This window comes from Mycobacterium aquaticum, from assembly GCF_002086485.1.
Taxonomy (GTDB): Bacteria; Actinomycetota; Actinomycetes; order Mycobacteriales; family Mycobacteriaceae; genus Mycobacterium; species Mycobacterium aquaticum.
Window position 1 is genome coordinate 1 of the sequence record NZ_MVHF01000046.1, and the last position, 55228, is coordinate 55228.

Below are 55228 nucleotides of genomic sequence, written 5' to 3' on the forward strand. Positions count from 1 at the left end.
GGGGGGGGGGGGGGGGGTGCGCGGGCCGGCGCGGGGGTTTCCCCCACCGGGGCGGGCGGGGGGGGGGGGGGGGGGGGGGCGGGGGGGGGGGGGGGGGGGGGGGGGGGGGGCGGCGTGACTTTGCTGTGCGCATCAGACGGTCGAGCGCTGATCAGAAAGTTTGCGATTCACCTCGCCGACCGCAGGCGATGCTCCTATTCTGCAATGGCCCTACCTTAGAACCATGCGGTGCAGAATGGAGTGACCAGTGGCATTACCAGGCAACCAGAGCCCGGGCGAAGCCGGCAGCCAGCTCAAGACGGGGGCGATGGGCGTCCGCTCGATCGTCTTCATGGTGGTCGCGACAGCGGCACCGCTGACGGCCATGGCCAGCGCGTTCCCCCTCGCCGTCGCCCTGGGCAACGGCGTCGGCGCACCCGGAACCTACGTCGTCGTGGCCTTGATCCTGGCCCTGTTTGCCGTCGGGTACGCGGCGATGAGCCGGCACGTGACCAACGCCGGGGCCTTTTTCGCCTACGTCACGGTGGGACTGGGACGCCGGCTCGGCATGGCCGCCGGGTTCGTCGCCGTCCTGGCCTACAACCTGCTCGTGCTCTATGTCGTCGGGCTGGTCGGCTACTTCGCCGACAACATCTTTGCGACGGAACTCGGGATTCACGTTCCGTGGCAGGTGTTTTCCTTCGGACTGCTTGCGGTGGCCCTGGTGGTCGGAATCCGCGGGGTCGAGGTGAACGCCCGCGTGCTGGGGGTACTGCTGATTCTCGAGACCGGGCTGCTGTTGCTCGTCGATATCGCGACGCTGGTCGTGAAAGGCCCGGGTGCCTATCCCATCAGCTCACTGAGCCCCACCGAGATCTTCAGCGGAGCAGTCGGAATCGGATTCATGTTCGTGTTCATCTCGTTCATCGGCTTCGAGGCGACCGCGATTTTCGGTGAAGAAGCGCGCGACCCTCGCCGCACAGTGCCGCGTGCGACCAAGCTCGCGATCGCCTTCATCGGCATCGTGTACCTGCTGTCGTCGTGGTCTCTGATCGCGGCGTCCGGCGGTACCCAAGCGCCTGCGGCGGCCGCAGCCGATCCCGGCAACTTCGTGTTCAACGCCGCCCACAATGTCTTGGGTGGCTGGGCCACACACGTCATGAGCTGGCTGCTGCTGACCAGCCTGATCGCCGTGCTGTTCGCCTTACACGGCATGGCCACGCGGTATCTGATGGCATTCGGCCGCGAAGGCGTGCTGCCGCGGCCGCTGGGCCGCACCCATTCGCGGTATCGCACACCGCATGTCGCCGCGTGTACCCAGGCAGTGATCGTCGCGCTCGCGGTCGTCGGCTACTCACTGGCCGGGGCCGATCCGTATCTCGACCTCGGAAATCAAACCGCCGGACTCGGCGCGCTTGGCGTGATCGCCTTGATGGGGACCACCTCGATTGCCGTGATCGGCTTCTTCCTGCGGCGCCCCGATCGGCACTGGTGGACCCATCTGGTCGCGCCGGCACTGGCAGCCGGAGGCCTGTTCTGCGGTTGCTACCTGATCATCGACAACTACCCACTGCTGACCGGCAGCGATTCGGCGATCGTCAACGCGATGCCGTGGCTGCTGGTGGCCGTCGCGGTCATCGGCTACATCGTCGGCGCGGTGCGGCCGCTGCGCACCAACCTCGACGTCTTCGGCACCGGCACGATCGCCGAAGCGCCGCAGGAGAACCCGGAGCGTGTCTCGCCATCGCTGGGCGAGCTCTAATCGGCGCTGCGCAGTGGATGCTGCCCCACCGCATCCACTGCGTCCTTGCCGAAGATCAGTTGCTCCAGCTCCTGGCGCGTCTGCTCGAGGTGGTCCTCCATGGCACGGCGAGCCCGTTCGGCATCGCCGTCGCGAACCGCCTCGTAGACCGCCAGATGCCCGGCCCGGCTCGATTCGACGACCTCGGTGTAGACCAGCGCATCCAGTGGCGCGAACATCTCCCCGCGAGCGCCTGCGATGGCCGACTCCAGCCGCGGATTGCGAGCGGCCTGGGCCAATGCCGCGTGGAAACGGGCATCGCTGTTGCGGAACGACACTCGCGAATCCGATGTCGACATCTCGTCGATCGCCGCTGCCATGGCCTCGAGTTCCGCGTCGGTGCGACGGGTGGCCGCGAGCTTGGCCGCCTGGCCTTCCAGACCGATCCGCAGCTCCAGGATGTCCGTGACATCACCCACCCCGCTGCGGATCTCGCTGAGCCAGTTTCGGTACGGCAGATCGAGCTGCGTCACGAAGGTGCCGCCGGTGGCACCCCGCCGCACCTCGACATAGCCCCCCGCCTGCAGCAGGCGAAGGGCTTCCCGAACGCTCACGCGCCCCACGCCCATCTGCTTGGCGAGATCGCGCTCAGCAGGCAACCGGTCGCCCGGGCTGAGTTCACCCGCGCGGATGCGTGCGCGCAGTCGCCGAGCGATGTCGGCGGTCACGGTCGGCGCTCCGAGGTCAAGGTCCATAGGTATCAAGTTAGAACGTTAGGCGATGGCATTGACGAAACTCCTCAATGGTTCTAACCTCAGTCCAATGACCCAACGAGATGTGGATCACGACACACATCGTCCGGTGATCGGCATAACCGGACGCAGACAGCCCGCGGGCCCGCTTGCCGTGCCGGTGGTTCGGGACGCGTTGGTCGAGACGTTCTTCGTCGATTATTCGGCCGCCGTGGCCGCCGCCGGAGGTCTTCCGGTGCTGCTCACCATGGAATGTGACCCGGTCGAGGTGACCGCCCGGATCGACGGCTTGGTGCTGTCCGGCGGAGCCGATGTCGATCCGCGGCGCTACGGCGCCACCCCCGGCCCGCACGCCACGCCGGCAGAGCCGCTGCGCGACGAGTTCGAACACGCCGTTCTCGACGCCGCATGGCTGCGCGGCATCCCGGTTCTCGGCATCTGCCGCGGCAACCAGGTGATCAACATCCACCGCGGCGGCACTCTCGTCGCGCATCTGCCCGCGGATTCCGGTGAGTCCCACAGTTTCTTGGGCTACCCGCGCAACCACCGCTCGCACCCCGTGGAATTCGTCGACGGCTCGGTACCGCACGCGCTCTATGGCAGGCGACTGCGCGTGAACAGCCTGCACCACCAGGCAGTGGATGAGGTGGGCACCGGGCTGGCGGTCACCGGGCGCGCCCCCGACGGTGTCGTCGAATCGATCGAAGCTCTCGACGCACCCGTCGTCGGGGTGCAGTGGCATCCCGAAATGCTCGACGGGACAGACCCGTTGTTCGGCTGGTTGGTCGACAGCGCCAGGCAGCACAGCACCACCAACAGAAAGCAGGAGGAAGATGTCGTCATCGCATGAGAACCGCGTCGCGCTGGTGACCGGTGCCGGGTCAGGTATCGGTCGGGCCATCGCCGAGCGACTCGCAGGCCAGGGCGCAAGGGTTGCGTGTGTGGACGTCGACCACGTCCGGGCCAAGGAAACCGCCGACAGCATCGCTGAATCCGGCGGCCAATCGCTGGCTCTGGCCGCTGACGTGCGCGACCGCGAGGCGGTCGCGGCCGCGCTCGAAGCCACCGCCACCGAATGGCAACGCTTCGACTACCTCGTCAACAACGCCGGGCTGATCACGATGTCATCGCTGGAAGACCTGACAGACGACGAGTGGGATCTGGTGCTCGACGTCAACCTCAAGGGCGTCTACATCACCACGCAGCTGGCAGTGCCGTACTTCCGCAAGGCCAATCGCGGTGCCGTGGTGAATCTTTCGACAGTCGAGGCCGACGTGGTGGTGTCGTCACAGGGGTTCGCCCAGGTGCATTACAACGCCTCCAAAGGCGGCGTGAAGATGCTGACCAAGGCCCTGGCGGTGGAGCTGTCGCGCTACAACGTCCGGGTCAACGCCATCGCCCCGGGCCCGGTCCCCACGAATTTCCTGCCCGGCGTGGATTTGAACAGCCCTGAGGTGTTGGCCGTGATGGACTCCCGGCTGCTGGTCAAGCGCCTCGGCAGGCCCGACGACATGGCTGCGGCGGTGTCCTTCCTGCTCTCCGATGACGCGTCCTACATCAGCGGCGTGCAGCTTCCCGTCGACGGCGGGTGGCTGACCCGATGACCGGGCTGCTCGACATCACGGACCTGCGCGGCCAGGGCATCGACACCGTGATCGTCGCGGGCGTCGACATGTACGGGCGGCTGTTCGGGAAACGCATGCCGGTGCGGTCTTTTCAGCGCGTGCTCGGCGAGGGCCTGCATGTCTGCACGTGCGTGTACGCCTGGGACGTCAACCAGGACATGGACACCCTGAAGGTGGAATTCGCCGGTGCGCACACCGGGTGGCACGACTTCCGGCTGCTACCGGACCTGACCACACTGCGCCGGGCGGCCTGGCTGGAGAGCACCGCGATCTGCCTGGCCGATTCCGTCGACGAGGAATCCGGCAACCCACTGCCGGTGGCACCGCGAGCCATCCTGCGGCGCCAGGTACAGGGCCTTGCCGACCAGCAGCTCACCGCGCACACCGCAACCGAACTCGAGTTCCACCTGTACCGCGGGACACCAGACGAGCTGCGGCGCAACGGATACCGTGACCTCGACCCCACCACGCTGGCCCGATCGGACTACGCGATCGGTGCGGGCAACGCCATGGAGCCGTTCTTCCGCCAGGTCCGTAACGCCCTGGAGGACAGCGGCATACCGGTCGAGGTGGCCCAGGCCGAATACGGCCTGGGCCAGTGGGAGATCAACCTCGAGTACGCCGAGGCGATCGAGACCGCGGACCGCCATGTGTTGTTCAAGAGCGCGATCGCCGATCTGGCCCGGGCACACGGGATGACCGCCACCTTCATGCCGCGGCCGCTGACCGACGGCATGGGATCGTCCTGCCACATCCATGCCTCGGTACGCGGATCGGACGGCAGCAGGCCGTTCTACGATGCCCAGGCCGACCGCACCGCAAGCGCGCCGCTTCGCCACGCGGTCGCCGGGGTGCTCGACCGCGCCTGCGACCTCATGCTGTTCTATGCGCCGACGGTCAACTCGATGCGCCGCATCATCAGCCATGACTTCGCCGGCAACGGGTTGACGTGGGGATTCGACAACCGCACCACCACATGCCGGTTGATCACCGGCGGGCCGGACGCCAACCGGCTGGAGTTGCGGTTGCCGGGCGCCGACGTCAACCCGTATCTGGCAACCGCGGCGATACTCGGGAGCATGCGCGACGGCATGGCCCGCCAGATCGATCCCGGGCCTCCGTGCACGGGTGACGGATACGCCGAAGCGCACGGTGAGCTGCCCCTCACGCTCGCAGATGCGGCCCAGCATCTGGAGCAAAGCCTGTTCGCCGCAACCACATTCGACAAGGAAGTGGTCGGTCACTACGCCGTAGTGGCCCGCCACGAGTGGCTGCAGTTCCTCCGCTCGGTCAGCGACTGGGACCGCGACCGGTACTTCGAAACCATCTGATCCGCCCGCACGCCGGTGGCATTGCCGAGGCAGTGCCACCGCGCGGCGGGCTGCCCGGCCCAAGAAAGGTGACCGTACATGACTGGAAATGCCGTGGCCGCACCGGAACTCGCGACGCAGCGAGACTTCGTCTGCGGTAGCTGGTCGATGCCCACGCACGACCTCGGCGCCGACCTGGTCGATCCCAACACCGCCACCGTTCTCCAGCGGCAGCTGCAGACCGATCCCGGCGAGGTCGACCGGGCGGTTGCCGCCGCCGACGCCCTGCACGCCGCGGGTACCTGGCGGGGCACGCCGGTGACCGAGCGTGCCGCGCTGCTGCGCCGCACCGCAGACCTGCTGGCCGATCGGGCCGGTGATATCGCCCGCTGCGACGCCATCAACACCGGTGTCGTGGTGTCGGTGACCGAGATGTTCGCGCAAGGCCTTTCGGATGCGTTGCGCGCGGCCGCCGACCACCTTGAGGCGGACCCCGGCAGGCACGATCCGGCCGACGCGGGCCGGCCCGTACAGCTGAGATACCTACCGTGGGGTCCTGCGGCGGTGATCGCGCCATGGAATGCGCCGAGCTTCATCGTCGCCAAGAAGACCGCGTTCGCACTCGCCGCCGGAGCACCGGTGATCGCGAAACCGTCGAATTGGGCCCCGGCGAGTTCCGCACTGGTGGCCGAAGCCATCGAGCAGGCGCTCACCGAGGCCGGTCTGCCGCTGGAGATCTTCCAGTTGGTGCACGGCGGCGCCGACGTGGGGCGGCAACTGGCCGGTGATCCGCGCATCCGTGCGCTGTCGTTCACCGGCGGACGGACTGCGGGGGTGGCCGTGGCCCAGGCCGCAGCGCCGGATTGCAAAGCGCTGCAACTGGAACTCGGCAGCAACAACCCGGTTATCGTGCGCACGGACGCCGACGTCGACGCCACCGCCGATGCACTGGTCAGCGGGTTCACCAAACTGAACGGTCAGTGGTGCGAGAGCCCGGGCAGCGTGGCAGTGGTGGGTTCCCGGTGCGACGCGCTGCTCGATGCGCTGCTCGACCGGCTCCGCACCGTGCGCATGGGGCACTGCCTCGACCCGACCGCCGAGATGGGGCCGCAGGCGCATCCCAGTCAGTATCAGCAGGTTTCGAACGCGGTGGCCAGACTCGCCGCGGGCGGCGGGGTGGTGCACAGTGTCACACCGGTGCCGGATGCGGCGGGCTTCTTCCACGCCCCCGTCGTCGTCGACCACGCGCCTGCCGAAATGACGCGGGACGAGATCTTCGGGCCGGTGCTGACCCTGCACCGGGTGAGCGACGACGCCGCCGCCCTGGCGCTGGCGAACTCGCGCAGCACCGGCTTGGCCGGCTACGTGTTCAGCAGCGATATCGAGCAGGCGATGGCGCTCGGCGCCGAATTGGACTGCGGCGAAGTCAAGATCAACGGCACCAGTGTGTTGGATCTGGTTCCTGAGTCGACCCAGGGTTTCTGGGGCGCCAGCGGTGTCGGCGCCCACGGTGACGCCGAGCTTCTCCGCTTCTTCCGCGGTGCCCGCATCGTCGGCGTCGAGCGGCCCGGGTTGCCGATATGACGCCGGCGCAACGAGTTCGGTGTCACCCCGTCCCACCTGCCGCGACAGAGAGCCACCGAGAGGATTGACCATGCAGACCAGCCGTGTGTTCGACCGCCCCGATTTTGCCGACGACGTCTCACATGAGCAGGTGATCTTCTGCCGTGACGAGCGCAGCGGCCTGAAGGCGATCATCGCGATCCATTCCACCGCACTGGGCCCGTCCCTGGGCGGCACCCGGTTCTACCCCTATCCCGACGAGGGCGCCGCACTGACCGACGTGCTGCGGCTGTCGCGGGGTATGACCTACAAGGCCGCGATCGCGGGGCTCGGTCTTGGGGGCGGTAAGTCCGTCATCATCGGAGATCCCAAGCGGATCAAGACGCCCGAATTGCTGGAAGCACATGGACGGTTCGTCGACAGCCTCGGCGGCCGCTACATCACCGCAGGCGATGTGGGCACCACGTCCGAGGACATGGACATCATCGGGCGCCGCACCAGCCATGTCGCCTCACGGACCGCCGCGCACGGCGGGTCTGGCGACAGCGCGCCACTGACCGCACTCGGAGTTTTTCACTCGATCCTGGCTGCAGCCGAATCCGTTTGGGGCAGCAGTGATCTGCGCGGGCGCCGGGTCGGAGTGGAGGGCACCGGCAAGGTCGGCTACCACCTGGTGGGTCTTCTCACCGAGGCCGACGCCGACGTATCGGTCTGCGACGTCGACACCGCGGCACTGGACCGGATCCGTTCTGAGTTCGACGGCGTGACGGTGCTCGACCGGGTCATCGACGCACCCGTCGACATCTACGCGCCGTGCGCATTGGGGGCAACCCTCAACGATGCGTCCGTACCCGCGCTCTCGGCCCGCATCGTGTGCGGAGCGGCCAACAACCAACTCGCGCATGACGGTGTCGAACAACTCCTGAACGACCGCGGAATCACCTGGGTCCCAGACTATGTCGCCAACGGTGGCGGACTGATTCAGGTCGCAGGTGAGATCCGCCGGGTCACCAGAGAGCAGGCGACGGCCCAGGTCGTCGCGATCGGGGACACCGTTCGTGAGATCCTCGGCCGCACCCGCCTGCTCAACATGTCGGCCGGCCAGTCGGCCCGGGACATCGTGCGGGAACGTATGCGCGCGGCCGGTTCTGAGACGTGACATGGAACGTTGTGAGCCACACGCGTTGACCGTGGAGTTCGACTCGAGCGATCACACGCAGACCTTGCTGCGGTTCGCCGCCGATCTGCATCGGCGGCGTATCACCATCACGGCGTTGTCATTCACCGTCCCGGCTACCGAACGGGTGCGGATCGATGCCGAGTTCATCGCGACCGGCCGCCAGGCCCTGACAGCTCAACGCACGCTGCAGGGCCGAATCGGAGTGTTGCGCACCGCGTTGCGGGTACCGGTCTGATCAGCGCGGCGTGATCTTCGCCAGGATCGTCAGCAGGGCGTCGAGGTCGTCGGCGCCGAGGCCGGCCAGCGCGTCCGGCGCCGGGTCGTCGACCGCCTCGATCTGCTCAAGGACGGCGCGGCCCGCGTCGGTCAGTGACACTGTCTTGCAGCGCCGGTTGGCCGGGTCGATGGTGCGGACCACCAGGCCGCGTTCTTCGAGATCGTTGACCGCGACGGTCGCTGCCGGCGCATCGACGGTCGCGGCGTGGGCGACCTGCTTGACCGTCATAGGTTGACGGGCCAGCCGGCGCAGGATCCGGATGCGGCTGAACGGCAGGCCGCTACGCTCGATCACCGCACGTTTCCAACTGTCGCGGTTGTCGAACACCAGGGCCGTCAACGCCCGCCACACCTCGTCCGCGGCGGTCTGCGTGCCTACCGTCGGCACCTGTTCAGCCGACATGTGCCACCTCCGACGGACGGTGATGTTCACCGATCAGTGGGGCCAGTTTTTCGGCTGACCGCAGCGCCCACGTCGTGGTCGATACGATGCCGAGCCCCACGATCACCAAACCCAGTGCGGCGCAGACGAACCACAGCGGCCGGGCGGCGACCGCGAAGTCCCCGCCTGCGGTCGCCAGTGCCGTGCCCGCCACCGAACCGCACAGTGCCACACCGATACTGACGCCGACCTGGCGGCTGGTGGAGGCGACCGCAGAAGCCGCGCCGGCCCGGTCCAGCGGCATACCGCTGACGGCGGTTGTGGTGATGGGTGCGTTGACGGTCGAGAAGCCGATGCCGAAGACCGCGAAGATGACGAGCAGCTGCCACACCGGGGTGTGCGCCGTCAGGCGGGTCAGCATGAGCGTCGCCGCGGTGATCATCGTGCCGGCCACGAGTAGCGACGGCCGACTGCCGAACCGGCCAACCAGCCGCCCCGACAGGGGCGAAAAGACCAGGGCGCCAACGGCGACCGGGAGATAGATCAGACCGGTGTGCATGGCCGAATAGCCCCGCTCCCCCTGCAGATACAGCGACATCATGAACAGGAACGCACCGTAGGCCGCGAACGCGCACACCGCGACCACTGTGGCCGATGCGAACGGGACGCTTCGGAAGAAACGGAGGTCGATGAACGGGTCGCGGCGGCGTGCCTCGTAGCGCAGGAAGCCGGCGAAGGCGATCAGGGCGACCGCGGCGACACCGAGCGTGCGGGGATCGGTCCAGCCGTAGCCCGGGCCCTCGATCAGCACGAAGACGACACCGAACAGGAACGCCACACCCAGAGCCTGGCCGATCGGATCGACGTCGCGCATCGTCGAGGACTTGGACTCCGGCACGAAGATCGCGGTCAGCAGGACGGCCAGCGCGCAGATGGGCAGGTTGATCCAGAACACCGAGCGCCAGTTGACGTACTCGATGAGCGCGCCACCGACGATGGGGCCCAGCGCCATCGAGATGCCGACCACGCCGCCCCACACGCCGACGGCTCGGGCCCGTTCGACGCGGCCGGTGAACACCTGCGTGATGATCGACATGGCGACGGGGTTGAGCATCGAGCCACCGATGGCCTGCAGCAACCGGGCTGCGATGAGCAGTTCGATGTTGGGCGCCAGACTGCACAGCAGAGAGGCCAGCGCGAAGACGGTCAGTCCCAGCTGGAAGGTGCGCCGACGGCCGAACCGGTCAGCCGTAGCACCGGACAACAGCAGCAGCGACGCGAGAACCAGGGTGTACACGTCGATCACCCATTGCAGCTGCGAGGGTGAGGCGTCGAAATCGGACCGGATGCTCGGGATGGCGACGTTGACGATGGTGGCGTCCATCGACACGATCAGCAGGCTGAGGCAGCAGGAGACCAGGATGATGGCCTTGCGCCGAGGGCTCAGCGACCGGACGACAGTTTCATTCACACAACCATTGTGAAACTACAACTATATCGCGGGCAAGATCGTCGTCAGAGACAATCGTCACCGTGAACGAACGGAATACCCGGGTCGCCGCGGCCGTCGCCGCCGCAGGCATCGAACCAGCCATCCGAATCCTGGCCGCCGACGCAAAGACCGCCGCCGCCGCGGCCGAGCAGCTGGGCTGCGAGGTCGGCGCGATCGCCAACAGCCTGGTGTTCGACTGCGACGGCGAGCCGCTGCTGGTCATGGCCAGCGGCGCGGCCCGGGTGGACACCGATGTGCTGGCCCGCCACCTCGGCGCCACGACCATCAGCAAGGCGAACCCGAAGCTCGTGCTCACGGCGACCGGTCAGGTGATCGGCGGCGTCGCCCCCACCGGGCATCCGATGCAGCTGCGGACCGTCGTCGACGAAACCCTGGCCGGCTACCCGGTGGTGTGGACCGCCGCGGGCACCGCCGACTCGGTGATGCCGCTGACCTATCCGCAGTTGCTGGCGCTCACCGGAGGTGTCGCGCTGCCCGTGCGCTGACCGACCTTGCGCGAACAGACGTCAAAGTTCGCGACACGCCGCGTTTGGCGTACCCGCGTGTCTGCTCGGCGAAGGAAATCAGCGGGTGCCGATGTCGATGTAGTCGCGCTCGGTGTAGCCCGTGTAGACCTGGCGCGGACGGCCGATCTTGTTGGGCTCACTGTGCATCTCCCGCCAGTGCGCGATCCAGCCCGGCAGCCGGCCCAGCGCGAACAGCACGGTGAACATGCGCGTCGGGAAGCCCATGGCCCGATAGATCACACCGGTGTAGAAATCGACGTTCGGGTAGAGCTTGCGCTCGATGAAGAACTCGTCGGTCAACGCGACCTCTTCGAGCGACTTGGCGATGGCCAGCAGCTCATCGTCGCCACCGAGCTTGCCCAGGATCTTGTCGGCCTGCTCCTTGACGATGCGCGCCCGCGGATCGTAATTCTTGTACACGCGATGCCCGAAGCCCATCAGCTTCACGCCGTCCTCGCGGTTCTTGACCTTCTTGACGAAATCGCGGACGTCACCGTGCTCGGTACGGATCTTCTCCAGCATCTCCAGCACGGCCTGGTTGGCGCCGCCGTGCAGCGGGCCCCACAGCGCATTGATGCCACCGGAGATCGACGTGAACAGGTTGGCCTGCGACGAACCAACCAGGCGCACAGTCGATGTCGAGCAGTTCTGCTCATGATCGGCATGCAGGATCAGCAGCATGTCCAGCGCCCGGACAAGCTCAGGATCCACCTCATACGGCTCGGCCGGGAAGCCGAACGTCATCCGCAGGAAGTTCTCCACCAGGCTCAGCGAGTTGTCCGGGTACAGGAACGGCTGCCCCTCGGACTTCTTGTACGCGTAGGCGGCAATGGTCGGCAGCTTCGCCAGCAGCCGGATCGTGGAGAGCTCCACCTGCTTCTTGTCCAGCGGATCCAACGAATCCTGGTAGTACGCGCTCAACGCGTTGACCGCGCTGGACAGCACCGGCATCGGATGCGCGTTGCGCGGGAATCCGTCGAAGAACCGCTTGAGATCCTCGTGCAGCAGCGTGTGCCGCTGGATCCGGTTGGTGAACTGCTCCAACTCCTCGGCCGTCGGCAGCTCGCCGTAGATCAACAGGTAGCTGACCTCGATGAAATTCGACTTCTCCGCCAACTGCTCGATCGGGATACCCCGGTACCGCAGGATGCCGGCGTCACCGTCGATGTAGGTGATGGCCGACTTGGTGGAGGCGGTGTTGACGAAGCCCCCGTCGAAGGTGGTGTACCCAGTCTTCGACAGCAAAGGCCCCAACGCGATGCCATCCGACCCCTCGGTGGCCTTGACGATTTCCAGATCAAGCTCGCCACCGGGGTACTTGAGGGTGGCGTGCTCCTGCCCACTCGACGGGTTTTCGGCCACGGGATTCCCTTCGTCCTCGTTTGGGAAGTCGTTGCGAACCTACGACTGCTCTACCAAAAGGTAGTCGCATTCGGTCGGCGTTGCCCGCGGGGGGTTACCAACCAGTCACGCCGGGCGCTGCACGCCCGCCGTCACCTCGAGAAACTCGGCGTACGTGGAATGCACGGCGCCGATGACGTCGTCGACCGTGACGGTGTCCCAGTCGACCGTCGCGCCCAGCCGTGCCAGGCCGGACATGATGATCGACGTCCACACCGCCGCGGTCAGCATCAACCGTTGGTCGTCGCGCGGCACCCCCATGCGCCTGGCCAGCTCCGCGTTGACCGCGTCGAACCGGAACTGGGACGCGGCGTGCATCAACGCGGCCGACGATGTGAGGATGCGCGCCGAGGCCAGCAGCCGCTCGGCTGTGAGCCGGTTCGGTGGCGCGGTTTTGGTGTCCGCGAACGCCTTCACGTGCGCTCGGTACAGCGCCTCGATATCGCTGATACCGTCCGGCTGGCGGGCCAGTTCGACTGCGATCATCTCGACCACCTCGTCGATGAACGCCAGCATCACAGCGTCCTTGGTCGCGAAGTAGCGGCTGAACGTCCGAGGCGACACATCGGCCGCGGCGGCGATCTGGTCGACGGTGGTCGCCTCGAACCCCTGCCGGTGACACAGCTCGATCGCCGCGTCGATCAATGTCGCCCTGGTGCGCTGTTTCTTACGTTCTCGTAAACCGACATAGGCCGTCCCGACCAGTTCTGCCACGTCCGGCATGTTATCGCCCCGAAGTCGATGATTTCGCAAATAAATGACAACCGCTGCCGACTGTTCACACCTTGTCGGGATCTCGCAGGTCATCGGGCGCCCAGACGGGCGCCACCCGGTACCGCACGAACGCCGGTACGGCCAATGCAGCGACGACGACGCCGACGACGACGAGCGCACCGCCGCCCGCCGCGGCCACCGTGGTGCCGACCATCGCCGCGACGCCACCGTGGGCCGCGTCGGCGAGCCGCGGCCCACCGGCGACCACGACCGTGAAGACGCCCTGCAGCCGCCCCCGTACATCGTCAGAAGCCGCCTGCTGCAGGATCGTCGACCGGAACGCCGCCGACACCATGTCAGCCGCCCCGCCAATCGCCAAGAACGCCAACGCAATCCACAACAGCACACCGGCGTGGCCGTGGGCCATGCCACCGGCCACACCGAAACCGACCATCGCCAGGCCCCAACCCACGATCGACCACACGACAGCCAGACCCTGCCTGCGGATCCGCGGCAGCCACCCCGAGAACACGCCGCCGAGCACCGCGCCGCCGGACATCGCCGCGGCCAACAGCGCCATCACGGTGCCGCCCTCCACCGGGCCGCCGAAGCTCTCGTGTGCCATCTGCGGGAACAGTGCCCGGGGCATGCCGAAGATCATCGCGATGAGGTCGACGACGAACGACATCAGCACCACCCGGTTGCCCGCCAGATACCGCAAGCCGTCCAGCACGGCAGCGAATCCCCAGCGCGCCGAACCCTGCTCGGTGCTCGTGGCCGGTATCGGCGCGAGCCGGAACGTGGCCCAGATGGGCGCAAGACACGTCAGCGCATCGATGAGGTACAGCGTGGACAGGTCCACCCAGTTCAGCAGCAGCCCGGCCAGCAGCGGACCCACGATCGCGCCGAACTGGAAGACCGTCATGTTCAGTGAGTTCGCGGCGGGCAGCTGTTCGCCGGGCAGCATCCGCGGGATCGCCGCCGAGCGGGTCGGGCTGTTGATCGCGAAGAACGCCTGCTGCACCGAGAGCAGGCCGAGCACCACCCACACGTTGTTCATGGCCAGCGCGGCCTGCACCCACAGCAGCACCGACGCGACGGCCAGTCCGACCGAGGCGATGATGAGCAGCAGCCTGCGGTCCATCGCATCGGCCCAGGCTCCGCCCCACAGCCCGAACACCACCAGCGGCACCAGGGCGAACAACCCGGCCAGCCCGACATAGGCCGAATTCTGAGTGAGCACGTAGAGCTGCACCGGCACCGCGAAAATCGTCAGGTTGGCGCCGATGACGGTCGGTATGCCTGCCACCCACAAGCGCCGGAAGTCGGGGTTGCGCAGCGGGGTGGTGTCGGCGAAGAACTTTCGCACTACGGTTGGAGGCGTTGCGCGCGGCCGTCCTGGACGCGAATCCGGTTGTGTACCCGGTTCTCCCGGCCCTGCCAGAACTCGACCACCTCCGGGCTGATCAGATAACCGCCCCAGTTCGGCGGGACCGGGACGTGGTCGAGTTCGGCGAACCGCTCGGTGACCTCGGCCAGTTGGTCCATGAGCTCGGCGCGCGATCCGATGGGGAAAGACTGGTGCGACGCCCATGCGCCGAGCTGCGATCCGCGGGGCCGCTTGGACCAGTATTCGGCGGTCGCGTCGGCCGACACCTTGCTCACCGGACCACGTACATGCACCTGCCTGCCCAGGCCGAACCACGGGAAGGTGGCCGACGCGTAGGGGTTGGCGGCCAGCTGCTCGCCCTTGGCGGAGTCGTAATTGGTGAAGAAGGTGATGCCGGATTCGTCCACGCCCTTGCACAACACCGTGCGGGTCACGGGCCTTCCCTGCGCGTCGACGGTGCCGACCACCATGGCGTTCGGCTCGGCCAGCCCGGCCCGCTGGGCATCGCCCAGCCAGGTGCGCAGCAGCGTCAGCCAGCCCGTTGCGGGGTCGTCGCCGAGCCAGTCGGCGTCGAGGTCACCGCAGCCGTCCTTCTCCACGTACTCGACACGCATCGCCGCCAGATCATGATTGTCCGGAGTTGCCACCGCGCCCACGCTACGCCCGCCCGGGGTGCGAGAATCGGGCCATGGCAGCCGTACCGGAAGAGTTCGTCGCCGGCCTGGAAGGCGTCGTCGCCTTCACCACCGAGATCGCCGAACCGGACAAGGACGGTGGTGCGCTGCGCTACCGCGGCGTGGACATCGAAGAGCTGGTCAGCCGACAGGTCACCTTCGGCGACGTATGGGGACTGTTGGTCGACGGCCGATTCGGCACGGGCCTACCGCCCGCCGAGCCGTTCCCGCTGCCCATCCACAGCGGCGACGTGCGGGTCGACGTCCAGGCCGGGCTGGCGATGCTGGCGCCGATCTGGGGCTACGCACCGCTGCTCGACATCGACGATCAGATCGCGCGCGATCAACTGGCCCGTGCATCGGTGATGGCCCTCTCCTACGTCGCGCAATCCGCAAGGGGCATCTACCAGCCCGCGGTGCCGCAGCGCCAGATCGATGAATGCGCCACTGTCACAGCGCGTTTCATGACCCGCTGGCAGGGCGAACCGGATCCTCGACACGTCGAGGCCATCGACGCCTACTGGGTGACCGCGGCCGAGCACGGCATGAACGCCTCGACGTTCACCGCCCGGGTGATCGCATCGACCGGGGCCGACGTGGCCGCGGCGCTGTCCGGCGCGGTCGGCGCCATGAGCGGCCCGCTGCACGGCGGGGCCCCGGCACGCGTGCTGCCGATGATCGAGGAGGTCGAGCGCACCGGCGACGCCCGCGCGGTGGTGAAGTCGATCCTCGACAGCGGCGGCAAGCTCATGGGCTTCGGCCACCGGGTGTACCGCGCCGAGGACCCGCGCGCCCGGGTGCTGCGGGCCACCGCCAAGCGTCTGGAGGCGCCGCGCTTCGAAGTCGCCGCCGCACTCGAACAGGCCGCGCTTGCCGAGTTGCGCGAACGCAGACCGGATCGGGCCATCGAGACCAACGTCGAGTTCTGGGCCGCGGTGATCCTGGACTTCGCCCGGGTACCGGCGAAGATGATGCCCGCGATGTTCACCTGCGGGCGTACCGCGGGCTGGTGTGCGCACATCCTCGAACAGAAGCGTCTCGGCAAGCTGGTGCGGCCTGCGGCCATCTACGTCGGTCCCGATCCGCGCAGCGTGCAGGACGTCCCCGGCTGGGACGAGCTGGCCGCGGCGCGAGCGGCCTCGGTGTGACCGCCGACGTCTTCGCTTCGGCGGCACAGGCTTTCACGCGGCTGGTGCAGTCACTCCCGGCCGCCGCATGGGACGGGCCGGGCCTCGGCGAGTGGGACATGCGGGCGCTGATCGGCCACACCTCACGATCGTTCGTCACGGTCAGCACGTACCTGGGTACCCCCGCCGCCCACGAGGACGTGTCCAACGCGGTCGAGTACTACGTGAAGATCCGCGATTACATGTCCAGCAGTGGCGCCGCGGCCATCGTGGAGCGTGGCAGGCAGGCGGGCCGAGATCTGGGCGATGACCCGGTGGCCGCCATCGAGCAGCTGTCGGCCCGGGCCCTCGCCGACGTCGACGGCGCAGGCGACCCCGTGATCGCGGTGATCGGGGGTCTGGGCATCCGGTTGAGCGCCTACCTACAGACCCGCGTCTTCGAACTGACCGTGCACAGCCTCGACATCGCCGCCGCGGCCGGCGTGACGGCAGATCTGCCGGCCGAGGCGCTGGAGGCGGCCGCGGTGCTGGCCACCCGCATCGCAGTGGCACTGGGCGAGGGCGACACGGTGCTGCTGGCGTTGACCGGCCGGGCCCCGCTGCCCCAACCCTTCTCCGTCACCTGAATGTCAGACTCCCGTGCTTGCATGGGGGTAGCCGCGATGAGATCCGTCCGCCCGGCGGGTCTGCATTGAGGTCCGCCCACAATGAGACAGGAGTCCACACTATGGCCATCGAAGTAACTCCCGCAGTGTTGCCGCACCTCGTCGTCGACGACGCCGCAGCCGCCATCGACTTCTACGTCAAGGCATTCGGTGCCACCGAGCTGGGCCGCGTACCCGGTCCCGACGGCAAGCTCATCCACGCCGCACTCACCATCAACGGCTCCACCGTGATGCTCAACGACGATTTCCCCGAGTTCAACGGCGGCAAGTCGACGACGCCGAAGGCACTCGGCGGCACGCCTGTCACCATCCATCTGACCGTCACCGACGTCGAGTCCAAGTTCGCGCAGGCGGTCGACGCCGGCGCCGAGGTCATCATGCCGCTGGAGGACCAGTTCTGGGGCGACCGCTACGGCATGGTGCGTGATCCGTTCGGACACCAGTGGTCGCTGGGTCAGCCGGTGCGCGAGGTGAGCCCCGAGGAGATCGCCGCGGCCATGCAGAAGCAGTAGTACAACGCTGCGGCCTCACCAGCATCGGCCGTCCCAGCAAGCCCGGTTAGTCTCGACGCGGGCAACCGGGGGGAGGGTCGATGCTGGACTGGCTGGCGCGGGTGGTGCAGCCGCTCAATGCCACGCTGTTCGTCTTGGGCGGTGATGCCGTCAGTTGGGCCGAGCTGCTGGGGTTCGTCACCGGCGGGCTGTGCGTGGCGCTGACTGTGCGCCGGCACATCGCCAATTTTCCGGTCGGCATCGCCAATTGCGTGTTCTTCCTGGTGCTGTTCGCCTCGGCCCGGCTGTGGGCCGACGCCGGCCTGCAAGTGCTCTACATCGCGCTGGGGTTCGCCGGGTGGTGGCAGTGGTTGTACGGCAACACGGGCCGCACGCCGCTGGTGGTCACCCGGGCCCGCCCGGACCAAATCGGTTGGTGCATCGGCGTTGTGGTGGCCGGAACGGCGGCACTGACCGTCATCCTGCGGGCCGCCCACGATTCGGCCCCGTTCCTCGACGCGCTCACCACGTGCCTGTCGCTGGTGGCGCAGTGGCTGCTGAACGGCAAGTACCTGCAGACCTGGTACTTCTGGATCGCCGCGGACTGCATCTACGTGCCGCTCTATCTGAGCCGCGATCTCAACCTGACCGCGGCGATCTACGTCGTATTCCTGGCACTGTGCCTGTCCGGGTTGCAGTCCTGGCGCAAGGTGCGCGTCTCATGAGCGAGTTCGGGCACGGCCTGTTCATCGGCAAGTTCTATCCGCCGCACCGCGGGCACCACGCCGTGATCGAGGCCGCCGCCGCCCGCTGTGACCGCGTGAGCGTGCTGGTGATGGCTGCCGCGCCGGAAACCGTACCGCTGGCCGACCGGGTGGCCTGGTTGCGCGACACCCACAGCGCCCAGAGCAACGTCACGGTTGCCGGAATTCCTTGCGACGCACCGCTGGACGTCACCGACCAACATGTGTGGGCGGCGCAGGTGGCGGCCATGCGGGCCGGATTGCGAGCCGCGGGCTGCCCAACCGAGGTCGACGCGGTGTTCTGCGGCGACGACTACGGCGACGAGCTGGCGCGCTGGTTCGGCGCCGCGTGTGTGCGGATCACCCGCAGCCCGGTCAGCGCCTCGGCCGTGCGCCGCGACCTCGCGGGATGCTGGCTCGAGCTGGCGCCGGCCACCCGCGCCGGGCTCACCACGCGCGTCGTCGTGCTCGGCGCCGAGTCGACCGGGACGACGAGCGTCGCCATTCTGCTGCAGCAGCACTACTCGGCGCGCGGCGGGGTGTGGGCCATCACCGGCAACGTCGAGGAATACGGCCGGGAACACACCGAGGTGGTGTGGCAGCGGCAACCGGACCGGGCGATCACCGAATTAGCCTGGAGCCACTCCGATTTCGATGCCATCGGGATCGAACAGAATCGCCGGGAGGAGGCCGCGGCCCGCACCGGTTCCCCGATCCTGCTGTGCGACACCGACGCGTTCGCCACCGCGGTGTGGGAGCGTCGTTACCTCGGCACGGCCGCACGCAGCGACCAGGCGTGGACGCGGGTACCGCGGCGCGCGGTATATCTGCTCACCGACCACACGGACGTGCCCTGGCACGACGACGGGATGCGTGAGGGCGACCTGGAGATCCGGGCGGCCATGACCGGCTGGTTCGCCGACGCACTCACCGCCGCGGGGCACTCGTGGGTGCTCTTGACGGGATCGTTGGCCGAGCGTGTCGACCTCGCCGTGCGCACCGTCGACCCGTTGCTGAGCCTCGCGATGAGCTTCGGCGAACCGCTGCACGGTCCGGGCTTCGAGTGAGGATCGCCCGACGCTCAGTGCGCCTGCAGGCTCGCGGCAAGACGTTGGCGCACAGTCGGTTTCGGCGCCGTCGCCGCCACGGCCAGCATGGCCTCGACGGTGGTGAACTTGTCGCGGGGACGCTCGTCGCCGCCGCGCGCGATCTCCGCCTCGTCGATGGCGTGCCATCCCGCGGCGTCCACGACATCGGGCTGACGGCTGCGCACGAGCTTCTCGAGCTCCCCCGGCTTGCGCACCGGAGCTGCCAGCACCCCGTCGTTGTAGTCGGCGACGAGGTTGTGCACGGTCTCCGACGCACACGACTTGTTGGTGCCGATGAAACCGGTAGGCCCGCGCTTGATCCAGCCCGCCACATACGCACCGGTGGCGCCACGCACCCGGCCGCCGTCGTTCGGGACGACGGCGGCGTCGTCGTCGAACGGCAACGCGTCGATGGCCTTGCCGCGGTAGCCGATCGAGGTGAGCACCAGGCCCGCGTCGAGCGTCCGCGTCTCGTCGGTGCCGGTGACCCCGAATTCGATACCGCTCGTGCGGGTTTCACCCACCACCCGCTGCGGCGTCAGCTGGTAGGCCAGCCGAATTCGCGGCGTGGTGATCGGCGCGGACGCGTCGCCCAGCTTGGCGAGGATCTCGAGCTTGCCGCGGGTCAGCGGATCCTTCTCGGACGCGAGATCGGCGACCACGCGCGCATGGTCGGCCGCATCGAGCACGACCTCGCACGCCGAGGTCAGCCCGATCAGCTCGGGCAGGGTGAATGCCGAGAACGCCGGGCCACGGCGGGCGGCGATCACCACCTCCTGCACGCGCGAGCCACGCAGGGCGGTCAGCGCGTGATCGGAAATATCGGTGCGCGCCAACACATCCGGATCGGTGGTCAGAATGCGGGCGACGTCGAACGCGACGTTGCCGTTGCCCACGATCACCACTCGCTCGTGCGTGAGATCGACCGGCAGATCGGTGAACTCGGGATGCCCGTTGATCCAGGCCACCATCTCGGTGGCGGTTCCGGTACCCGGGCGGTCCATGCCCTCGATGTCCAGCCGCCGATCGTTGGGCGCACCAACGGCGTACAGCACGGCATGATGGTGTTCCAGCAGCTCGGCGTGGGTCAGGTGCTTGCCGACCTCGACGTTGAGGAAGAACCGGAAGTTGCGCTGCTTGCCGATGGTGTCGAACAGCTTGGTCACCCGTTTGGTGCTCTGATGGTCCGGTGCTACGCCGGCGCGCACCAGACCGTACGGCGTCGGCAGCTTCTCGAAGACGTTGACCCGCACGCCTTTTTGCGTCAGCAGCTCGTCGGCGGCGTACATCGCTGCAGGCCCTGAACCCACGATGGCCACGGTCAGCGGCCCGCCGGAGCGCCGGTCGATCTTCGGCGCCTCGAGTACCGGCGCCAATTTGGAAGTCGGCGGCAGCTTGCCTTCCCGCTTGGGATAGAACGCGGCATTGAGTTCGATGAACGGCAGCTGCTTGTCGGTCAGCCGGGTGTCCGCCGCGATGGCGCCGACCGGGCACGCGCTGACGCACGCACCGCAGTCGACGCATGCATCGGGATCGATGTAGAGCATCTCGGCGGTCGCGAAGCCCGGCTCATCCGGTGACGGATGGATGCAGTTGACCGGACACGCGTAGACACAGGACCCGTCGCTGCAACACGACTGGGTGATCACATGGGGCACAGTGCGGCTCTCGTCGGTTAGGCGACAGCGACGAGGTGCTCGCGCTGCGGCTCGCTGCGGTAGCGGCTCGGCGGCCCGTCGATCTTGCAGATCTTCCACATGAGCTTGGCGATCGGGTTCATCAACCCGGTGTCGGTGCACAGCATCCGCACGTCACCGAACATGTCGCGCAGCATCTTGCGGGACTCCGGCGCATCGAAGAACAGGTCCTTGCGCACCGAGCGCGGGATGTCGAATTCCTTCCAGAACGCGCGCGGCGGCACGATGATGGCCGAGCACAGGATGCGCATGGTCAGCGGCACGAACAACGACAGCAGCCAGCGCTGCCTGCGGCGCAGGTGCGGCACCCGCTTGTGCAGGTACTGGTGCGCGAACGAGATGTGGCGGGCCTCCTCGGCAACGTGGATGGCCATCACCCGCTCCATGATCGGGTGCAGTTCCTTGCCCTCGCGCAGCACGTTCTTCTGCGTGTGGTCGATGGGCTCCTCGCCGGCCAGCACGCCGAAGAAGAACGGGATGGGCAGCGGACCCGCGGCGAGCGGGATCAGCGGCTGCAGCCACTTGAGCAGCCGCGGCATGCCCGGCACGTCCTTGCCGATGCGGTTGACCATCTCCTGGAACATCAGGGTGTGGTTGCACTCCTCGACGGATTCGTGCAAGCAGTACCGGTACTCCGGCGAGCCGTTGGGCACCCAGAACGAGTACTCCATGAGGCCGCGGATCAGGATGTTCTCGAAGTGCAGGCCCACCTTGGCGACGTTGGCCTGCCGCCACATGCCGATCTCGATCTGCCGCTGCAACGGCTGGGCCTGGTACCACGGGTGGCCACCGATCGGGTCGGTCGCCGGCAGCACCCAGCGCGGATCGTTGGGGGTGACAGCAAACTCCGGCGAATCCCACTCGATGTCGACATAGGGGTTGAAGTTGCGCCGCACCGACCCCTCGGACAGTGTGGTGAGCATGTCGACGTACTCAGTGTCGTCGGTGACGTCCATGTTCTTGCGCCAGCGCCTGATCATCTTGGTCCGAGCCATGTTGCAGACCTCTCCCTCTCCTATGAGGTTTACATCTACCTGCCTTGTGTATAACGGTACCGCAGGTATCGACTAAATGTCTACGTCGGATTTCAAAAGTTTGCCGAGAGGGTGGATGACGTGGCCGCACTGAAGACAGAGTCCGAGATAGCAGCCATGGCAGCCGCCGGTTCTGTCGTCGCAGAGGCATTGCGAGCGGTGGTGGCCGAGGCCGCTCCCGGGCGTACGACAGCCGATCTGGACCGTGTTGCCGCCGACGTGCTGGCCGCCCACGGCGCCACCTCGCCCTTCCTCAACTACCACCCCCGCTGGGCTCCCAGCCCGTTCCCCGCGGTGCTGTGTGTGAGCGTCAACGACGCCGTCGTCCACGGCGTGCCCAACGACACCGTGCTCGCCGACGGGGACCTGGTCTCGGTGGACTTCGGGGCAATCTTGAACGGCTGGTGCGGCGACGCCGCCCGCAGCTTCGTCGTCGGCACACCGCGGCCGGCCGACACCGCGCTGATCAAGGCCACCGACGCGGCGCTCGCAGCGGGCATCGCCGCGGCCCGGCCCGGCAACACCCTCGGTGATGTCGGCCACGCCATCTCAGCCGTGGCGCGCCAGGCCGGCTATGGCCTGTTGGCCGACCACGGTGGTCACGGCATCGGCCGCACGATGCACGAGGCGCCGCACGTGCCCAACGAAGGCAGGCGCGGCAAGGGCCTCAAACTGCGGTCCGGGCTGGTGATCGCCATCGAGCCGATGCTGATCGCCGACGGCACCGACGACTACGTGCACGACTCCGACGGCTGGACGCTGCGCACCGCGACCGGCGCACGCGCCGCCCACAGCGAGCACACCGTCGCCGTCACCCCCAATGGAGCGCAGATTCTGACACTTTAAGCTGGTCCCATGGCTGAACTGACGATCCCCGCCGACCTCAAGCCCCGCGACGGCCGTTTCGGCTGTGGACCGTCCAAGGTGCGCCCTGAGCAGCTGACTGCGCTGGTCGCGGCCGGTGACCTGTTCGGCACCAGCCACCGGCAGGCACCGGTGAAGAATCTGGTCGGCCGGGTGCGTGAGGGATTGCGTCAGCTGTTCTCGTTGCCCGACGGCTACGAGGTGGTCCTTGGCAACGGTGGCTCGACGGCGTTCTGGGACGCCGCGGCGTTCGGTCTCGTCGACAAGCGATCGCTGCACCTGACCTACGGCGAGTTCAGCTCGAAGTTCGCCTCGTGCGTCGCGAAGAACCCGTTCGTCGGCGACCCGATCATCATCAAGGCAGATCCGGGCAGCGCGCCCGCACCGACCTCGGATCCCTCGGTCGACGTCGTCGCGTGGGCGCACAACGAGACCTCGACGGGTGTCGCGGTGCCGGTCCAGCGTCCCGACGGCGACGCGCTCGTGCTCATCGACGCCACGTCGGCGGCAGGCGGTCTGCCGGTGGACATCACCGATGTGGACGCCTACTACTTCGCCCCGCAGAAGACTTTCGCCAGCGACGGCGGCCTGTGGATCGCGGTGCTCTCCCCCGCCGCCCTGGCCCGCATCGAGGCCATCGCCGCCACCGACCGCTGGGTGCCCGACTTCCTGTCGCTGCCGATCGCGGTGGACAACAGCGTCAAGAACCAGACCTACAACACCCCTGCCATCGCCACGCTCGTGCTGCTGGCCGAGCAGATCGATTGGCTCAATGGCAACGGCGGGCTGGACTGGGCCGTCAAGCGCACGGCCGATTCGTCGCAGCGGCTGTACTCATGGGCGGAGAGCACCTCGTTCGCCACCCCGTTCGTCACCGATCCGGCGCTGCGCTCGCAGGTGGTCGGCACCATCGACTTCGACGATTCCGTCGATGCCGCTGCCGTGGCGAAGACGTTGCGGGCCAACGGCATTGTCGACACCGAGCCGTACCGCAAGCTTGGCCGCAACCAGCTGCGCATCGGCATGTTCCCCGCGGTCGACCCTGACGATGTCAGTGCGCTGACCCGCTGCGTGGACTGGGTCGTCGAACGCCTCTGACGCCGCTACCGCGTGTCAGCACGGTTACGGGCTGATAACGCAGTATGGTGCGCCAAGGAGGTCGGTAATGCGAGAACTCAAAGTCGTCGGGCTCGATGTCGACGGCAAGCGCATCATCTGCGAAACCGACGACTCCTCGGAGTTGTTCAGTGTGCGCGTAGATGACCGGCTGCGTGCTGCGGCGCGTGGTGACCGAGTCGCCTCGAATCAAACCCAGATGGATCTAGAGGTGCACAGCGTGCTGCGTCCCAAGGAGATTCAAGCCAAGATCCGCGCAGGCGCCTCGGTGGAGCAGCTGGCAGCCGCTGCCGGCGTGCCGATCGAACGCGTGGAACGGTTCGCCCACCCGGTGTTGCTGGAGCGGGCCCGGGCTGCGGAGCTGGCCACCGCCGCGCACCCCGTGCTCGCCGACGGGCCCGCGGTGCTGACCCTGCTGGAGACGGTGACCACGGCTCTGGTCGCTCGCGGGCTCGACCCGGACGCCACCAGCTGGGACGCCTGGCGCAACGAGGACAGCCGGTGGACCGTGCAGTTGTCGTGGAAGGCGGGACGCTCTGACAACGTCGCGCACTTCCGGTTCACCCCGGGCGCGCACGGTGGAACGGTCACCGCAGCCGACGACACCGCGCACGAACTGATCAATCCGGACTTCAACCGGCCGTTGCGTCCCGTGGCATCACTGCCGCAGCTCGACTTCGATGCGCCCGCACCCGTACCCGTACCCGAGCCGGTCCTCGCGCCGCCGCAGGAACCCGAGCCCGTGGTCGCCGAGCCCGCACCGCCGAAGCCCGCCCGGTCGCGCAAGGCGCGACCTGCCGTGCCGGCCTGGGAGGACGTGCTGCTGGGTGTGCGCTCGTCCGGCGGCCAGCGCTGAGGTTGACCTGAACCGTTCTTGAGGTCATAGCGTCGGCGCATGACCTCGATCGGCCTGGCGACCAGCACACCGTTCACCGACGACGCGGCCCTCGTCGCCGATGAAGCCCGACACGCCGAAAGCCTCGGCTACGCCATGCTGTGGCGTTCCGGAAACCTGCCGATGGTCCCCGTGGCGGTACGCGCGACCAGGACCATCTCAATCGCCACTGGCATCATCCCGGTGGTGCGGGTGCCTGCCGCCGACGTCATCGCCGTGCACACCGAACTCGAAGACACCGACCCCGGCCGCTTCGTCGTCGGCCTTGGCGGTGCCCACGGACCCCATCCGATCGCCACGCTCAACGCCTACCTCGACGAACTGGACGCCGTCGGCATCGACAACCGGGTGCTCGCCGCGCTGGGACCGAACATGCTGGCCCTCGCGCGAGACCGGGCCCGGGGCGCGTACCCGTACCTGGTGACGCCGTCCTATGTCACCGCCGCCCGGAGCACGCTGGGGCCCGACAGGACGCTGGCGGTCCTGCTGATGGTCATCCCGGTCACCGACCGCGAGACGGCCCGGCGGGCGGCCGCCGGACCGCTGGAGTTCCTGACCGCACAGGGCGGGTACCGCCGCAACCTGCTGCGACAGGGGTTCACCGAGGCCGACATCGACACCGTCAGCGACCGGCTGCTCGACGGCATCGCGGCCTGGGGTTCGCCGGGACGCATCGCCGAGCGCATCGCCGAGTACCAGGCGGCAGGGGCCGATCAGGTGGTCCTGCGAATCCTGGGCGTCGACGACCTGGCGGTGTGGCGTACGCGACTCGCCGACACGCTCATCAGTTAGTTATAGTGACTAATAACTAGTTGAGCTATGCATCTGGAGGGGTCATGCCGCGCACCGAGAACGACACCTGGGACCTGGCCAGCAGCGTCGGCGCCACCGCCACCGGTGTGGCGGCGTCGCGGGCACTGGCATCACGCGTCCCCGATCCACTGATCTGCGACCCGTTCGCGCAACCGCTGGTGGATGCCGTCGGGGTGGACTACTACATGCGGCTGGCCGAGGGACGCCTCGACACCGACGACGCCGACACGCTCGATCCCCATGTGATCGCCGACGGCATGGCCATCCGCACCCGCTATTTCGACGACTTCCTACTCGCCGCGGTCGACGCGGGCATCCGCCAGGCCGTCATCCTGGCCTCTGGGCTCGATGCCCGCGCCTACCGCCTGTCGTGGCCCGCCGGCATGACGGTGTTCGAACTCGACCAGCCCGCCGTCGTCGAATTCAAGACCCGCACGTTGGCCGGTCTGGGCGCGACACCGACCGCCGACCTGCGCACCATCGGCGTCGACCTGCGGCATGACTGGCCCGCCGCGCTGCGCGCCCAGGGCTTCGACCCACACGCGCCGACCGCCTGGATCGCCGAAGGGCTGCTCGGCTACCTGCCGCCCGACGCCCAGGACCGGCTGTTCGACAACATCACCACACTCAGCGCGCCGGGCAGCCGCATCGCCACCGACTGGATCGACGAACAGTCGCAGCTCGACAACGACCGCGTGCGGGCGCTGGCCGACCATCAGCGGGAACAGGGCATGGAGCTCGACGATCTCTCGGACCTGATCTTCACCGGTGAGCGCAATGCCGTCGCGCAGTACCTGACCGACAGCGGCTGGCTGCCCGAAACCACCACGGCCGAGCGGATGTTCGCCGTCCACGGTGTCCGGTTCCGCCGCGACGACGTCGTGGCCGGGCTGGTCGATGCCAACTACACCGCTGCGACTCTGACCGCCGCGCCGGCGTGACGCGTCACTGCGACAGGACCGCCGCGAGCAGGGCCAACCAACCGACGGCCACTCCCACCCCGGCGCCGAGGACGAACCATCGCCACACGGGTCGGTGCCGCCATCCCCACACGGTCGGTGCGAGGCCGCCGACGGCCACCATGTTCAGGCCGATCGCCAGCAGCGGGTGCACCCGGGTGAGGCCCAGGCCGAGGACCACGATGGCCGCCGCGAGCACCGCGGCCACGAATCCGGCAACGGTCAGCCCGGTCCCCCACGGTGTCGAATCGTCGGTCACGGGTTCAATCTACGTCGGCTCCGAGAGCCTGGCCCGCTCGTAGAACGCCAGGGCGGCGGCCGTGGCGACATTGAGGGAATCGGTGCCGCGCGACATCGGGATCCGGACCCGTACATCACTGGTCCGCATGGTGTGCTCGGTGAGCCCGGGGCCCTCGGCGCCCACCAGGATCGCCACCCGCTCGGATTGCAGCTTCGCCATGGCCTCGGGCAGCGTCGCCGCGGCCGCATCCGGTGTCATGGCAAGAACACGAAAGCCGTTGTCCTGCAATATCTTCAGGTCAGCGGGCCAGGACTGGGCCCGGGCAAACGGCACCAGCAGGGCATGGCCCATCGACACCCGCACCGCGCGGCGGTACAGCGGGTCGGCACATCCCGCGCCGAACACCACCGCGTCCACCGCGAGCCCCGCCGCGTTGCGGAAGATCGAACCGAGGTTCTCGTGGTCGTTGACGCCCTCCAGCGCCACCACGGTTCTGGCCTCCGAGATCACGTCGGCCACCGACAGTTCCGGTGGCCGCGACGCCGAGGCCAGCACGCCGCGGTTGAGGTGGAAGCCGATGGCGGTGGCCATCACCTCCGCGCTGGCCCGGTAGAACGGGACCTCCACACCGGCGAGGTCGTCGGCAAGCTCGCCGAGCCGCCGGTCGGTGCCGAGCAGCGCACGCGGCACGAACCGCGAGGCCAGCATGCGCTGCACCACCAGCACTCCCTCGGCGATCACCAGGCCCTTGCCGCTGGGCAGATCCGGCCGGCGATCCACGCTGTTGAGGTCGCGGAAATCGTCGATACGCGGGTCGGCGGGATCCTCGATATCGATGACCTGCAATGCGCTCACGCGCCGTCGTCGACCATCGCCGAGATCAGATCGGCCGCCGCAACCAGTGTTTCGCGTTCGTCGGGGTCGAGCCGAGCCAATCGATCCTTGAGCCAGTCCTGGGTGGCCCGTCGTTCGGCCTCGATCAGGCTGACGCCCGCGGGCAGGGCCGAGACCATGACCTGACGTCCGTCGACCGGATGGGCAGTGCGCTCCACCAGGCCCTGCTCGGCCAGCGCGGCGATCACCCTGGTCATCGACGGCGGGCGGACCTGCTCGCGTACAGCTAATTCTCCCGGTGTCATGGAACCCTCTTTGGCCAATGTCGACAGGGCCGAGAGCTGGGTCAGCGAGACCGCCGAGTCAGAGCGCCGGACCCGCAGTTGCCGGGTGAACCGCATGACGGCCAGTGCCAGGTCACTCGCCAGCCGAGCATTCGGGTCTTTCACACGGCAAATAGTACTGAGTGCCCGGACCGCGGGTGCTCGAGTACGTTGGTCAGCGATGACCGACGAGCCGCAACCGCCGCCGCTGCCCGCCGCGCTGCTTGAGCCGTGGCCGGTGATCGTGGTGATCGCGGCAGGATGGCTGATCGCGACCGTCCTGGCCTTCACGGTGCCGAGTCTGCACAGTTGGCGGCCACTGTCGCTGGCCGGGTTGGCCATCGGCCTGCTGGGCACGTCGATCTTCCTGTGGCAACGTCACGCCGTGCGGCGCGGAGCGCGCGGTGCCCAACGCGGATTGACCTGAGGAGAACCATGGCTGCGCCACTGCTGCAGGCCCAGATCGACATCGATGCGCCGGTCGACACCGTGTGGGCGCTGATCTCGGATCTGAGCCGGATGCCGGAATGGAGCCCGCAATGCCGGGTGATGAAGCTGCGCGGGCCGCTGCGGCCGGGTGCGCGCACCTTCAACCTCAACAAGCGCAAGTTCACCTACTGGCCCACCACCTGCACCATCACCGAGGTCATCCCTGCGCAGAAGCTGGCCTTCAAGGTCGACCTCAACAACACCATCTGGTCCTATGAGCTGCAGCCCACCGAATCGGGCACCCGGGTCATCGAGAGCCGCCACGCCGAGAACGGCGTGAAAGCCATCTCCAACGCGCTGGTCGACGCGTTCATGGGCGGGGTTCCGAATTTCGAGGACGAACTCGTCGACGGCATGAACGCGTCGCTGGCCCGCATCAAAGCGGCCGCCGAGCGCTAATCGGCGAGGTCGAGGACCCCGTCGTCGAAGGGCTCGTACAGTGGCGAACCCGTCCCCGGCGGTTGCGGGGTATCCGAGTGGGCCCCGCACCCGTAGTTGGCTTCGACGACATGGCCGTCGGCGGAGAGTTCGTTGGCGCACACACCGAACATCAGGCCGAGCGCGCCGCCGAGCGGAAGATAGAAGGCACAGTCGCGACACGCCCTGCGGGTCGAACGTGCCATCGCAGAACCCGGGCCGAAGTCGCCGTCATGCCAGCGCTGGGCGGCCTCGGCGCGACCGAAGGGGCTGAGCACCTGACGGCGTCCGAGTCCCAACTCCACGGCGGTGTCGTCGATCAGCGGGTCGCCCGTCGCCATGAAACCGGGAGTCAACCGGGGATCGTCGGGCGGCGGAGCCAACAGGTCACCAGGTCCCAGATCGCCCGGCCGGACCCGTTCCTGCCACGGCACCCATTGCGGCGCCAGCAGCGCCGTTGGCCCCGGCACGAGGACCAGTTCACTGATGGTGGCGTGGTCGGCGCCCGGGTAGGCCGCCATCACGACAGCCCACTGCCAACCGCGGTAGCCCGTCAGGTTCGCCAGGAAGCGATGCGTCGCCGAACTGGGGTCCTCGAACGTGGCACCGAGGTACTCCCCGACCGTCTCCGCGCCGCTGAACTCGGCCAACGCCGCGCGCGCCTGGTCGACGGCACCCATCAGCAACGCCTCAAGGCCCGGCTCCGGCACAGCATCCGTCGCCGCATCGGCCTCGGTAGCCTGCTCAGGCTCGGTAGCCTGCTCGGATTCCGCGGCCTGCTCAGGAGTTTCGGCCTGATCAGCAACCTCGGCCGGCTCGGAAACCGGCTCGGTGGCTTGCTCGACAGGTTCGGTCACGCTTTCCATCGCCATCCATAGTGCCTGACCGGTTCGGTCGAAAGCCACACCGGTCGCCGGTGCGCCCTGCGGGGCGCGGATAAGCGAGAATCGAGGGGTGACCTACTACCCGCCGCGGCCGCCGGCCGATCGTGGCGCGGAGCATCCCGGCATGGCCAATTACCCCAGCGACGAGACGCCCCGACGTCCCCGCCGACCGTCAGGCCCGAGCTCCAATCGCTGGTTGCCGCCGCTGGACGACGAGCACGCAGGCAGCTATCGCGCGGATCGCTCCGACCCGCAGTCGCGCGTCGGCTCTGCGGGCGGTGAAAAGGTCACGGTGACCCGTGCCGCGGCAGCGCGCAGCCGCGAGATGGGTTCGCGGATGTACGGGTTCGTGCACCGCGCGGCCACTGCCGACGGCGCCGACAAATCCGGCCTGACCGCGCTGACCTGGCCGGTGGTGGCCAACTTCGCCGTCGATGCGGCCATGGCCGTCGCCCTGGCCAACACGCTGTTCTTCGCCGCCGCCAGCGGTGAATCCAAGAGCAAGGTGGCGCTGTACCTGCTGATCACCATTGCGCCGTTCGCGGTGATCGCACCGCTGATCGGGCCCGCCCTCGACCGGTTGCAGCACGGCCGCCGGGTGGCGCTGGCCGCGTCGTTCGCGCTGCGCACGGTGCTCATCGTGGTCCTGATCGCGAACTACGACGGGGATTCGGGCAGCTACCCGTCGTGGGTGCTCTACCCGTGCGCGCTGGGCATGATGGTGCTCTCCAAATCGTTCTCGGTGCTGCGCAGCGCCGTCACGCCCCGCGTGCTGCCACCGAGCATCGACCTGGTCCGGGTGAACTCCCGGCTGACCACCTTCGGCCTGCTCGGCGGAACCGTGGTGGGCGGCGGTATAGCCGCGGGCGCCGAATATCTGCTCAACGTCGTGCACCTGCCCGGTGCGCTGTATGTCGTCGCCGCCGTCTCGGCGGCCGGTGCGGTGCTGGCCATGCGGATCCCGAAGTGGGTCGAGGTCACCGAGGGCGAGGTGCCGACGACGCTGAGCTATCACGGCGGCCCGGGTGACCTGCGGCGTCCCGGCAAGACCAAGGCGGCGCGCCAACCCATGGGCCGCAACACCATCACCGCGCTGTGGGGCAACTGCACCATCAAGGTGATGGTCGGGTTCCTGTTCCTGTACCCGGCCTTCGTGGCCAAATCGCACGACGCCACCGGTTGGCAACAGCTGCTGATGCTCGGCCTGATCGGGGCGGCCGCGGGCATCGGCAACTTCGGCGGCAACATCGCGGCTGCCCGGCTCAAACTGGGCCACCCCGCCCAACTGGTCGTGCGCGCCTCCGTCGCCGTCACCGCCGTCGCGCTGGCCACCGCACTGACCGGCAACCTTCTCGTCGCGGCGGGCGCCACGCTGGTGACCTCGGCTGCCAGCGCCATCGCCAAGGCATCGCTGGACGCGTCGCTGCAGGACGATCTGCCCGAAGAATCGCGCGCCTCGGCCTTCGGACGCTCCGAATCGGTTCTGCAGCTGGCCTGGGTGGCCGGTGGCGCGACGGGCGTGCTGATCTACACCGACCTCACGGTCGGGTTCACTACCATCACCGCCGTGCTGATACTCGGCCTCGCGCAGACCATCGTGAGCTACCGCGGCGAGTCACTGATCCCCGGCCTCGGCGGTAACCGCCCGGTGCTGGCGCAACAGGAAGGCGGAGGGCCCGCGATGGCGAGCACGACGGACATGCCGCGATGAGGCGTTTCTTGGCCATTCTCGCGGTGATCGTCGTGGTGGCGGCTGCGGGCACGGCCGTGGCGGTGACGCAGCTGAGCCACGGACACGACAAGCTGCCGAAGATCAGCGCATACAGCAACGGGCATCTGACGCGCGTCGGGCCGTTCCGTTACTGCCCGGTGCTCAACCTCAACGACTGCACGCAGTCAGGCAGCCAGGGCGAATTGCGCGTCAACAAGGAACACCCTGTGCAGCTGTCGGTGCCCGCGGAGATCGCCCGCGCGCCCTGGCGCCTGCTCCGCGTTTACGAAAACCCGATCGACACGACGTTGTCGCTCTACCGCCCGAATACCACTCTGGCCGTGACGATTCCGACGGTCGACCCGCAGCGCGGGCGGCTCACCGGCATCGCGGTGCAGCTGCTTACGTTGGTGCAGGATCAGAACGGCGACGTTTTCGACCTGCCGCACGCGGAATGGTCCGTGCGCACCAATTGGCCCGACAAGGCTCAGCCGGCGCCGTGATCTGAGGGATCTTGAACTGCGCCATGCGTGCGCGGTACCCGTTCGGACTCGCGCGTCGGCCCGGGCGGCGTGCCATCACCGAACGGCCTGCCGCCCAATGACTCCCGGCCGTGCGGGGTGAGCCAGTTGGCCAGCTCCGGCCCTTTCGGGACGATCCGCGTCGGGTTGATGTCGGCATGCACGATGTAGTAGTGCTGCTTGATCTGCACGAAATCGATGGTGTCGCCGAACCCCGGGGTCTGGAACAGGTCGCGGGCATAAGCCCACAGCACCGGCATCTCGGTGAGCTTGGACCGGTTGCACTTGAAGTGGCCGTGGTACACGGGGTCGAACCGCGCCAGCGTGGTGAACAGTCGCACGTCGGCTTCGGTGATGGTGTCGCCCACCAGATATCGCTGAGTCGCCAACCGTTCGGAGAGCCAGTCGAGCGCGGTGAACAACCGGTCGTAGGCAGCGTCGTACGCCTCCTGTGAGCCGGCGAAACCGCACCGGTACACGCCGTTGTTGACCTCGGTGTAGATGCGCTTGGCGACTGTGTCGATCTCGTCGCGCAGCGGCTCGGGGTACAGCTGAGGCGCACCGTCACGGTGGAACTCGGTCCACTCGGTGGAGAAGTCCAGCGTCATCTGGGCGAAGTCGTTGGTCACCACCGCACCCGTCGGCACATCGACGACGGCGGGCACCGTAATGCCCTTGGGATAGTTGGGATCACGCGCGAAATAGGCGTCCTGCAGCCGCGGGATCTTCAGCACCGGGTCGAGCCCGCCGGGGTCCAGGTCGAAGGTCCAGCTGCGTGCATCATGCGTCGGGCCGCAGAAGCCGATGGACAGCGCGTCCTCCAGCCCCAGCAGCCTGCGCACGATGATCGCCCGGTTGGCCCACGGACAGGCCCGCGCCACCACCAACCGATAGCGGCCGGCCTCGACGGGATAGCCGTCGAGGCCGTTGCGCGTGATCCGGGTGGTGATGTAGCTGGTGTCGCGGTTGAATTCGCCTCCGGACGAGGACTTGTCGGCGACGTATGAACCCTGGGTCATACACCCAGTCTGCCCCGCCGCACGGCGTCAGGCGTCGAGTTCCCGAGCGACGGCCTTGACCACCTCTGACACCCGCCGGGCGACCTTGCGATCGGGATACCGGCCCTTGCGCAGTTCCGGCTGCACCGTGTCCTCCAGCAGCGTGATCATGTCCGAAACCATGCCGTGCAGCTCGTCGGGGGTGTGCTTGTGCTCGGGACGCTCGGCTTCGCGGCGAGCTTTACTCAGGCTCGGCGGCGGGTCAATCAGCTTGAGGCTCAATGCCTGAGGGCCACGACGACCTGCGGCGACCCCGAACTCGACGCGCTGGCCGGCCTTGAGGGCCTCGATGCCCGAAGGCAACGCCGAAGACCGGACGTAGACGTCCTCGCCCTCCTCCTGGGACAAAAACCCGAAGCCCTTTTCGGCGTCGTACCACTTAACCCTGCCGGTCGGCACTGGACTCACCTGCTCGTCGTTGGTTGCACTACTGGAGACACACAAAGTTCGCGTCCCGGTTTGCGCCGGAACGCGATGTGCAGATCCTACTCTGAGCCGGTTCGCTCCTTCATCCCCATTACTCGGTAGGCTTGTGCCACCGCTGGAGGAGATGCGCCCTATATGCGAGTGATACTCAATGTCATCTGGTTGATCTTCGGCGGCCTGTACCTGGCGCTGGGATACCTGCTGGCAGCGCTGATCTGCTTCATCCTGATCGTCACCATCCCGTTCGGGTTCGCCTCGCTGCGCATCGCGTCCTACGCGCTGTGGCCGTTCGGCCGCACCATCGTCGACAAACCGGGCACCCGGCCGGGCGCGCTGATCGGCAACATCATCTGGATCCTGTTGTGCGGCATCTGGCTGGCCATCGGCCACCTGGTCAGCGCCGTCGCGATGGCGATCACCATCATCGGCATCCCACTGGCGCTGGCCAACCTCAAGCTGATCCCGGTGTCGCTGATGCCGCTCGGCAAGGAGATCGTGCCGGTGGACTCGGCGAGGACTCCGGCATGACCGTCACCGCGCTCGGATTGCCCACCGTGAACCGTGGCGGGCCCGCGGAGCCGGCTCCGGCCAGCGGCCCGCTGATCGACACCTACGGGCGGGTGGCCACCGACCTGCGCGTCTCACTGACCGACCGGTGCAACCTGCGCTGCACGTACTGCATGCCCGCCGAAGGCCTGGACTGGCTGCCCGGGCAGGCCCTGCTCACCGCGGACGAGCTGGCCCGCCTGCTGCGCATCGCGGTGACCCGCCTCGGCGTCACCAGCGTGCGCTTCACCGGCGGCGAACCGCTGGTGACCCGGCATCTGGAAGACGTGGTGGCCGCAGCGGCGGCGTTGACGCCCCGCCCGGAGATCACCCTGACCACCAACGGCATCGGGCTGCAACGCCGCGCGGCCGGGCTGCGCCAAGCCGGGCTGGACCGCATCAACGTCTCGCTGGACAGCGTTGACGCGGCGCATTTCGCCCGGATCACCCGCCGGGACCGGCTCGCCGACGTACTCGCGGGCCTGGCGGCAGCCAAGGCCGCCGGACTGCAACCGGTGAAGGTGAACGCCGTGCTCGACCCGGTGTCCGGGCTCGACGACGTGGTCGATCTGCTGCGGTACTGCCTCGAGCACGGTTACCAACTGCGCATCATCGAGCAGATGCCGCTGGACGCCGGGCACAGCTGGAAGCGGGACGCGGTGATCGACGCCGACCGGATCCTGCAGACCCTGCGCCAGCACTTCGACCTGCAGCCCGACCCCCGACCTCGCGGCTCGGCGCCCGCAGAGCTGTGGCAGGTGGGGCCGGGAGCGACGCATCCCGGCGGCACGGTCGGCGTGATCGCCTCGGTGTCGCACGCCTTCTGCTCGGCCTGCGACCGCACCCGGCTGACCGCCGACGGCCAGATCCGCAGCTGCCTGTTCTCCACCGAAGAGACCGATCTGCGGGGTCTGCTGCGCGCCGGCGCGGACGACGCTGCGATCGAGGCCGCGTGGCGCGGCGCCATGTGGGCCAAGCCCGCGGGCCACGGCATCAACGATCCGAGCTTCGTGCAACCGCAGCGCCCGATGAGCGCGATCGGAGGGTGACGGTGACAGCCACGGTTGAGGTGACGGTCCGTTATTTCGCCGCCGCGGCGGCCGCTGCCGGCGTCGAGACCGAAACGTTAGGTCTCAAATCGGGAACGACCATCGAGGAACTCATCGGACAGCTCGGCGAAGGCAACGCGGAGCTCGCGCGAGTGCTGAAACGGTGCTCCTACCTGTGCGATGGCGTCGCGGTGCGTGACACATCGAGCGCTGTGACAACGCCGCAGACCCTTGATGTGTTACCCCCATTCGCCGGCGGGTAACGTGATTTGCATCACATAACGAAATGGTCACGAGCTGGCTACGAGCGCGTTTACCGGAGCCGCGACCTGCGGAAACGCTTCAGCAACCTGGACCTTTAATGCTCTTTTAAATTTTGCCGAGGCGAAAAACGCCCGAACCGGCAAAAGATGACGAGACCGCGGCGAGCCGTTACCTTCATTCCCAAGTCAACTGACTCTCTATCGGATGACCTGCCACCCCCGATTGCGCCGAGCTCCATCCATCGGGCGGGTGGTTAACGACGAACACAACATGGATGGAGGCGGGGGACCCACCGGTCCACCGAGCTACAAGGACCAGGAGCCGCTTGCGGCCCCTTGGGGTGAAGCCGTCGTCGTTTCGACGTCGCCGGCCGGGCTACCTCTCCAGCCCGAACCCGACAGCTGACCTCGTGGGCGCATACGAGAGGACCTGCACGCTCATGAGTGGACGGCATCGCAAGCCCACTACGTCTTCATCAGCCAAGAACGTCGCCAAGATCGCCGTAACCGGCGTCGCGCTCGCCGGAGGCAGCCTCGCCCTGGCAAGCCAGGCGTCCGCCGCCACCGACGGCGAATGGGACACCGTGGCCCGCTGCGAGTCAGGCGGCAACTGGGCCATCAACACCGGCAACGGCTACCAGGGCGGGCTGCAGTTCTCGCCGAGCACCTGGTCGGCTCACGGTGGCGGCCAGTACGCCCCGGCGGCGAACATGGCCACCAAGGATCAGCAGATCGCCGTCGCCGAGCGCGTCCTGGCGAGCCAGGGCAAGGGCGCCTGGCCCGTGTGCGGCCACGGCCTGTCGAGCGCGACCCCGCGCAACGTGGTGAATCAGCCGCAGCCGCTGGACAACGCGTCCGTCAACGCCCCCGATGCTCCGGCTCCGGCCGTCGAGCCCGCTGCGTTCGATCCCGCCGCAGCCCCGGCACCCGACGCTCCCCCGCCTGCTCCGCAGGACCTACCCCCGGCTCCCGAGGCCCCGGCCCCGGCTGACGTCCCGCCGCCCGCCGCGCCGGTCACCGACGCTGCCCTGCAGGCTCCTGCCCCCGAAGCTCCTCCGGCCGAGGCGCCCGCTCCCGTGGACGCCCAGCCCGTCTCCTACTCGGAGCAGATCCAGCAGGCCATCGAAAAGCAAGGCCTGAACGGCAACGTTCTCATCGGCTGAGCTCGCTCAGGCCGAGTTGACCCACTCGTCGGTGCCGTCGACGAAGTGCTGGTGCTTCCACACCGGTAGACGTTCTTTGACGGTATCCACGAGGCGGGAACAGGTTTCGAACGCCGCCCTGCGATGGTCCGCTGCCACAACGGCCACCAGGGCGGCGTCGCCTATTTTCAGGGCTCCGATGCGGTGACTGACCGCAATGGCCCGGACTCCAACACTGTCCGCGGCGATTTCGGCGGCAACGGCCTGCAACGTCTGCAGGGCGGTCGGATGGGCCGAGTACTCCAGCCGCGTCACCGACCGGCCTCCGTCGTGGTCACGAACCACGCCGGAGAACCCCACGACGGCGCCTGCGGCCTCGTGGGCCACCAGCGCCTCATGTTCGGCCAGCTCGATGGGATCCTCGGTGAGTGCCACCCGGGCGACTACAGCGCTCATTTGTTGTGCCTCCTCTTCGCGCAAGCGCTCATCGGGTGTGATCCTGGCCGCTCAACTGATCCAACGCGTGCTCCAACACATGATCGAGCACGCCCAGGCCGTCCTTCACCCCGCCTGGCGAGCCCGGCAGGTTCACGATCAGGGTGCGTCCGGAGACGCCGCACACGCCCCGCGACAGCACAGACGTGGGAACTTTGTGGCCGCCTGAGCGGCGGATGGCGTCGGCCAGGCCGACCACCTGATAGTCCAGCACCGCCATCGTGGCTTCGGGAGTGCGGTCGGTCGGCGAGATGCCGGTGCCACCGGACGTGATGATCAGATCGATGTGTTCGGCCAGAGCTGAGCGCAGCGCGGCGCCCACCGCGGCGCCGTCGGCGACGACCATCTGCTCGGTCACGTCATAGCCGCGGTCCGCGAGCCAGCCGACGATCATGGGGCCGGTGCGGTCGTCATATACCCCGGCTGCCGCGCGCGTCGAGGCGATCACGACGCGCGCCGAACGGGTTACGCCGGTGGAGTGTCTGGAGTCCATAGACCCGTTTTACCGCCCTCTTTGCGCAGTACCCGGATCTGGTCGAGGCGAGCCGCCGGATCGACGGCCTTGATCATGTCGTAGAGCGTCAACCCGGCCACGCTGACAGCGGTCAGCGCCTCCATCTCCACGCCGGTACGGTCGGTGCTGCGCACGGTCGCGGTGATGTCCACGCGGTCGGTACCGATGTCGAAATCGACGTCGACACCGGTGAGGGCCAGCTGGTGGCACAGCGGGATCAGGTCGGAAGTGCGCTTGGCCGCAAGGATGCCGGCAACGCGGGCGGTGGCGAGCGCATCACCCTTGGGCAGCCCGCCCGAGGCGATCAGCGTGACCACCTCGGCGGTCGTCAGCAGGGTGCCCGCAGCCACGGCGGTGCGCTTGGTGACGTCCTTGGCAGTGACGTCGACCATGTGCGCCGCCCCGGTCTCGTCGAGGTGCGACAGGCCCACTGTTACCGGTTGACGACGGTGACCGACTGAATGAACGGCAGGGTGTCTGCCGGTACGGGGAAGATGACATCCCCGAACGGAGACAGGGCGCCGGTGCGGTCGGTCGCCAGTTCGCTCACGGCGTGATCGTCGCCGTCGCTCAGTACCGGCCAGCCGTTGTCGACGTACTGATTCTTCTTGTTGTCAGCCACGCCCCACATTGTGGCAGGCCAGACATCCGGAGGCGAGACCGGCATGGCACCAGTGCGCTGCTTTACGCTGGTCAGGATATGACCGCGAAGACTCCTTCGGAGGACAGGAGCGCCGCAACCCGGCCGAGTGCCGGGATCCCGCTGGGCGCCTGGCTGGCCGAGCTCCCCGACGAGGGACTCCTGCGGATTCTGCAGCTGCGGGGGGACCTGACCCAACCGCCTCCGGCCAGCCTGGCGGCGCTGGCTGCCCGGGCCCTGTCCCGGCAGTCGGTCAAGGCGGCCACCGACAGCCTGGACTTCCTGCATCTCGCGGTGCTCGACGCGTTGCTGGTGTTGCACGCCGACTCCGGGGCCGTCGCGGTCACCGAGGTGATCGAGCTACTGGGCGACCGCGGCGATCCCGACGCGATCCGTGCCGCGGTGGACGATCTGCGCGAGCGGGCCCTGGTGTGGGGCGCCGACGAAGTGCGGGTGGCCCCCGAGGCGACCGGGTCGCTGCCGTGGTACCCGGGCCAGGCCGCGTTGGAGGCATCTGATCGCAGTGCCGACGAGATCGCCGAGCAGCTGGCCGATCTCGACGACCCGCAGAAGGAACTGCTGGCCCGGCTGGTGGAGGGTTCGCCGGTGGGTCGTACCCGCGATGCCGCTCCCGACACGCCGCCGGATCGGCCGGTGCCAAGGCTTCTGGAAGCCGGTCTGCTGCGGCGGATCGACGACGAGACCGTGATCCTGCCGCGGCTGGTGGCCCAGTCTCTGCGGGGCGAGGTGCCCGGTCCCACGGAGTTGGCGGTTCCGGCGCTGCAGTCGACGACCACGACAACCGCCGACGTGGACGCCGTGGCCGCAGGCGCCGCCATCGACCTGCTGCGTGAGATCGAGTTACTGATCGAAACCCTCAGCGCCACACCGGTTCCCGAGCTGCGCAACGGCGGGCTCGGGGTGCGCGACGTGAAACGACTGGCCAAGACGACCGGTATCGACGAGCCGAGGCTGGGACTCATCCTGGAGCTGGCGGCGACGGCGGGGCTGATTGCGGTCGGCATGCCCGATCCCGACCCGGGCGACGGCACGGGTCCGTACTGGGCGCCGACGGTGACCGCCGACCGCTTCGTGGAATCGTCGACGGCGGCGCGCTGGCAGCTGATCGCCTCGACCTGGCTGGACCTGCAGGCCCGCCCGGCATTGATCGGCTCCCGCGGCCCTGATGGAAAACCCTTTGCGGCACTGTCGGATTCACTGTTCTCCACCGCGGCGCCGCTGGATCGCAGGCTCCTGCTCACGGTGCTCGGCGAGCTGCCGCCGGGCACCGGCGTCGACGCGGCCGAGGCATCGCGGGCCATGATCTGGCATCGGCCCCGCTGGTCGGCGCGCCTGCAGCCGGCCACGGTCGGCAACCTGCTCGACGAGGCGCACGCAGTGGGCCTGGCCGGGCGCGGCGCGATCAGCACACCGGGACGCGGGCTGCTGGCCGACGATCCGGCCGACGACGTCCTGGCGACGATGGCCAAGGTGCTGCCCAAGCCGCTCGACCACTTCCTGCTGCAGGCCGATCTCACGGTGATCGTGCCGGGGCCGCTGGAGCGTGACCTGGCCGAGAAGTTGGCGACGGTGGCCACCGTCGAATCGGCAGGCGCGGCCATGGTTTACCGCATCACCGAGGCGTCGGTGCGGCACGCGCTGGATGCGGGGCGCACTGCGGGTGAACTGCACAGCCTCTTCGAGAAGCACTCCAAAACCCCTGTGCCGCAAGGCTTGACGTATCTGATCGACGACGTCGCCCGCAGGCACGGGCAGCTGCGGGTCGGGATGGCGTCGTCGTTCGTGCGGTGTGAGGATGCCGCGCTGCTGGCGCAGGCGGTGGCATCGTCGGCCACCGAGCGCCTCGAGCTGCGCCTGCTGGCCCCCACCGTCGCGGTGTCGCAGGCCCCGATCTCCGACGTGCTGGCCGGCCTGCGCGACGCGGGATTCGCCCCGGCGGCCGAGGACTCGTCGGGCACCATCGTCGACATCCAAGCTTTCGGCCACCGCGTCGCCGCCCCCACCAGGCGCCGCGTGCATCGGCCCGCGACACCCCCGACCACGCAGACGCTTTCGGCCATCATCGCGGTGCTGCGCAAGGTCTCCAGCGGACCGTTCGCCAACGTCCGGCTGGATCCCGCGGTGGCCATCACCCAACTGCAGGATGCCGCGATCGCCCAGACCTCGGTGCTCATCGGGTATGTGGACCCGGCGGGCGTGGCGACCCAGCGTGTGGTGGCCCCCATCAACATTCGCGGAGGCCAGCTGACCGCTTACGATCCCGCCGCGGGACGCGTGCGGGAGTTCGCGATTCACCGGGTCACCTCGGTCGTGTCGGCCAACGACGACTGATCGCGGTTCGCGACTAACCCGGCGAACAGCTCCGGCACAGCTCATCCACAGAACCATTCACGACCATGTCTGTCGTGACGACCCTGTTGAGCGAGGCTGCCGTGGCTCCGGCACGACGCGGCGTGTCGCTGCTGCACGGCTGGCTGCCCCCGACGGTATGGGCCGTGGCCGCGATCGTTTTGGTGCTCGCGATCGGTTGGCGCAACCGGCGGTGGCGGCTGATCTGGCTGCCGGTGGCGATCGTGATCGGTCTGATTCTCGCGGGGTGGACCCACTGGTACATCGATGCGCAAGGGCTGGCGGGCGATCCCGCCCCGGACTCGCTGTGGGTGTGGGTCGGCCTGACCGGACTGGCGGCAGCCGTCGCAGTGCTGGGGTGGCGGGGCAGCCACTGGTGGCGCCGCGCAGTTTCCGTCGTCGCCGTGCCGCTGTGTCTGTTGAGCGCTGGGCTGGCCCTCAATCTCTGGGTCGGTTACTTCCCGACGGTTCCCGCCGCCTGGAACGAATTGACGGCCGGGCCGTTGCCCGACGAGACCGACCTGGCCACGGTCCAGGGCATGCGCGGCAAGGGCGCGCCCGCGCATGGGGCCCTCGTTCCGGTGGACATCCCGCAGGATGCGTCGGGATTCAAGCACCGCACCGAGCTGGTCTATCTGCCGCCGGCCTGGTTCGCGACCGATGCACCGAAGCTGCCGGTGGTGATGATGATCGCCGGTGAGTTCAACACCCCCTCCGACTGGCCGCGCACCGGCAACGCCATCGCCACGATCGACAGCTTCGCCGCGGCACACGGCGGCAATGCCCCGGTGTTCGTGTTCGTCGACGTCGGCGGGTCGTTCAACAACGACACCGAATGCGTCAACGGTCCGCGCGGCAACGTGGCCGATCACCTCACCAAGGACGTCCCGCCGTATGTCGCCGACACCTTCGACGTCCAGCAGGCGAACTGGGGTGTGGTCGGCTGGTCGATGGGTGGCACCTGCGCGGTCGACCTGACCGTGATGCACCCCGAACTGTTCAGCTCGTTCGTCGACATCGCCGGGGACATGGGCCCCAATGCGGGCACCAAGGATCAGACCGTCGCCAGGATCTACGGGGGCGACGCGTCGCAGTGGCCCGTCTACGACCCCACCACGGTCATCAACAAGCACGGCCCGTACCAGGGCGTTTCGGGTTGGTTCGCGATCTCCTCGGATGCCCCGCAGCAACACAAGGGTGGGTACGGGAACCCGAACGCGGTCGGCCTCGGCGGGCAGGACGCGGCGGGCAACCCCGGTGATCAGACCGACGCCGCCAACTCGTTGTGCACGCTCGGCAGAACCCACGGCATCACCTGTGCCGTCGTCGCCAGCCCGGGCAAGCATGACTGGCCGTTCGCGATGGATGTGTTCAAAGCCTCGCTGCCCTGGCTGGCCGGCCAGGTCGGCACCCCGGGCGTCGCGAAGGTGCCATTGCCCGGCGACGGGCACGGTCGCGCACCGGCAGGTGTCTCGCTACAGGCCGCCACCCACTGAGCCATGCACGCACTGCCGTTGTCGGCGCACTCTGGATAATGGGACAAATGACCGACGGCCCGCTGATCGTGCAGTCCGACAAGACGGTGCTGCTGGAGATCGACCACGAACAGGCCGGCGCGGCACGTGCGGCCATCGCCCCGTTCGCCGAACTGGAGCGCGCGCCCGAACACGTACACACCTACCGCATCACGCCGCTGGCGTTGTGGAACGCCCGCGCGGCCGGCCACGACGCCGAGCAGGTGGTCGACGCGCTGGTCTCGTTCTCCCGCTACGCGGTGCCCCAGCCGCTGCTGGTCGACATCGTCGACACCATGGCCCGCTACGGCCGCCTGCAGCTTGTCAAGCATCCGGCCCACGGGTTGACCCTGGTGAGCTTCGACCGGGCCGTGCTCGAGGAAGTGCTGCGCAACAAGAAGATCGCGCCGATGCTGGGGGCTCGCATCGACGACGACACCGTGATCGTTCACGCCAGTGAGCGCGGCCGCGTCAAGCAGATGCTGCTCAAGATCGGCTGGCCCGCCGAGGACCTGGCCGGTTACGTCGACGGCGAGGCCCATCCGATCGCACTCGCGCAGGACGGCTGGCAGCTGCGGGACTACCAGGAGATGGCCGCCGACTCGTTCTGGGCAGGTGGTTCCGGTGTCGTGGTGCTGCCGTGTGGCGCGGGTAAGACGCTCGTCGGGGCGGCGGCGATGGCCAAGGCGGGTGCGACGACGCTGATCCTGGTCACCAACACCGTGGCGGGCCGGCAGTGGAAGCGTGAACTGGTCGCCCGCACGTCGCTGACCGAAGACGAGATCGGCGAGTACTCCGGGGAGAAGAAGGAGATCCGCCCGGTCACCATCGCGACCTACCAGGTGATCACCCGACGCACCAAGGGTGAGTACAAGCATCTGGAGCTGTTCGACAGCCGCGACTGGGGGCTGATCATCTATGACGAGGTGCACCTGCTGCCTGCGCCGGTGTTCCGGATGACCGCAGACCTGCAGTCCCGGCGCAGGCTCGGGCTGACAGCGACCCTGATCCGTGAGGACGGCCGCGAGGGCGACGTGTTCTCGCTGATCGGGCCGAAGCGCTACGACGCCCCATGGAAGGACATCGAGGCCCAAGGCTGGATCGCCCCGGCCGAGTGCATCGAGGTCCGGGTGACCATGACCGACAACGAGCGCATGATCTACGCGACTTCCGAGCCGGACGAGCGTTACAAGCTGTGCTCGACCGTGCACAGCAAGATCGCGGTGGTCCGCTCGATCCTGGAACGCCACCCGAACGAACAGACGCTGGTCATCGGCGCCTACCTGGATCAGCTCGAGGAACTGGGCCAGGAGCTCGACGCCCCGGTGATCCAGGGCTCGACGAAGAACTCCGAACGCGAGGAGCTGTTCGACGCGTTCCGCCGCGGCGACATCTCGACGCTGGTGGTCAGCAAGGTGGCGAACTTCTCCATCGATCTGCCCGAAGCGTCTGTGGCCGTTCAGGTTTCGGGCACCTTCGGGTCGCGTCAGGAGGAGGCGCAGCGGCTGGGCCGGCTGTTGCGGCCGAAGGCCGGCGGCGGTGGCGCGGTGTTCTACTCGGTGGTGTCACGCGATTCGCTCGACGCGGAGTATGCCGCGCACCGGCAGCGGTTCCTCGCCGAGCAGGGTTACGGCTACATCATCAAAGACGCCGACGATCTGCTGGGCCCGGCGATATAGCCCGGCGCCGCACCGCCATCAGCATCTTGCCGTCGGGGCCGCCGGTGAACGTCAACTCACGCCGCAAGCGCTGACCGGGCACCAGGTCGAGTTCGTAGCGCTGGGCAAGGCGGGCGACGATCAGCGTGGCCTCCTGGTTGGCGAAACCCGATGCGATGCACATCCTTTTGCCGGCACCGAACGGGATGTGGGCGCGCCGCTGGGGTCCGTCGAGGTTCTCTTTGCGGAACCGTGACGGGTCGAAGTCGTAGGCGTTCTCCCAGACGCGCCGGTTGTGGTGCACGCTGTGCATCAGAACGGCAACGCTGGTGCCGGCCTTGATCGGATAGTCCCCCAGCACGTCGTTGGCCTTGGCGGTGCGGGCCACGCCCATGATCGGCGGGAACACCCGCATGGCCTCGGCCACCACGGCCTGCGTCCAGGGCAGGTCGTCGATGTCGGCAGCGGTGGGTTCACGCCCGCCGAGCACCTCGTCGAGCTCCTCTCCGAGTCGACGGCGGGCCTGCGGGTGTTGCGACAGCAGGAACCACGTCCAGGCCAGCGCGGCGGCCGTCGTCTCGAATCCCGCGCCGAGGAACGTCATCACCTCGTCGCGGATCTCCAGATCGGTGTAACGGTAACCCGTTTCGGGATCTTCGGCAGACATCAAGAGGGCCAGCAGGTTGTCGGTGCCCGCGATCTTGCCGTTGCGGTGGTCGGCGATCATTTCATCGATGAATCGTTCGATGCGGCCCAGTCCGCGTCGCCCGCGGCGCGATCACCCATGCACCGCGCCGCAGTTCGTTGATCGCCATGCGGGGTGCACGCGCAGCCAGCCACCGCGGGCCGCGCCTGGACAACTGATCGGCGCGCCACCGCAGCGGCCGGGCCACGCCGAGCAGGAATCCGTAGCCGAAAAGGGTTAGCAGACGCGCGAAATCGGTACGCATCTGCTCGGCGAGGCGCCCGTCGAGTTCGATGCCGAACATGGTGCGGGCGATGATGTCCAGTGTCACGTAATTCATCTCGGCGGCGACGTCGATGGGCCCGCTGTTCTGCTCCCACCGGTCGGCTGCCGCGCTCGCCGCGGCCACCATCTGCGGCGCGAAGGAATCCACGTGGCGTTTGGCGAAGATCGGTTGAACCAGTCGCCGATTACGTTGCCACAGTTCGTCGTTGAGGTCGGTCACCAGCCCCCGGCCGAACGCGACCGCCAGCAGGTCGTACTCGGCGTTCTTGGTGTAGTTGTCCTGGTTGGTGACCAACACGTGGCGTGCGATGTCGGGATTGCGTACGACGACGAACTTCGCCAGCGGGGCGCGGGCGACGACGATGTCGTCCTGTCCGGGAAGCTCTGTCGCGTATTCGTAGATGGTGTGCCGGTAGCCGGCCCGGATGGCCTTGAGCGCCAACCACCATGATTTGAGATATCCAATGTCGGTGTGCTGCCAGCGAATCGGGGTCGGCGCCCACCGTGGTGGATGCAGCGAGGCGTGGACGGGGCAGGTGCCGACGGCGTCTTTCGTGGCGGGCTGGGACATCTGACCACCTCCCGGTCGGAGTCCGAGCACCCCAAGCTCGGACTCCCGGTATACAGTACCGGCGGTATCGGGTTTTGGCCAGATGTCGCTACGCGTGCGGCCCGACCGCCTTGACCACCGTCAACAACACGACGGAATCCTCGAGCGCACGCAGACTGTGCCTACTGCGCGGGACCACGATGTGGTCGCCGGGCGACCCTTCCCAGCTGGCCTCTGAGTTCCCCAGCGACACCCTGCCCTCGATCACCTGCAGCGTGGCCTCGCCCGGGCTCTCGTGTTCGTCGAGAGCACTGCCCGCGGTGAGAGCGATGAGGGTCTGCCGCAGCGTGTGTTCGTGCCCGCCGTAGACGGTATGCGCACTGCGACCGCTGCTGGCCGACCGGGCTGTGGTCAGCTGCTGACGGGCAAGGGCAGTGAGCGAGATCTTCTCCATAACCGGATCGTGCCACTCGGGTTCGACGGATTCCGGCGGTCGGTCGGGAACAATGGAAGAAACGTCGAAATCGTGACCGCCCGCGGCGCGCCGCCGGTCGGCCGGCAAACTGCGCGTCGCCCATCCACCGGGTGGGCAGCGGATTCGGATCAGGCCGAGCGGATCTCATTTCCGGGAAACCTGCCCCGCAACGCGGCCAGCATCCGCTCGACCTCCGCAATGCGGGCATGCACCCGAAGGACGGCTTCGGGCAGCCTGGTGGGCGCCGCGGTATGCCGCTCCGATCGATCACGCCAGGCCCGTTCGGCAAGGGCGGCGAGCCCATGAAGCTCCGCAACCTCCGCCTGCATCATCTCTTCGAACAGGCGCGATTGCGCCACATCGGCCGGATGCGGTGGCCGGGACCACGTGTCGACGTGTGGCGACCGGGACGGCATCGCATTCGCCTTGGACTCGCGTCGCTGTGACAGCACGGACGTATCGTGACGCAATTTGCTTCCCTCAGCGACTCCACAGGTTCATCGGGGATTCACCTCTCCGCCACCTTTCGGCAGCCGCGAACCCGGTCCAGCTAACCGATGAGGCCGCCGCGGACCAGATTCTTGGGATCGGTAGCCGGCCGCACGCAGTGTGCTTGCTGTCATCGCGGCGCCGATGAGACGGGGCCGCACAAGAGACAAGGAACACCGCTCATGAAGATCCTGCCCGCCGGCATCGAGCAACAGATCAACCGTGTCGACCGTCAGCGCAGCCTGCTCATCGGGATCAGCTGCGGCCTGCTGGCGTTCTGGTCCGCCTATCGCGTGATCTGGGCTCTCTACCTTGCGCTCACCTACGACTTCATCTTCGGATCGCTGGTCTTCCCGATCGCGCTGTGGGCCGTCATCGGCGCCGTCGCGGGGATCGCGGCCACCGCATTCCTGACCCACTACGCCAAGGGCAGCGCATCCGACACCGATCACGTGGATCAGCGATGATCCGACGACTGCTGCGCACTGCCGCCGGCCCACTGCTGTCGGCGGGAGTCGCAATCGTCGGCGTCGGGTTGACGACTGGCGTCGCCCACGCCAACGGCGGCCCATACACCTGGTGCCCGGGCCAGTCCATGGAGGACCCGAGCGGTCCGAATCGATATGGCAATCAATATGTTTGGGACATGAGCCGGTGCCACACCTGGTACCGCGTGTCGTACGGGTTCGGCAACGTTCCCCGCGACATCAACGGACAACAGACCCTGCAGGGCTCGAGTGCGTGGGACGGGGAAGACCCTCCTGTGCCGGAACCGGTGAACTGCGGCCTGTTCTGGTGCCCGATCCCACCGCACCCGGATCCGAATTTCCACGGATGACGAGCGCCTACATGGCGCGAAGAGCATCCAACGCCGCGGCGGAGTCGCTACCCGGTTCGGCGCGGAAGATGATCAGATGCTGACCGCCCGAGTGTGGCACGTGCAACCGGTTGCGCCGTAGGCGCATCTCGCCGACCACAGGGTGCCGTACGTGGGTGACGCCGGGGCGATAGCCGACATCCGCGCGTGCCCACAATTCGCGGAAACGTTCACTTGCCGAGGATAATTCGTCGATCATCCGGCGTAGCCGGGGGTCGTCGGGGGTACTTCCCGCGACTTCCCGCAGCCCGCTCACGGCGATATCGGTCGCGTCGTCCCAGTCGACGAAGAACTCGCGGGCCGCCGGGTCCAGCAGGCGCCACTTCAGGAAGTTCTCACCGGGTCGGAACGCCGGAGCCAGTGCCTGTGCGACGGCGTTGGCCGCCAACACGTCCTGATACCTGTTGGCGACAATGGCGGGCATCGGGAACTGGTCGATCAGCTCATCCAGACCGTCAGCCACTTCCTCCAGATCACCCTGTTCCCAACGGGTTCCGGTCTGCCCCGCCAACTGGTGCAGGTACTCGGTGCCCTTGATGTCCAGCTGCAGTACCCGCGCCAGGGCGTCGAGCACCTGGGCCGACGGATTCTTGTCCCGCCCTTGCTCCAGCCGCAGGTAGTAATCAGAACTGATCCCGGCCAACAACGCCAACTCTTCCCGGCGCAGCCCGGCGACCCGTCGCCGCGAGCCGGCCACCAGTCCCACGTCGGTAGGACGGACCTGCTCACGCCGCGACCGCAGGTAGTCCCCGAGCGCGTTGCCCTTCACCACGTCAGTCGTCGATATGAGCCGGCGGATCGGTGAACGTCCAATCAAACGGATAGTCGTGGCCAGGGCCCATCAGATCGCAGCGCTTCACGGGCACCAAGTGGGAACTCAAACCACTGGGCACATAGTTGTACACCGCCGTGCAACGCTGCCACGTGCCGTCGGGCTGGATGGGCCCGTCGCACTTGCTGATGACCGGTCCGCCGTACAGGCACCCGGCGCTGGCAGGCGGTGCAGCGGCGACCAGACCTCCAGCGATCAACACCACGGCCAGTCCACCGACGACGCAGAGCTTCATAGGGCTCCTCCCATCACCACTCAATGACGCTACCGCAGCGAATCCACCTGGCGAACCTCGTCGGCGAAAGCCTGGAGAACAGATACGCGTTCGCCTGATCCTGTCCCTGCCAATACCAGGATCAGCGCGGCGTTCCCATGTCGCCCGCGCAGACCAGAAGGTGGAGGCATGACCGAACGACGCGACATCGAGTTCCCCGCCGAGGGACCAGTGACACTGCGGGGCTGGCTGTTCCGGCCGCAGGGGCCAGGCCCGCATCCCGCGATCACCATGGCACACGGTTTCGCCGGGGTGAAGGAGCACGGCCTGGAGCGGTTCGCCCGGTTCTTCGCCGAGGCCGGGTTCGTGGTGCTGGTCCACGATCACCGGGGTTTCGGGGCCAGCGACGGCACGCCTCGGTTCGACATCGATCCGTGGGTGCAGATCGCCGACTGGCGCCGCGCCATCTCGTACCTGGAGAGCCGCCCGGAGGTCGATCCGCAGCGGATCGGACTGTGGGGTAGCAGCTACGCCGGTGGACACGCCATCGTGCTGGGCGCCACCGACCGCCGGCTGCGCGCCGTGGTCGCCCAAGTACCGACCATAAGCGGCTACCAGCAGAGCCTGCGGCGCGTACCACCCGATCAGGTGGCGACGCTGGAGGCCCAGTTCATCGCCGACGACCGGGCCCAGTTCCGGGGCGAACCTCCGGCCGTGCAGGCCGTGGTGAGCGACGACCCGGCGATCCCCGCCGCCTACCGGTCCCCCGACGCGATCGCGTTCTATACCCAACCGACGCCAGACAACGTGTGGCACAACGTCATGACGGTCCGCTCGTCACGAGCAGCACGCATGTACGAGCCCGGCACCTGGATCGACCGGATCTCGCCCACCCCGCTGCTGATGATCGTCGGCCTGCAGGACACCGTCACGGTCACCGATCTGGCACTGGGGGCATACGAGCGCGCCCTGGAGCCCAAAAAGCTGGTGACCATCTCCGGCGGCCACTTCAACCCGTACCTGGACCGGTTCGACCAGGCCGCGGGCGCGGCCAGAGACTGGTTCATCGAGCACCTCATCCAGTCCGAATTGTGAAGGGAAACATCATGTCCGAGCTGCGCTACGAGGTGCTGGTCCACGACGGCCTGCCCCGCCACCGCGAACAGCGACTGCCCGACGGCAGCCCCATCGTGTCGTCCCCTGTGTCATCCACCCTCATCCTCGGCGAGCACGACGCCGTGCTGGTGGACCCGCCGTTCACCCACGACCAGGTCCGTCGCACCGGGGACTGGATCGAAAACTCCGGCCGCACGCTCAAATACGTCTACGCGACGCACGGCCACGGGGATCACTGGTTCGGCACCGATCTGCTGCTGCAACGATTCCCAGACGCGGTCGCCTATGCCACCGAAGGCACCATCGCGAAGATGCACGAACAGGCCGTCGCCGGTCGCGCCCAGATGTGGGATGTCGACTTCCCGGGCCAGATCCCCGCGAGCCCCGTTGTGTACCAACCCATCCCCGCCGACGGTTTGGAGCTCGACGGCGAGCGCCTCCTCGCTGTCGAGGTCGGCCACACCGACACCGACGACACCACGGTGCTGTACGTGCCCTCGATCGGGCTGGTCGTCGCGGGCGACGTCGCCTACAACGGCGTGCACCAGTACCTGTTGGAGAGCGACCACGGCGGCATCAAGTCCTGGCTGCACGCACTGAACACGGTCACGGCCCTTCAGCCCCGCGCAGTGGTGGCCGGACACAAGAACAAGGATCTGCCCGACGATCCGAGGATCCTCGCCGAAACCCGCGACTATCTGCTCGACGCGCAGCGCCTCCTCGCTGGAAGCCCCAGTCCCCGAGAGTTTTTCGACTACATGACCCGCCTCTACCCCAACCGGCTCAACGTCGGTCCGGTCTGGTACAGCGCCGTGGCGCTGCTGTCTGGAAAGGAATCCTGAAATGATCATCGATGCAGACGATCTCGATGCCACGTCGAGCTACAAGCTTCTCATCGGCAGTGTGTTGCCGCGGGCCATCGCCTGGATCAGCACCGCCTCGGCGACCGGGGTCGGCAACATCGCGCCGGTGTCCTTCTTCACCGTGGTCGGCCGCATTCCGCCCATCCTGTCGGTCTCTCTGCAGCCGCGCTCCGACGGTGTCACCCTCAAGGACACCTTCGTCAACATCCGCGACACCGGGGAGTTCGTGGTCAACATCGCCTCGATCGATCAGGCCGACGCCGTGCACCGGTCGGCGTTCGAATTCGATTCCGGCGTGGATGAATTCGAGGCCTTGGGGCTGACCAAGGCCCCGTCGGAAGCCATTGCGGCGCCGCGGATCGCCGAGGCTCCGATCTCGTTCGAATGTGTCGTGGACCGCATCATCCCAATGCCGCCGCTGCCGGACCATGTGGTGTGGGGCCGGGTCAAGCGCATCCACGTACGCGACGACCTGTACCTGTCCCGGGGCCGCATCGACGTCGGTGCGCTCAACGCCTTCGGGCGCCTGGCCGCCGAATACACGATGGTCAACAACATCTTCACCACGCCGCTGCCAGACGGCCTTGCCGCACAGCTGGCCTCCCAGCGCGCGGAACGCCTGGACGGCAAGGCCTCTGACTATTCACCCATCGACACCGCCGCATGGTCACCGTCCGGCGCTACCAAGGAGACGGCGAAGTGAGCACGCTGTTACTCATTCACGGCTTCCTCGACGACGTCGAGGTCTGGGACGACGTCGTGTCCGCACTGTCCGACGACGTGCATGTCATCCGCTATCAGCTGCCGGGCTTCGGGACGAGAACCGGCGACACCACACCCGAGCCGACCCTGGAAGCGCTTGCGGACGAGGCCGGGTGCCTCCTCGACGGCGTCGCAGGCGACACCATCGTGGTCGGGCAGAGCCTCGGGTCACAGATCGCCGAACTGGTCGCCGCCGGTCACGCCGGGAAAGTCACCGGCCTGGTGCTGGTCACCCCGGTTCCGCTGGGCGGCACCCGGCTTCCCGCAGAGGCCCTTGCCCCGTTCCGTGCGTTGGGTGGCGATCCCGCCGCGCAGCATGCCGCCCGGGCCGCCCTGTCGCCGGCCTTGACCGACAAGCAGCTTGACCGGCTGACCCGCGCCGGTGAATCGGCGCGCCCGGATGTGGTGAGCCGCTACGTCGACGTCTGGAACGACGGAGTCCCGGACGCTCCGCCGGTCAGCTCATTCACCGGTCCCGTGTTGATCGTCCGCGGCGGCGCCGACCCGTTCGTCACCACCGAGCTGACCGACAGGATCAAGCCACGCTTCCGGCACGCCCACGAGGAGGTGATCGACGCCGGTGGGCATTGGGTGCATGTCGAGTTCGCCGACCAGGTCGCTTCCGCGATCGTGGCCTTCGCCGACAACATCGGCGGCGGTGCGGCGGCGGCCGGCTGGCGGCAGGCGTTCGCCGAGCAGTCGAAGGCCGGCTTCGCCGATGCCTTCGCCGACGACATCGTGCTCGATGCCACCACGCTGATGGAACCCGTCGTCGGGCGGGAAGCGGTGTCCACCGTGCTCGCCGCCGCAAGCTCCATCTACGAGACCCTGGAGTTCACTGCCGAGGCCACCGACGGGTCGACCAGCTACGTCCAGTGGCGGGCGACGGCCTTCGGCGGCATGGCAATTCGGGGCATCACAATCCTGGAACGCGGCGCCGATGGCCAGATCGTCTCCGCCGCGATTCACCACCGACCGCTGGGCGCGGTGCTGCGGTTCGCCGCCGAGATCCGCGATCGGCTCGCGGAAGCCATTCCGGCCATTCACTTCATCCAGGAGACGCGATGAGCGCATTGTCACACCAGGTATTCGTCACCGGGCAACTCCCGCAGTCGGGCCGCGGCCCGCTACCCGACGGCAGCCGGCGGATGTGGTCGCCGATCACCTCGACACTGGTCACGGGTTGCCGCGACGCGGTGCTGGTGGACCCGCCGCTGACCACCGCGCAGGCCGTCGATGTGGGCGACTGGGTCGCGGAATCTGGCCGGCGACTGACCGCGATCTACATCACCCACGGCCACGGTGACCACTGGTTCGGGGCGATCCCGCTGCTGCAACGGTTCCCGGATGCGGTGGTCCACGCCACCGCGGGCACGGTGGGCCACATGGCGGCACAGAACTCACCGGAGTTTCGGGCTTCTTTCTGGGACAAGGTGTTTCCCGGTGAACTGCCGACCGGTGAGGTCCCGGTCAGCGTGGTCGACGAGGACGGCTTCGAACTCGAGGGTGAGCGATTACTGCCGGTCGAGGTGGGCCACACCGACACCGACGCCACCACCATGCTGTCCGTGCCCAGCACCGGGCTGCTCGTGGCGGGCGATGTCGTCTACAACGGCGTGCATCTGTATCTCACCGAATCCGGTGGCGTGGCAGGTCTCGACGAGTGGCTTGCCGCCGTCGACGTCGCCGAAGGTCTAGGGCCGACCGCCGTGATCGCCGGCCACAAGAATCCCGACGCACCCGACGATCCCTCACAGCTCGAGGCCACCCGGAAATACCTGACGGACGCGCGCGAGCTGCTCGAAACATCCTCTGGTGCCGAGGATTTCTACCGCGCCATGCTGGCCCTGCACCCGAACCGGATCAATGCCGGTGCGCTGTGGGGCGCGGCGATCACCCTGTTCCCTTCCGATGGACGAGGTTGAGATGACCGACTTGCTGGCGGACGTTCTGCAAGCCCACGGCGGTCTGCCGCAGTGGAACAGGTTTTCCCGGGTTGAGGCGACGATCCTGACCGGCGGCAAGCTCTGGGCCCTCAAGGGTCAGCCGCAGGACGCCACACCCCGCCGGATGACAGTGACCCTCCAACGGCAATGGGCCTCGGTACAACCATTCGGTGCCCCCGACCAGTTGACCGACTTCACGCCCGCTCGGGTCGCCATCGAGAAACTCGACGGTCGCGTCGTCGCCGAGTTACCCAGCCCGCGTGACTCGTTCGCCGGCCACCAACTCGAATCCCCGTGGAATCCGTTGCAACGTGCGTACTTCAACGGCTATGCGCTGTGGAACTATCTGACCGCGCCGTTTCTGATGTCGTTGCCGGGCTTCTCCGTCCGCGAGATCGACCCGGTCACCGACCGGGGCGAGACGTGGCTGGGCCTGCAGGTGCGCTATCCGTCGAACGTCGCCAGTCATAGTCGGACAGAGGAGTTCTACTTCGACGCCGACCACCTGATCCGGCGTCACGACTACCGGGTGGATGTGGCCGGCGGGTTCGCCACCAAGCACTACACCGACGACGTCGTCGAATTCGACGGCATCAAGGTGCCGACGAAACGCCGTGCGTACCGCTGCGATGCAAACGGCGAGATCATGCCCGGCGAGCTCATGGTCGCCATAGATCTCAGCGACATCCGGTTCAGCTGATCGTCAGCGTGCGGCGGGGTTCTCCAAGACGACGGCCACCCCCTGCCCGGACCCGACACATACCCCGATCACGCCGTACCGGGCGCCGCGCTCCCGCAGTTCGGTTGCCAACGTCAGCACATAGCGCGCCCCGGTGGCGCCGAACGGATGCCCAATCGCCACGGCGCCCCCGTTCGGCGTGAGCTTCTCGTCGGGAACGACGAAGCCGTCCAACTGGTTCGGAAGCTCACGCAGTACGCCGAGGGCCTGCGCGCTGAACGCCTCGTGCACCTCCCACACGTCGATCTGCTCGGGGGTCAAGCCGGCTCGGCGGATGGCAGTCGGCATCGCCCACGCCGGAGCGAGACCCATGACCAACGGATCGATGCCGTACACCGCCGAGGACACCACACGGGCCAGCGGCTCGATGCCCAGCTCGGCCGCCCGGTCCCCCGACGCCAACACGAGTGCACTGGCTCCGTCGGTCAGCGGTGTCGAGTTCGCGGCGGTCATCTGCGTGGTGCCCGGCTGCGGCTTGAGCTTCGCCAATTGCTCGGCGGTGGTGTCGTCGCGGATGAACTCGTCGTGTTCGAAGGTGCGGGCCTGCGTCGTCTTGGTCGCCGAGATCTCGACCGGCATGATCTCCTTGGCCAGCCGGCCAGAGTCACGGGCGGCCTTGGCATTTCGCTGAGTACGCAGCGCAAAGGCGTCGATCTCCTCGCGGGTGAGCCCATAGCGGTCGGCCACGTTCTGCGCAGTTTCGATCATGCCGATGTAGGCGTTGCGGGCCAGCAGCGCCGGGTTGGGCGGTCCACCGGCACCTGCCCACATGGTGTCGAGCAGAAAGACCGGCCCACGCGGGGCGAACGGCGCATCGCCCTTCATGTACGCCCAACCCGACCGCGACATCGATTCGACGCCGCAGGCCATCCCGACACCGAGGTCCCCGGCCCGGATCGCGTGCGCGACACTGATCGTCGCGCTGAGCGACGACGCGCAGAACCGGTTGATCGTCATCCCGGGCACGCTGTCGGGAAATCCCGCGGCCAGCGCGGCCCACCGCGCCAGGTCTCCCATGCCTTCATGTGCCGGGTTGACGCACCCGGCTACGACGTCCTCGATCTGATCGAGCTCGACCCCGACCCGTGCGCACGCGCCCTTCATGGTCATTCCGAGCAGGTCGTCGACACGGATGTGCGACAACGAACTGCCGTAGCGGGCGAACGGAGTGCGGACACCGCCGAGCACATACGCATCTGTCATTACCGGCTCCCTCGGTCGACGCGAGGGTATCGCGCCTGTCCCGGTGCCGACAGGCGTTCAAACCAGCGGTAGGAGGAAGTGCCTCTCAGCAACGAAAAATCCGGTCATAGTCGGCTCGAGCATCTGCGCGCCACGATTGTTGAACAGGTCGTACTGATCGTCCGAAAGGCTCCGCCATGGAATTTCTGGTAGACATGACGACTCACGTCCCGGCCGGGACCACCCCGCAGCATGTCGACGACGTCCGTGCCCGCGAGGCGGCGCGCGCTCGTGAGCTGGTGGCCGAGGGACATCTGCTGCGGCTGTGGCGCCCGCCGCTGGCGCCCGGCGAATGGCGCACCTTCGGGTTGTTCGCCGCCGACGACGCCGACCAACTCGAGCAGAAACTCGCGTCGATGCCGTTGCGCATCTGGCGCACCGACGTCGTGACGCCGCTGCCTGCCCATCCCAACGATCCAGGCGGCGGATCGGCATCGCCGGAGCTCACGGAATTCCTGACGACGCTGACCATCGCTGTACCGCCGGGCATCAGCGCCGACGAGGTCGTCGACCGCACCGCAGGCGAAGCGGTCCGCGCAGCTGAACTCGCCCGTCAGGGC

The 55228-nt window shown here is 67.9% G+C and carries 62 protein-coding genes, 1 pseudogene and 1 riboswitch (1 of these 64 cut by a window edge); of the genes and pseudogenes, 38 read left to right on the forward strand and 25 right to left on the reverse strand.

What is annotated here, in order from left to right:
* Positions 1-247: 247 nt before the first annotated feature.
* Positions 248-1741, forward strand: a complete 1494-nt coding sequence (locus BST13_RS30650; RefSeq protein ID WP_083168887.1) for an APC family permease — start codon at positions 248-250, stop codon at positions 1739-1741.
* On the opposite strand, the gene BST13_RS30655 is transcribed toward BST13_RS30650, so the two are convergent.
* Positions 1738-2475: a FadR/GntR family transcriptional regulator gene (locus BST13_RS30655; protein ID WP_083168888.1), complete on the reverse strand. Its 738-nt coding sequence runs from the start codon at positions 2473-2475 to the stop codon at positions 1738-1740. The two genes, BST13_RS30650 and BST13_RS30655, sit on opposite strands and share 4 nt — an antisense overlap.
* 67 nt (positions 2476-2542) lie before the next feature.
* On the opposite strand from BST13_RS30655, the gene BST13_RS30660 reads away from it, so the two are divergent.
* The 6 genes from BST13_RS30660 (at position 2543) to BST13_RS30685 (ending at position 8385) form a co-directional block, all read left to right on the forward strand.
* A complete protein-coding gene (locus tag BST13_RS30660) occupies positions 2543-3322 on the forward strand; it encodes a gamma-glutamyl-gamma-aminobutyrate hydrolase family protein (protein WP_083168889.1) in 780 nt (259 codons plus the stop codon).
* Positions 3306-4076 carry an SDR family NAD(P)-dependent oxidoreductase gene (locus tag BST13_RS30665; protein ID WP_083168890.1) on the forward strand — a complete coding sequence of 257 codons (771 nt, stop codon included), beginning with the start codon at positions 3306-3308 and terminating at the stop codon, positions 4074-4076. The genes BST13_RS30660 and BST13_RS30665 overlap by 17 nt, the downstream gene beginning before the upstream one ends.
* Positions 4073-5428 carry a glutamine synthetase family protein gene (locus tag BST13_RS30670; RefSeq protein WP_083168891.1) on the forward strand — a complete coding sequence of 452 codons (1356 nt, stop codon included), beginning with the start codon at positions 4073-4075 and terminating at the stop codon, positions 5426-5428. The genes BST13_RS30665 and BST13_RS30670 overlap by 4 nt, the downstream gene beginning before the upstream one ends.
* Positions 5429-5506: 78 nt before the next feature.
* Entirely contained in the window at positions 5507-6991 is a 1485-nt protein-coding gene (locus BST13_RS30675; RefSeq protein WP_083168892.1) for an aldehyde dehydrogenase family protein, read from the forward strand.
* Between the two features lie 70 nt (positions 6992-7061).
* Positions 7062-8129 carry a Glu/Leu/Phe/Val family dehydrogenase gene (locus BST13_RS30680; protein WP_083168893.1) on the forward strand — a complete coding sequence of 356 codons (1068 nt, stop codon included), beginning with the start codon at positions 7062-7064 and terminating at the stop codon, positions 8127-8129.
* A 1-nt stretch (position 8130) separates the two neighbouring features.
* Positions 8131-8385 carry a hypothetical protein gene (locus BST13_RS30685; RefSeq protein ID WP_083168894.1) on the forward strand — a complete coding sequence of 85 codons (255 nt, stop codon included), beginning with the start codon at positions 8131-8133 and terminating at the stop codon, positions 8383-8385.
* Here the strand turns inward: BST13_RS30685 and BST13_RS30690 are convergent, their stop codons facing one another.
* Both BST13_RS30690 and BST13_RS30695 read right to left on the reverse strand, forming a co-directional pair.
* Positions 8386-8829, reverse strand: coding sequence for a MarR family winged helix-turn-helix transcriptional regulator (locus BST13_RS30690; protein WP_083168895.1), 444 nt, complete (start codon positions 8827-8829; stop codon positions 8386-8388). It abuts the gene before it with no gap.
* A complete protein-coding gene (locus BST13_RS30695; RefSeq protein ID WP_083168896.1) occupies positions 8819-10279 on the reverse strand; it encodes an MFS transporter in 1461 nt (486 codons plus the stop codon). Before BST13_RS30695 ends, BST13_RS30690 begins: the two co-directional genes overlap by 11 nt.
* A 62-nt stretch (positions 10280-10341) precedes the next feature.
* Between BST13_RS30695 and BST13_RS30700 the strand changes: the two genes are divergently transcribed.
* Entirely contained in the window at positions 10342-10806 is a 465-nt protein-coding gene (locus BST13_RS30700) for a YbaK/EbsC family protein (RefSeq protein WP_211296222.1), read from the forward strand.
* Positions 10807-10884: 78 nt separating this feature from the next.
* On the opposite strand, the gene BST13_RS30705 is transcribed toward BST13_RS30700, so the two are convergent.
* The 4 genes from BST13_RS30705 to pdxH form a co-directional block, all read right to left on the reverse strand.
* Positions 10885-12189, reverse strand: coding sequence for a citrate synthase (locus BST13_RS30705; protein WP_083168898.1), 1305 nt, complete (start codon positions 12187-12189; stop codon positions 10885-10887).
* Between the two features lie 105 nt (positions 12190-12294).
* Entirely contained in the window at positions 12295-12942 is a 648-nt protein-coding gene (locus BST13_RS30710; protein WP_083168978.1) for a TetR family transcriptional regulator, read from the reverse strand.
* A gap of 64 nt (positions 12943-13006) precedes the next feature.
* Complete coding sequence (locus tag BST13_RS30715; protein ID WP_083168899.1) at positions 13007-14311, reverse strand: MFS transporter; 1305 nt, start codon at positions 14309-14311, stop codon at positions 13007-13009.
* Positions 14311-14946, reverse strand: a complete 636-nt coding sequence (gene pdxH / locus BST13_RS30720; protein WP_142282877.1) for a pyridoxamine 5'-phosphate oxidase — start codon at positions 14944-14946, stop codon at positions 14311-14313. Before pdxH ends, BST13_RS30715 begins: the two co-directional genes overlap by 1 nt.
* A 74-nt stretch (positions 14947-15020) precedes the next feature.
* Between pdxH and BST13_RS30725 the strand changes: the two genes are divergently transcribed.
* The 5 genes from BST13_RS30725 (at position 15021) to BST13_RS30745 (ending at position 19099) form a co-directional block, all read left to right on the forward strand.
* Positions 15021-16154 (forward strand): citrate synthase 2, encoded by a 1134-nt coding sequence (locus BST13_RS30725; protein WP_083168902.1) that lies wholly within the window; start codon positions 15021-15023, stop codon positions 16152-16154.
* Positions 16151-16759, forward strand: coding sequence for a maleylpyruvate isomerase N-terminal domain-containing protein (locus BST13_RS30730; RefSeq protein ID WP_083168904.1), 609 nt, complete (start codon positions 16151-16153; stop codon positions 16757-16759). Before BST13_RS30725 ends, BST13_RS30730 begins: the two co-directional genes overlap by 4 nt.
* 101 nt (positions 16760-16860) lie before the next feature.
* Positions 16861-17310, forward strand: a complete 450-nt coding sequence (locus BST13_RS30735) for a VOC family protein (protein ID WP_083168905.1) — start codon at positions 16861-16863, stop codon at positions 17308-17310.
* Positions 17311-17390: 80 nt separating this feature from the next.
* Positions 17391-18014, forward strand: coding sequence for a nicotinamide riboside transporter PnuC (gene pnuC, locus BST13_RS30740; RefSeq protein WP_083168907.1), 624 nt, complete (start codon positions 17391-17393; stop codon positions 18012-18014).
* Positions 18011-19099: an AAA family ATPase gene (locus tag BST13_RS30745; protein ID WP_083168908.1), complete on the forward strand. Its 1089-nt coding sequence runs from the start codon at positions 18011-18013 to the stop codon at positions 19097-19099. The genes pnuC and BST13_RS30745 overlap by 4 nt, the downstream gene beginning before the upstream one ends.
* A 14-nt stretch (positions 19100-19113) precedes the next feature.
* On the opposite strand, the gene BST13_RS30750 is transcribed toward BST13_RS30745, so the two are convergent.
* Both BST13_RS30750 and BST13_RS30755 read right to left on the reverse strand, forming a co-directional pair.
* Complete coding sequence (locus BST13_RS30750; RefSeq protein ID WP_083168910.1) at positions 19114-20778, reverse strand: FAD-dependent oxidoreductase; 1665 nt, start codon at positions 20776-20778, stop codon at positions 19114-19116.
* 17 nt (positions 20779-20795) lie between these two features.
* The gene (locus BST13_RS30755) at positions 20796-21812 is read right to left on the reverse strand and encodes an AurF N-oxygenase family protein (protein ID WP_083168912.1); all 1017 of its coding nucleotides are present in this window, start codon (positions 21810-21812) and stop codon (positions 20796-20798) included.
* A gap of 120 nt (positions 21813-21932) precedes the next feature.
* Between BST13_RS30755 and map the strand changes: the two genes are divergently transcribed.
* The 5 genes from map to BST13_RS30780 all read left to right on the forward strand — a co-directional run bounded on the left by map (position 21933) and on the right by BST13_RS30780 (position 26480).
* Complete coding sequence (gene map, locus BST13_RS30760) at positions 21933-22697, forward strand: type I methionyl aminopeptidase (RefSeq protein WP_095533775.1); 765 nt, start codon at positions 21933-21935, stop codon at positions 22695-22697.
* A gap of 9 nt (positions 22698-22706) precedes the next feature.
* Entirely contained in the window at positions 22707-23813 is a 1107-nt protein-coding gene (gene serC, locus BST13_RS30765) for a phosphoserine transaminase (protein ID WP_083168916.1), read from the forward strand.
* A 67-nt stretch (positions 23814-23880) separates the two neighbouring features.
* A complete protein-coding gene (gene sepH, locus BST13_RS30770; protein ID WP_083168917.1) occupies positions 23881-24687 on the forward strand; it encodes a septation protein SepH in 807 nt (268 codons plus the stop codon).
* Between the two features lie 39 nt (positions 24688-24726).
* Complete coding sequence (locus BST13_RS30775; RefSeq protein WP_083168919.1) at positions 24727-25518, forward strand: TIGR03620 family F420-dependent LLM class oxidoreductase; 792 nt, start codon at positions 24727-24729, stop codon at positions 25516-25518.
* Between the two features lie 44 nt (positions 25519-25562).
* Positions 25563-26480, forward strand: a complete 918-nt coding sequence (locus tag BST13_RS30780) for a class I SAM-dependent methyltransferase (protein ID WP_083168920.1) — start codon at positions 25563-25565, stop codon at positions 26478-26480.
* 4 nt (positions 26481-26484) lie between these two features.
* On the opposite strand, the gene BST13_RS30785 is transcribed toward BST13_RS30780, so the two are convergent.
* From BST13_RS30785 to BST13_RS30795, 3 genes are read right to left on the reverse strand one after another with little or no spacing between them, the layout of a single operon-like run.
* Positions 26485-26757, reverse strand: a complete 273-nt coding sequence (locus BST13_RS30785; protein WP_083168922.1) for a DUF2537 domain-containing protein — start codon at positions 26755-26757, stop codon at positions 26485-26487.
* Between the two features lie 9 nt (positions 26758-26766).
* A complete protein-coding gene (locus BST13_RS30790; protein WP_083168923.1) occupies positions 26767-27594 on the reverse strand; it encodes a TrmH family RNA methyltransferase in 828 nt (275 codons plus the stop codon).
* Complete coding sequence (locus BST13_RS30795) at positions 27591-28022, reverse strand: Rv0880 family HTH-type transcriptional regulator (protein WP_083168925.1); 432 nt, start codon at positions 28020-28022, stop codon at positions 27591-27593. Before BST13_RS30795 ends, BST13_RS30790 begins: the two co-directional genes overlap by 4 nt.
* A 55-nt stretch (positions 28023-28077) precedes the next feature.
* Between BST13_RS30795 and BST13_RS30800 the strand changes: the two genes are divergently transcribed.
* A complete protein-coding gene (locus BST13_RS30800; RefSeq protein ID WP_083168926.1) occupies positions 28078-28323 on the forward strand; it encodes a DUF2530 domain-containing protein in 246 nt (81 codons plus the stop codon).
* A gap of 8 nt (positions 28324-28331) precedes the next feature.
* Positions 28332-28784, forward strand: a complete 453-nt coding sequence (locus tag BST13_RS30805) for an SRPBCC family protein (RefSeq protein ID WP_083168928.1) — start codon at positions 28332-28334, stop codon at positions 28782-28784.
* On the opposite strand, the gene BST13_RS30810 is transcribed toward BST13_RS30805, so the two are convergent.
* Positions 28781-29482: a DUF3027 domain-containing protein gene (locus BST13_RS30810; RefSeq protein WP_245839872.1), complete on the reverse strand. Its 702-nt coding sequence runs from the start codon at positions 29480-29482 to the stop codon at positions 28781-28783. The two genes, BST13_RS30805 and BST13_RS30810, sit on opposite strands and share 4 nt — an antisense overlap.
* Before the next feature lie 328 nt (positions 29483-29810).
* On the opposite strand from BST13_RS30810, the gene BST13_RS30815 reads away from it, so the two are divergent.
* Together BST13_RS30815 and BST13_RS30820 are read left to right on the forward strand one after the other, a co-directional pair.
* Complete coding sequence (locus BST13_RS30815; RefSeq protein ID WP_095533777.1) at positions 29811-31397, forward strand: MFS transporter; 1587 nt, start codon at positions 29811-29813, stop codon at positions 31395-31397.
* Positions 31394-31900 carry a DUF2771 domain-containing protein gene (locus BST13_RS30820; protein ID WP_083168932.1) on the forward strand — a complete coding sequence of 169 codons (507 nt, stop codon included), beginning with the start codon at positions 31394-31396 and terminating at the stop codon, positions 31898-31900. Before BST13_RS30815 ends, BST13_RS30820 begins: the two co-directional genes overlap by 4 nt.
* Here BST13_RS30820 and BST13_RS30825 read toward each other — a convergent pair.
* Both BST13_RS30825 and BST13_RS30830 read right to left on the reverse strand, forming a co-directional pair.
* Positions 31885-32937 carry a glutathione S-transferase family protein gene (locus BST13_RS30825; protein WP_083168934.1) on the reverse strand — a complete coding sequence of 351 codons (1053 nt, stop codon included), beginning with the start codon at positions 32935-32937 and terminating at the stop codon, positions 31885-31887. The genes BST13_RS30820 and BST13_RS30825 overlap by 16 nt on opposite strands.
* Positions 32938-32964: 27 nt before the next feature.
* Positions 32965-33375 carry a cold-shock protein gene (locus tag BST13_RS30830; RefSeq protein WP_029369734.1) on the reverse strand — a complete coding sequence of 137 codons (411 nt, stop codon included), beginning with the start codon at positions 33373-33375 and terminating at the stop codon, positions 32965-32967.
* A gap of 162 nt (positions 33376-33537) precedes the next feature.
* Here BST13_RS30830 and BST13_RS30835 point away from each other — a divergent pair, with 162 nt between their 5' ends.
* The 4 genes from BST13_RS30835 to BST13_RS30850 all read left to right on the forward strand — a co-directional run bounded on the left by BST13_RS30835 (position 33538) and on the right by BST13_RS30850 (position 36423).
* Complete coding sequence (locus BST13_RS30835; protein ID WP_083168935.1) at positions 33538-33930, forward strand: YccF domain-containing protein; 393 nt, start codon at positions 33538-33540, stop codon at positions 33928-33930.
* On the forward strand, positions 33927-34997 hold the full coding sequence (gene moaA / locus BST13_RS30840) for a GTP 3',8-cyclase MoaA (RefSeq protein WP_083168937.1): 1071 nt from the start codon (positions 33927-33929) through the stop codon (positions 34995-34997). The genes BST13_RS30835 and moaA overlap by 4 nt, the downstream gene beginning before the upstream one ends.
* 2 nt (positions 34998-34999) lie before the next feature.
* Positions 35000-35260, forward strand: coding sequence for a MoaD/ThiS family protein (locus BST13_RS30845; protein ID WP_083168980.1), 261 nt, complete (start codon positions 35000-35002; stop codon positions 35258-35260).
* 248 nt (positions 35261-35508) lie between these two features.
* Positions 35509-35692: riboswitch (cyclic di-AMP (ydaO/yuaA leader) on the forward strand.
* An 8-nt stretch (positions 35693-35700) separates the two neighbouring features.
* Positions 35701-36423 carry a transglycosylase family protein gene (locus BST13_RS30850; RefSeq protein WP_083168938.1) on the forward strand — a complete coding sequence of 241 codons (723 nt, stop codon included), beginning with the start codon at positions 35701-35703 and terminating at the stop codon, positions 36421-36423.
* 6 nt (positions 36424-36429) lie between these two features.
* Here the strand turns inward: BST13_RS30850 and BST13_RS30855 are convergent, their stop codons facing one another.
* The 4 genes from BST13_RS30855 to BST13_RS30870 are packed head-to-tail and all read right to left on the reverse strand — an operon-like array spanning position 36430 to position 38042.
* Positions 36430-36858, reverse strand: a complete 429-nt coding sequence (locus tag BST13_RS30855) for a molybdenum cofactor biosynthesis protein MoaE (RefSeq protein WP_083168940.1) — start codon at positions 36856-36858, stop codon at positions 36430-36432.
* A gap of 28 nt (positions 36859-36886) precedes the next feature.
* Positions 36887-37390, reverse strand: coding sequence for a MogA/MoaB family molybdenum cofactor biosynthesis protein (locus BST13_RS30860; RefSeq protein WP_083168942.1), 504 nt, complete (start codon positions 37388-37390; stop codon positions 36887-36889).
* Complete coding sequence (moaC, locus tag BST13_RS30865) at positions 37363-37842, reverse strand: cyclic pyranopterin monophosphate synthase MoaC (RefSeq protein WP_083168943.1); 480 nt, start codon at positions 37840-37842, stop codon at positions 37363-37365. The genes BST13_RS30860 and moaC overlap by 28 nt, the downstream gene beginning before the upstream one ends.
* Positions 37843-37844: 2 nt before the next feature.
* Positions 37845-38042: a hypothetical protein gene (locus tag BST13_RS30870; RefSeq protein WP_083168945.1), complete on the reverse strand. Its 198-nt coding sequence runs from the start codon at positions 38040-38042 to the stop codon at positions 37845-37847.
* A 69-nt stretch (positions 38043-38111) separates the two neighbouring features.
* Between BST13_RS30870 and BST13_RS30875 the strand changes: the two genes are divergently transcribed.
* From BST13_RS30875 to BST13_RS30885, 3 genes are all read left to right on the forward strand, one after another.
* The gene (locus BST13_RS30875; RefSeq protein WP_083168946.1) at positions 38112-40403 is read left to right on the forward strand and encodes a helicase-associated domain-containing protein; all 2292 of its coding nucleotides are present in this window, start codon (positions 38112-38114) and stop codon (positions 40401-40403) included.
* 65 nt (positions 40404-40468) lie between these two features.
* Positions 40469-41917, forward strand: coding sequence for an alpha/beta hydrolase (locus BST13_RS30880; protein WP_245839868.1), 1449 nt, complete (start codon positions 40469-40471; stop codon positions 41915-41917).
* 47 nt (positions 41918-41964) lie between these two features.
* The gene (locus BST13_RS30885; RefSeq protein WP_083168949.1) at positions 41965-43614 is read left to right on the forward strand and encodes a DNA repair helicase XPB; all 1650 of its coding nucleotides are present in this window, start codon (positions 41965-41967) and stop codon (positions 43612-43614) included.
* On the opposite strand, the pseudogene BST13_RS30890 reads toward BST13_RS30885, so the two are convergent.
* The 3 genes and pseudogenes from BST13_RS30890 to BST13_RS30900 form a co-directional block, all read right to left on the reverse strand.
* Positions 43577-45134: pseudogene (locus BST13_RS30890) on the reverse strand (cytochrome P450). The gene BST13_RS30885 and the pseudogene BST13_RS30890 sit on opposite strands and share 38 nt — an antisense overlap.
* An 88-nt stretch (positions 45135-45222) precedes the next feature.
* Positions 45223-45567, reverse strand: coding sequence for a cupin domain-containing protein (locus BST13_RS30895; protein ID WP_083168951.1), 345 nt, complete (start codon positions 45565-45567; stop codon positions 45223-45225).
* A 149-nt stretch (positions 45568-45716) separates the two neighbouring features.
* Positions 45717-46040, reverse strand: coding sequence for a hypothetical protein (locus tag BST13_RS30900; RefSeq protein WP_142282876.1), 324 nt, complete (start codon positions 46038-46040; stop codon positions 45717-45719).
* 219 nt (positions 46041-46259) lie between these two features.
* Here BST13_RS30900 and BST13_RS30905 point away from each other — a divergent pair, with 219 nt between their 5' ends.
* The gene (locus BST13_RS30905) at positions 46260-46544 is read left to right on the forward strand and encodes a hypothetical protein (protein WP_083168954.1); all 285 of its coding nucleotides are present in this window, start codon (positions 46260-46262) and stop codon (positions 46542-46544) included.
* Positions 46541-46915: a hypothetical protein gene (locus tag BST13_RS30910; RefSeq protein ID WP_083168955.1), complete on the forward strand. Its 375-nt coding sequence runs from the start codon at positions 46541-46543 to the stop codon at positions 46913-46915. Before BST13_RS30905 ends, BST13_RS30910 begins: the two co-directional genes overlap by 4 nt.
* 7 nt (positions 46916-46922) lie before the next feature.
* Here the strand turns inward: BST13_RS30910 and BST13_RS30915 are convergent, their stop codons facing one another.
* Both BST13_RS30915 and BST13_RS30920 read right to left on the reverse strand, forming a co-directional pair.
* The gene (locus BST13_RS30915; RefSeq protein ID WP_083168957.1) at positions 46923-47726 is read right to left on the reverse strand and encodes a helix-turn-helix domain-containing protein; all 804 of its coding nucleotides are present in this window, start codon (positions 47724-47726) and stop codon (positions 46923-46925) included.
* A 1-nt stretch (position 47727) separates the two neighbouring features.
* A complete protein-coding gene (locus BST13_RS30920; RefSeq protein WP_083168958.1) occupies positions 47728-48021 on the reverse strand; it encodes a CDGP domain-containing protein in 294 nt (97 codons plus the stop codon).
* Between the two features lie 168 nt (positions 48022-48189).
* On the opposite strand from BST13_RS30920, the gene BST13_RS30925 reads away from it, so the two are divergent.
* The 6 genes from BST13_RS30925 to BST13_RS30950 are packed head-to-tail and all read left to right on the forward strand — an operon-like array spanning position 48190 to position 53387.
* Positions 48190-49095 carry an alpha/beta hydrolase gene (locus BST13_RS30925; RefSeq protein WP_083168960.1) on the forward strand — a complete coding sequence of 302 codons (906 nt, stop codon included), beginning with the start codon at positions 48190-48192 and terminating at the stop codon, positions 49093-49095.
* Positions 49096-49106: 11 nt separating this feature from the next.
* On the forward strand, positions 49107-49958 hold the full coding sequence (locus tag BST13_RS30930; RefSeq protein WP_211296223.1) for an MBL fold metallo-hydrolase: 852 nt from the start codon (positions 49107-49109) through the stop codon (positions 49956-49958).
* A 1-nt stretch (position 49959) separates the two neighbouring features.
* Positions 49960-50682 (forward strand): flavin reductase family protein, encoded by a 723-nt coding sequence (locus tag BST13_RS30935; protein WP_083168961.1) that lies wholly within the window; start codon positions 49960-49962, stop codon positions 50680-50682.
* Positions 50679-51809 carry an alpha/beta fold hydrolase gene (locus BST13_RS39920; protein WP_245839869.1) on the forward strand — a complete coding sequence of 377 codons (1131 nt, stop codon included), beginning with the start codon at positions 50679-50681 and terminating at the stop codon, positions 51807-51809. Before BST13_RS30935 ends, BST13_RS39920 begins: the two co-directional genes overlap by 4 nt.
* Positions 51806-52666 carry an MBL fold metallo-hydrolase gene (locus BST13_RS30945; RefSeq protein WP_083168963.1) on the forward strand — a complete coding sequence of 287 codons (861 nt, stop codon included), beginning with the start codon at positions 51806-51808 and terminating at the stop codon, positions 52664-52666. Before BST13_RS39920 ends, BST13_RS30945 begins: the two co-directional genes overlap by 4 nt.
* Before the next feature lies 1 nt (position 52667).
* A complete protein-coding gene (locus BST13_RS30950; RefSeq protein ID WP_083168964.1) occupies positions 52668-53387 on the forward strand; it encodes a hypothetical protein in 720 nt (239 codons plus the stop codon).
* Between the two features lie 3 nt (positions 53388-53390).
* Here the strand turns inward: BST13_RS30950 and BST13_RS30955 are convergent, their stop codons facing one another.
* Positions 53391-54629, reverse strand: coding sequence for a thiolase family protein (locus BST13_RS30955; RefSeq protein ID WP_083168966.1), 1239 nt, complete (start codon positions 54627-54629; stop codon positions 53391-53393).
* 176 nt (positions 54630-54805) lie between these two features.
* On the opposite strand from BST13_RS30955, the gene BST13_RS30960 reads away from it, so the two are divergent.
* Positions 54806-55228, forward strand: partial view of a muconolactone Delta-isomerase family protein gene (locus tag BST13_RS30960; protein WP_083168968.1) — the 5' portion only. It continues 189 nt past the right edge of the window; 423 of the gene's 612 nt are visible here — the first part of the coding sequence; it begins with the start codon at positions 54806-54808; its stop codon lies off the right edge, out of view.

Coding starts and splice junctions, on each gene's coding strand:
- BST13_RS30735 (WP_083168905.1), top strand. CDS start 16,861: ATGGCCATCGAAGTAACTCCCGCAGTGTTGCCGCACCTCGTCGTCGAC.
- BST13_RS30660 (WP_083168889.1), top strand. CDS start 2,543: ATGACCCAACGAGATGTGGATCACGACACACATCGTCCGGTGATCGGC.
- BST13_RS30905 (WP_083168954.1), top strand. CDS start 46,260: ATGAAGATCCTGCCCGCCGGCATCGAGCAACAGATCAACCGTGTCGAC.
- BST13_RS30885 (WP_083168949.1), top strand. CDS start 41,965: ATGACCGACGGCCCGCTGATCGTGCAGTCCGACAAGACGGTGCTGCTG.
- pdxH (WP_142282877.1), bottom strand. CDS start 14,946: ATGCGTGTCGAGTACGTGGAGAAGGACGGCTGCGGTGACCTCGACGCC.
- BST13_RS30675 (WP_083168892.1), top strand. CDS start 5,507: ATGACTGGAAATGCCGTGGCCGCACCGGAACTCGCGACGCAGCGAGAC.
- BST13_RS30815 (WP_095533777.1), top strand. CDS start 29,811: ATGGCCAATTACCCCAGCGACGAGACGCCCCGACGTCCCCGCCGACCG.
- sepH (WP_083168917.1), top strand. CDS start 23,881: ATGCGAGAACTCAAAGTCGTCGGGCTCGATGTCGACGGCAAGCGCATC.
- BST13_RS30820 (WP_083168932.1), top strand. CDS start 31,394: ATGAGGCGTTTCTTGGCCATTCTCGCGGTGATCGTCGTGGTGGCGGCT.
- BST13_RS30835 (WP_083168935.1), top strand. CDS start 33,538: ATGCGAGTGATACTCAATGTCATCTGGTTGATCTTCGGCGGCCTGTAC.
- BST13_RS30725 (WP_083168902.1), top strand. CDS start 15,021: ATGGCAGCCGTACCGGAAGAGTTCGTCGCCGGCCTGGAAGGCGTCGTC.
- moaA (WP_083168937.1), top strand. CDS start 33,927: ATGACCGTCACCGCGCTCGGATTGCCCACCGTGAACCGTGGCGGGCCC.
- BST13_RS30685 (WP_083168894.1), top strand. CDS start 8,131: ATGGAACGTTGTGAGCCACACGCGTTGACCGTGGAGTTCGACTCGAGC.
- BST13_RS30670 (WP_083168891.1), top strand. CDS start 4,073: ATGACCGGGCTGCTCGACATCACGGACCTGCGCGGCCAGGGCATCGAC.
- BST13_RS30655 (WP_083168888.1), bottom strand. CDS start 2,475: ATGGACCTTGACCTCGGAGCGCCGACCGTGACCGCCGACATCGCTCGG.
- BST13_RS30880 (WP_245839868.1), top strand. CDS start 40,469: ATGTCTGTCGTGACGACCCTGTTGAGCGAGGCTGCCGTGGCTCCGGCA.
- BST13_RS30755 (WP_083168912.1), bottom strand. CDS start 21,812: ATGGCTCGGACCAAGATGATCAGGCGCTGGCGCAAGAACATGGACGTC.
- BST13_RS30805 (WP_083168928.1), top strand. CDS start 28,332: ATGGCTGCGCCACTGCTGCAGGCCCAGATCGACATCGATGCGCCGGTC.
- BST13_RS30925 (WP_083168960.1), top strand. CDS start 48,190: ATGACCGAACGACGCGACATCGAGTTCCCCGCCGAGGGACCAGTGACA.
- BST13_RS30860 (WP_083168942.1), bottom strand. CDS start 37,390: ATGGACTCCAGACACTCCACCGGCGTAACCCGTTCGGCGCGCGTCGTG.
- BST13_RS30775 (WP_083168919.1), top strand. CDS start 24,727: ATGACCTCGATCGGCCTGGCGACCAGCACACCGTTCACCGACGACGCG.
- BST13_RS30955 (WP_083168966.1), bottom strand. CDS start 54,629: ATGACAGATGCGTATGTGCTCGGCGGTGTCCGCACTCCGTTCGCCCGC.
- BST13_RS30945 (WP_083168963.1), top strand. CDS start 51,806: ATGAGCGCATTGTCACACCAGGTATTCGTCACCGGGCAACTCCCGCAG.
- BST13_RS30780 (WP_083168920.1), top strand. CDS start 25,563: ATGCCGCGCACCGAGAACGACACCTGGGACCTGGCCAGCAGCGTCGGC.
- BST13_RS30895 (WP_083168951.1), bottom strand. CDS start 45,567: ATGGAGAAGATCTCGCTCACTGCCCTTGCCCGTCAGCAGCTGACCACA.
- BST13_RS30665 (WP_083168890.1), top strand. CDS start 3,306: ATGTCGTCATCGCATGAGAACCGCGTCGCGCTGGTGACCGGTGCCGGG.
- BST13_RS30810 (WP_245839872.1), bottom strand. CDS start 29,482: ATGGGTGCCGTCGACCAGGCGCGCGCGGCGTTGGCCGAGTTCAGCGGC.
- BST13_RS30855 (WP_083168940.1), bottom strand. CDS start 36,858: ATGAGCGCTGTAGTCGCCCGGGTGGCACTCACCGAGGATCCCATCGAG.
- pnuC (WP_083168907.1), top strand. CDS start 17,391: ATGCTGGACTGGCTGGCGCGGGTGGTGCAGCCGCTCAATGCCACGCTG.
- BST13_RS30850 (WP_083168938.1), top strand. CDS start 35,701: ATGAGTGGACGGCATCGCAAGCCCACTACGTCTTCATCAGCCAAGAAC.
- BST13_RS30745 (WP_083168908.1), top strand. CDS start 18,011: ATGAGCGAGTTCGGGCACGGCCTGTTCATCGGCAAGTTCTATCCGCCG.
- BST13_RS30935 (WP_083168961.1), top strand. CDS start 49,960: ATGATCATCGATGCAGACGATCTCGATGCCACGTCGAGCTACAAGCTT.
- BST13_RS30950 (WP_083168964.1), top strand. CDS start 52,668: ATGACCGACTTGCTGGCGGACGTTCTGCAAGCCCACGGCGGTCTGCCG.
- serC (WP_083168916.1), top strand. CDS start 22,707: ATGGCTGAACTGACGATCCCCGCCGACCTCAAGCCCCGCGACGGCCGT.
- BST13_RS30870 (WP_083168945.1), bottom strand. CDS start 38,042: ATGTGGGGCGTGGCTGACAACAAGAAGAATCAGTACGTCGACAACGGC.
- BST13_RS30875 (WP_083168946.1), top strand. CDS start 38,112: ATGACCGCGAAGACTCCTTCGGAGGACAGGAGCGCCGCAACCCGGCCG.
- BST13_RS30690 (WP_083168895.1), bottom strand. CDS start 8,829: ATGTCGGCTGAACAGGTGCCGACGGTAGGCACGCAGACCGCCGCGGAC.
- BST13_RS30825 (WP_083168934.1), bottom strand. CDS start 32,937: ATGACCCAGGGTTCATACGTCGCCGACAAGTCCTCGTCCGGAGGCGAA.
- BST13_RS30800 (WP_083168926.1), top strand. CDS start 28,078: ATGACCGACGAGCCGCAACCGCCGCCGCTGCCCGCCGCGCTGCTTGAG.
- BST13_RS30930 (WP_211296223.1), top strand. CDS start 49,107: ATGTCCGAGCTGCGCTACGAGGTGCTGGTCCACGACGGCCTGCCCCGC.
- BST13_RS30910 (WP_083168955.1), top strand. CDS start 46,541: ATGATCCGACGACTGCTGCGCACTGCCGCCGGCCCACTGCTGTCGGCG.
- BST13_RS30680 (WP_083168893.1), top strand. CDS start 7,062: ATGCAGACCAGCCGTGTGTTCGACCGCCCCGATTTTGCCGACGACGTC.
- BST13_RS30920 (WP_083168958.1), bottom strand. CDS start 48,021: ATGAAGCTCTGCGTCGTCGGTGGACTGGCCGTGGTGTTGATCGCTGGA.